Genomic DNA, 49074 nt, shown 5'->3' on the forward strand with positions numbered 1-49074 from the left:
GCAGGCCGACTTCCTCGCCCTGGTCGGGGAGTACGCCGGGCTGCTGGAGGCCGGCGGTGACCTGGTCGAGGCGGCCCGCGCCGTGCAGCGGCTGGTGGCCGCCGACCAGCTCGGCGAGGCGAACCACGCGTGGCTGATGCGGCTGTACGCGTTGGCCGGGCGCCGCGACGAGGCGCAGCGGCAGTACGCACAGCTGTGCGAGGTGTTGCGGGAGGAGCTGGGGGTGGGACCGGCCGCGGAGACCCAGCGCCTCTACGAGGAGATCCGCGCCGAGCAGGTGAGCGAGCCGGCGCTGACCACCGACCTGTGGGAGCGCGTCGGCGACCTGCGGGTGCAGTCGGGGAACCCGTCCGCGGCGGTGCAGGCCTACGCGCAGGCGCTGGCCGCGGCGCCGTCGGGGCGGGTGCACCGCAAGGCCGCGGGCGCGTGGCTGATGCAGCACCGGCCCGGCGAGGCGGAGCCGCACCTGGCGGCCGCGGACGGGTCCGGTCCCGGCCCGGCCGAGCGGGGCCGCCTGAGCTGTCTGCGCGCCCAGCTGGCGTGGGAACGCGGCGACCTCGCGGCCGCCGGCCGGCACGCCGAGGAGGCGCACACGGCGGCGCTGGCGCACGGCGACGAGGACGACGTGGCCGCGGCGCTGGAGGCGCTGGCGTTCGTCTCGCACCTGCGTGGCGACTGGCGTCCCGGCCTGCGGCATCAGATCGAGCGGCTGACCGGTTCGGCGCTCGGCCAGCGGGTGGCCCGGTTCTGCGACTTCAACCACTGCCTCAGCCAGTACCAGCTGTACGGTGACGACTCGACCCGCGACGTGGACGAGTACGCCCGGGAGACGCTGGCGCTCGCCGAACGCCTCGACGCCGTGCCCGCCCAGGCGTTCGCCTGGTGCCTGCTCGGCGAGTCGCTGCTGCTGCGGGCGCGGTGGGACGAGGCCGCCGCCTGCCTGGAGCGCAGCTGCGACCTGTACGAGCCGCTCGGCAGCCGCACGGTCGCGCTGCCCTGGCTGCGCCGCGCCGAGCTGGCGGCGTGCGTCGGGGAGCACGCCGAGGCGACCGTGTTCCTCAATCGGGCGACGTCGATCGCGACCGTGACCCCGATGGCCCGTCACGCGTGGGCGCGGCTGCACGCCACGGCCGCGTTCGCGGCGGTGGAGCGCGGCGAGCCCGAGGCGGCGGTCCGCTCGGTGCGTTCGGCGCGGTCCGCGGCGGCCAGGTACGGCGAGTGCCCGACCTGCAGCGCGCTGCTGAACCCGGTCGGCGCGCAGGCCCACGTCCAGGCGGGCGCGCCGGAGGGAGCGGCGGAGCTGGCCGCGGCGGCCGCCCGGTTCGCGGGTGCGTTCGCCAGTTCCGGCTGGGCCGCGATGGCCGACCTGACGGCGTCCTACGCGGCGGTCGCGGCCGGCGACCCGGCCCTGGCCCGGGACCGGCGGCAGGCCGCGGTGGCCGGCTTCACCCGGGCCGATCACCCGTTCTGGGTCGATCGCACCCGCGCTGAGCAGGCCTTCCAATAAGGTAACGCCCAGGGAACGCCGCCTTCCTACTGTTCTCCTCAACGCCCGGCCGCGCCGGCCGGGCGAGGATGAAGGAGCACGAGATGAGCTTGACGATCGGTGACGTCGCCCCCGACTTCGTGGCGGCGACCACGGACGGCCCGATCAGCTTCCACGAGTGGATCGGCGACTCCTGGGCGGTGCTGTTCTCGCACCCGAAGGACTTCACCCCGATCTGCACGACCGAGCTCGGCTACATGGCGAAGATCAAGCCGGAGTTCGACAGGCGCGGCGTCAAGCTGATGGCGCTGTCGGTGGACCCCGTCGACCGGCACGCCCAGTGGGCCGCCGACATCGAGGAGACGCAGGGCACGGCACCCAACTACCCGATGATCGGGGACGCGGACTTCGTCGTGTCCAAGGCGTACGGGATGCTCGGCGCCGACGTCAGCGGTGACGCGGCCGACCGGACCGCCGCCCAGAACCAGACGGTCCGCGGGGTCTTCGTGATCGGCCCGGACAAGAAGATCAAACTGATCCTGCTGTACCCGATGACCACCGGACGCAACTTCGACGAGATCCTGCGGGTCATCGACTCGCTGCAGCTGACCGCCCGGCACGCGGTCGCCACGCCGGTGAACTGGCGACAGGGCGAGGACGTGGTGATCGCCGGCTCGGTCAGCAACGAGCGGGCCCGCGAGGTCTTCGGCGTCTGGAAAGAGCCGAAGCCGTACATCCGCATCGTCGCGCAGCCGGCCTGACGTCATGCGCGTCCTGGTGCTGGGTGCCGGCTTCGGCGGTCTGGAGCTGACCACCCGGCTGTCCGAGGCGTTGGGCGACGCCGCCGAGATCACCCTGGTCGACAAAGCCGACGGGTTCGTCTTCGGGTTCTCCAAGCTCGACGTCATGTTCGGCCGCACCACCGCGGCGGCGGTGCGGCACCCGTACGCGGACCTGGTCAAGCCGGGCGTCCGCGTCGTACGGGCCGAGATCCGGTCCATCGACCCGGCGGGGCGGCGGGTCGAGACCGACGAGGGCACCTACGAGGCGGACGTCCTGGTGGTCGCGCTCGGCGCCGACCTGGACCCGGGCGCGACCCCGGGCCTGGTCGAGGCCGGGCACGAGTTCTACACGGTCGGCGGCGCGTTCGCGCTGCGCGAGGTCCTCGAACGGTTCGACGGCGGCCGGGTGCTCGTCGGGGTCACGTCGACCCCGTTCAAGTGCCCGCCGGCGCCGAGCGAGACCGCGCTCATGCTGCACGACCTGCTGTCCGCCCGCGGCATCCGGGACCGCTCGACGGTCGACCTCGTGATGCCGCTCGGCGCGCCGATCCCGCCGTCGCCGGCCGCCTCCGCGGCGCTGCTGACGGCGTTCGCCGAGCGGGGCATCGGCTGGCACCCGAACCGGCTGGTGCGCGGGCTCGACCCGCGGCGCAAGGTGGCCCTGCTCGCCGACGGCGACGAGCTGCCGTTCGACCTGTTCCTCGGGGTGCCCGTGCACCGGGCGCCGCAGGTGGTGCTGGACTCCGGGATGTGCGTCGACGGCTGGATCCCGGTCGACCCGCTGACCCTGCGCACGCGGTACGACGGTGTCTACGCGGTCGGCGACGTGACCAGCGTCGGCACGCCCAAGGCCGGGGTGTTCGCCGAGGGCCAGGCGGCGGTCGTCGCCGACCAGATCATCGCGGCGCACCGCGGCGACGGTGCCGCGGCGACCTACGACGGCACCGGTATCTGCTTCGTCGAGTTCGGCGAGGAGCGCATCGGCCGCGTCCAGGTGACGTTCCGCCGGGGCGAGACGCCGTTCGGCACCTTCGACGACGCCTCCGACGTCTACCGGGCGGACAAGACCGAGTTCGGGTCGAGCCGGGTCCGGCGGTGGTTCGGCCGCGCCTGGACCTGAACCGCGCCGGCCGGCCCGTTCTTGCCGAGCGCCACTCGGGCGACCCGGCCCTGTGCGTGCAGGGCCGGGTCCACCGCCCGTCCCTGCGCGGCTCAGTTCTGGTCCAGCTCCTTGAGCAGGTAGAACGCGGTGTCGCTGCCGTACTCGGTGAGGGCGGCCCGCAGCGCCGTCCGGTAGGCGTCCCGCTCGTCCTCGGTGCGCTGCGGCGCTCGGTACAACGGGAACAAGGCCTGCAGGGCCATGTCTCTCCCGTCGTGGCCCACCTCGGGCGTGAGGGACATGAGCTGCGCCCACGCGCCGGGCACGCGGCCGGCGCAGCGGGTGATCGGGTGGCTGAAGTCGTCGTAGTGGAAGCGCCCGGGCTGCGCGCCGACCTGCACGAGCGCCTCCAGGGCCTCGGGCGGGACGCTGTCCATCCGCTCGAGGTGCCACGCGGCCTGCACGGCCCGGCCGTCGTCGGCCCCGTGCAGGTCGGCGAGCACCGCCGTGAGGATCTCGGGATCCGGCCGCAGCCCGGCGCAGACCACGCATCCGCACCGCTCCCGCGCGGCGTCGACGCGGCCGGTCTCCTCCTCGGTCAGCTCGTCGAGCGGCAGCAGGAGGTCGTCGCCCCGCAGCCCGTCGTCCTCCACGAGCCACAGCCGGTCGCGCAGGACCACGAACCGTTCCTCGCCCGCCGCCGCGTCGGGCCGCGGCCCGGTGACGGTGACCCCGTGCCGCCCGGCGACGTACCCGACCCGCTTCCAGTCGACGGCGACGGCGACGGCGCACCAGTGCGCCCAGGCGAGCATCGAGCGCGGGCAGCTGCCGGCGGGGCTGGGAAACCACCAGTACATCCGCCGGTCCCCGGTCCGATGCCGCTCCGCGGCCGGTTCGAGCCCGTCGAGGTAATGGTCCAGCTCGTCGTAGGCCTTGCCGCCGAGCACGTGGAACCACTGCGCGAACGTCCGCATCTCCTCCCACACCGCCACGCGCGCCGTGTCGACGTCACCGTCGCCGTCAATGCCGATCGAGAACCCGATGCCACCCATGCGCGCGGACGCTACCAACCGCGCGCCATCCGCTCGGCCACCCGCGTCGGTCAACCGGCTTGCAGGGCGTCCCGGACCTGCGGGGTCGGCGGGGAGGTGACCGCCGGCGGGCGGCCGCGCACCGCGTCCCAGGCGGCCTTGCCGCTGGCGAAGTAGTCCCGCACGGCCTTGCCGGCCAGCAGGCCGGCCGCGCAGCCGTCGCAGCGGGCGTTCACGCCGTCGGTGTCGATGCCCGCCTGCCGGCACAGCGTCACCGCGCGGGACAGGTGGTAGGCCTGGGTGACGACCAGGGCCCGGGTGACGCCGTAGACGTCCCGCGCCCGCACGCACGTGTCGTAGGTGTCCAGGCCGTACGGGTCGGGCACGATGCGGCGCGGGTCGACGCCGAGGCCGGTCAGGTACGCGGTCATCACGGCCGGCTCGTCGCCGGACTCGCCGCCGCCGTCGCCGGACACCAGGATCACCCGGGCGCGGCCGCTGTCCACCAGTGCGGCGGCGGTGTACAGCCGGCCGGCCAGGCGTGGCGCGGGCGTCCGCCGGTCCGCGGCCACCTCGCCGCCGAGCACGATGACGACGTCCACGGCCGGCGCGTCCGCCTCGTCGTGCACGTGACCGCTCGCGGCGATCTGCGTCCACAGCCATGGCGCGCTGGTGAGCAGCAGCGCGGCGGCCGCGCCGAGCACCACCCGCCGGCGCCACCGGCGCACCGGCTTCGCCTTCTCCTGTGCGTCCGTCATGCCGAGCACCCTATTCACCGGACGCCATGGCGTGGGGCCGCCGGCCTTCGCTCGGAACCGCCCCGGCGTGGGTCACCGGCGACCTGAGCGTGCCGCCGCCGGCTCTCAGCGCGTAGGCGTAGAGGGTGACCATGCAGATCAGGCTGGCGGCCGAGCCGGTGAGCAGGCCCCAGGCGGCGCCGCGCAGGCCGCCGTGGCCGGCGCCGAAGGTGAGGCCGCTGAGGGAGACGGCGGCGAAGAAGACGTAGTGCGCGAAGAGCATCCGGGCGCGGTGCATGCCGCGCATCGCGGCGGTGAACGGGACCTGGAGCAGGTAGAGCGCGCCTTGCAGGGCGACGGGCAGCACCAGTGACGCGGCCTCGGCGAACTTCTGGGTGTGGACCAGGACGGAGGAGACGACGGGCCAGACGGTGAGCACCATGAGCGCGCCGAGGACGGCGAACGCGGTCGCCAGCCGGCGGGTCTGGCGGCGCAGGGCGAGGAGGCCGGGTTCGGCGGCGTTGCGGGAGACGTGGGGGACCAGCAGGTTCTGGACGGCGGTGATCAGGTTCTGCACGGGCTGGAGCTGGACGGTCTGCACGAAGCGCAGGTTGGCCAGGTCGATCGTGGACAGGCGGGCGGCGACGATGAAGCTGATCGCCAGGACCTGGACCTGGGCGACGACGGCGGTGATGGTGAACCAGCCGGACAGCTGTCCGGTGTCGGCCAGCCAGGCCCGCGGACTGCCCTGCCAGGGCAGCCGGCGTTCGCGGACGAGGTGGACGGTGACGCCGGCGGTGGCGCCGAGGCCCCAGCCGGTGAGCAGCCCGCCGGCGCTTGCGGTGTGGGTGAGGACCATGACGGCGACCACGACGGCCTGGGTACCGGCCCAGACCAGGTCGATGCCGAGGGCCTTGTCCGGGCGGCGGTCGGCCAGGTGATCGAAGCGGGCCGTGTCGTGCAGCATGATCGGGACCATGAACGGCGCGAGCCAGATGAGCTGGCGCAGGTCGATCCCGCCGCCACCGGGGTGCAGGGCCCACAGGACCACGAAGACGACGGTGGTGATCAGGCCGGAGCACAGCGCGGTGGCGAGGCCGTTGCGGGCCAGGCGCGCGCGGGGCTCGCCGTCGTGGCGCGACGCCAGTGCGAGCAGCACGTCACCGACGACCGCTCGGTTGAGGCACGTCGCGAAGTAGCCCACCGCCAGCGCCAGGGCGAGCGCGCCGAACTGCCCCTTGGGCAGCAGGATCCCGCCCAGGAGGGTGTTCGCCGAGTTGGCGGCGGCGATGACCAGCTGGTCGAGCAGCCCGGCGCCGGCGAGCCGGCCTCGGGCGCGCGGGACGCGCGTCCGCTCAGGCGTCCTGGGTCTGGCCGGCATGCTCGACCAGCGTCGGCGGCTGCACCGCGGCGGGAGCGGGCGCGGCGAGCTCCTGTTCGTCGTAGTGGCGCTCGCCGCGGATCGTGGTCAGCACGGCACGGACGAGCAGTTGCAGGTCGAGTCGCACGCCCTGGTGCTCGATGTAGGCGAGGTCCTTCACCAGCCGCTCCTGCGGCGGCATGTAGAACCTTTCGATCTGGGCGATGCAGGCGATGCCGGGCCGCACCGTGTGCCGTTCGGTGTAGCCGGGCACCGACTCGAGGTGCTTGCGGACCAGCACGGTGCGCAGCGGCCGCGGCCCGACCAGGCTCATCGAGCCGCTGAGCACGTTGATCAGCTCGGGGAGCTCGTCGAGGTGCCAGCGGCGCAGCCGGCGACCGACCTTGAGCGTGCGCGGGTCGCCGGCGGGCGACACGACCGGTCCCGTGAGCCGCTCGGCGCCGTACTGCATGCTGCGGAACTTGAACTGGCGGAACGTGCGGCCGCCGCGGCCCACGGAGTTCTTGGTGAAGAAGATCGGCCCGGGCTCCTCGAACCAGATGAGCAGTCCGATGATCGGCCACAGCGGCAACGTGACCGCCAGGCCGACGAGCGCGCCGGTCACGTCCAGGACCCGCTTGCCCCGCGGCACCGGGCGCACGGTGCAGGTCTTGTGGTACCCCAGGACCGCGTGCTGGACGGCGGGCGACGGCGGCGCGTTGTCCTCGACGATCCCGGCGGTGGCGCCGCTGAGCACGATCCCGCCGGCGAACGATCCGGTGATCAGGATCATGGCGACCCGGGCCGGCACCTCGTGATCGAGGCGCAGCCAGATCCACGGCGCGGCGATCAGCGCCACGGTGACGAGGAAGGCGACCCGGCAGGCCCAGGCCCGGACCCGCCGGGGCACGGAGGAGGTGAGGACGACGGCGGGAAGCAAGGCCAGCAGCAGCGGGAAGAGCAGCCACCAGAGTCTCACGGGATCTCGGACCTCCTGGGCAGGCGGGCACGCGCCGTCGTCATCGGTATGCCTTCTCCCGCTCGGCCCACATGGTGAACAGCAGCAGGATCCAGATCTCCCGGGCGTGTTCGGCCACGCCGCTGAGGTGGCGCTCGACGATCTCGTTCACCGCGTCGAAGCGCAGGTAGCCCTGCCGCCGCAGGACGTCCCGGCACAGGTACTCGCGTACCAGCGGCCGGAACTCGCCGCGCAGCCAGTGCGGCAGCGGGGCGTTGAAGCCCTTCTTGCCCATGGCGAGCGTCTGCGGCGGCAGCAGGCCGGTCATCGCCTGCCGCAGCAGCCGTTTCGGTTGCCGGCCCGGGAACTTCATCGACCCCGGCAGCGAGAAGGCGAACTCGAGCATCGACGTGGCCAGCAGCGGGACCCGTACCTCCAGGGAATGCGCCATGCTCACCCGGTCGACCTTCGTCAGCACGTCGTCGGGCAGGTAGACGTGGGTGTCGGTGTACTGGAACCGGGTCGTCCGGTCGAAGCCGGCGCCGGCCTCGTAGTGCGCCTCGTGCGTGTCGTACGTGTCGCACAGCTCGGCGAGCACGTCCGGCTGCAGCAGCCGCGCCTTGTGCGCCTCCCGGAACACGACCCGCCACAGGTAGTGGCTGCGGCCGGGCTCCTCGAGGGCGTTGTCGGCGAAGCGACGGGCCTTGAAGTCGAAGCTCGCCCTGGCGCTGGAGCGCGGAAGGAAGCGCAGCAGGCCCGGCACGATCCCGGCCGTCACCGCGCGCGGCAGGTGGCGGTAGTAGCGGGCGTACTTGTCGGCCTGGTACGTGAGGTAGCCGGCGAAGAGCTCGTCCCCGCCGTCGCCGCTCAACGCCACCGTCACGTCCCGGCGGGCGAGGCGGCACAGGTAGTAGGTGGGCACCATCGACGGGTCGGCGAACGGCTCGTCGAAGGCCGGCAGGATGCCGTCCATGACGTCCTCCGCCGTCGGTTCGACCACGAGCTCGGTGTGGTCGGTGCCGAACCTGTCCGCGGCGAGGGCGGCCCCGGCGCGTTCGTCGTACGACCTGTCGGCGAAGCCCACCGAGTAGGTCTTCAGCGTGGCGTCAGGCAGCGCGCGCCGGGCCGCCGCGACGACCGTGCCGGAGTCCATGCCGCCGCTGAGGAAGAAGCCCACCGGCACGTCGGCGGCCAGCTGCTGGCGGACGCATTCGACGGTGAGGTCACGCAGGACCGCGCACGCGTGGGCGGCGGTGATGCGGGGCCGCCGCGGCACGTCGGCGAGCGCCCAGTAGCGCCGCACCGTGCTGCGGTTGTCCTGCCAGACCAGCGTCGTGCCCGGTTCGAGCTTGCGGATCTCCCGGTACATTGTCCGCGGTGCGGGCACGTACATCAGCGACAGGTACGCGCTGAACGCCTGCAGGTCCGGTGTCCGATCGGGGATCGCGCACAGCACCGCCTTGATCTCCGAGCCGAACACGAGACCGTCGGGGCGCTCGGCGTAGTGCAGCGGCTTCACCCCGACCCGGTCGCGGCACAGGACCAGCCGGTGCCGGGCGCTGTCGTACAGGGCGACGGCGAACATGCCCTCCAGGTGCCGCGCGAAGCCGGTGCCGAACTCCTCGTACAGGTGCGGGATCACCTCGGCGTCGTTGCCGGAGCGGAAGGTGTGGCCGCGCGCGGCGAGGTACTGCCGCAGCCGCCGATGGTTGTAGATCGCGCCGTTGAGCACCGCGTGCACCGTGCCGTCCTCGGACCGCACCGGCTGCCGGCCGTGCAGCACGTCGATGACCGCCAGCCGCGCCACCGCCAGGCCGGCGGTGGCGGTGACGAAGAAGCCGTCCTCGTCCGGGCCCCGGTGGGCGAGGCTGCCACACATGGCGCGCAGCCGGTCCTCGTCGACGGCGGGTCCGCCGCCGGTCACGACGATTCCGGTGATTCCGCACATGAGTCCTCCGCCGCGGTCAGACCGGTGCCGGTTCGGCGGGCCGGTGCGAGGGCACGGGCACGGCCGGCTCCCACAGCCCGACCTTCTGCGCCGAGAGCCGCACGAGGTACCGGGGGCCGAGGACCAGGTACCGCCGCCACAGCCGGCGCGGCTCGAGGAACAGCCGCCACAGCCAGGCCAGGCCGTTGCGTTGCATCCAGCGTGGGGCGTAGCTCAGCAGCCCGGCGTGATAGTCGAAGGCCGCCCCGACCGCCAGCAGCGGCATGGCGAGCAGCGGCCGCATCGCGTGGACGAACGACTCCTGCCGCGGACAGCCGAGACCGACCAGGACCAGGCGGGCACCCGACGCGTTGACACGTTCGGCGATGCGCGCGTACTCGCCCGGCTCGGCGTCACGGAACCGCGACGGTTCGGCGCCGGCGATCCGCAGCGCCGGGACCGTCCGGGGCAACGCCTCGGCCAGCCTCGCGACGGTCCGCGGCGTGGACCCGTACAGATAGACCGGCAACTCCTCGACGGCCGCGCGCCACAGCACCCGGAGGGTCAGTTCCGGCCCGCTCACCCACTCGCGCAGCTCGGCCCGGTGCAGCAGGTTCAGCGCCCAGCGCACCGGCTGGCCGTCCGGGACGACCACGTCGAAGGCGTTGAGCCGGGCGTTGTGCCGCCGATCGGACACCCCGGTCATCACGCCGTGCACGGCCAGCGCGGTCAGGATGAACGGGCGCTGCTGCCGGGCCGCCACGAACACCTTCGCGACCGCCGCGTCGTAGTCGATGACGTCGACCAGCACCCCCATGACGCTGCGTTTTCCCGCGTCGACCAACGCTCTTCCTTTCCTCTCGCCCCGCCGGCACGCGCCGACCACGCCGGCGGGCTCGAGGCAACGAACGCCGGCGTCAACTGCGGGATGCTGAGCGCGCCTGTACCCGCGCGGTTGCCGGCAAACGCCGGACGGGGGCCGTGCGGAGGTGACTTGCGGTGGGCGGGCGCGCGACCGCGACGCCGTGCCGGCGTGTCCCTCGCCCCGGTCACCCGAGGTATCACCGACCCGGCAGGTTTACGCGGTTCCGGCCGTACGCCGTGAAGATCGTTCCGGGTGCCGTCAATCAGGACGTGAAGGGTCCGACCGAAGAAAGGAGCCGGATGGGTTCGAAAGTGGCGGTGGAAGGCGACGACGCCGAGTTGCTGGCGCGGTCGCTGTCCGATCCGGAGAGCTTCTCGACGCTGTTCGACCGGTACTTCACGGCACTGCACGGGTACGCGTCGCGGCGGCTCGGCGGCACCGGCGGCGACGACGTCGCGGCCGAGACGTTCCTCGTCGCGTTCCGGCAGCGGGACCGGTTCGACCCCGCGCGCGGCACGGTCCGCGCCTGGCTGTACGGGATCGCGACCAACCTCGTCCGTGAGCACCGGCGGGACGAGGAGCGCGGCTACCGGGCGCACACGCGGGTGGCGGCGCAGCCCGTGTACTCGGGTGACGTGGACCGTGCCGACTCCCGCGTGTCGGCGGCCGCGGCCCGGGACGGGCTCGTCGCCGCGCTGGCGGATCTGCAGCCCGGCGACCGCGACGTGGTGCTGCTCGTCGTCTGGGGCGAGCTGTCGCACGACGAGGTCGCGTCGGCGCTCGGCATCCCGGTGGGCACGGTCGGATCCCGGCTGCACCGCGCCAGGAAACGGCTGCGTGCCGCCCTGGACAACATCAACCCGATCGAAAGGTGACGATCGCCATGGACGAACTTGAACTGCTCGCCGGCGCCCGGCCGGTGAGCCCGCCGCCGGTGGAGACGGTGAACGAGGCGCGGCGCCGCCTGGGACGCCAGATCTACGCCAGGCCCGCGGCGCGCCGGCGGGCACGGTTCCTGCTGCCCGTCGCGGCCGGTGTGCTCGCCGTGTCGACCGGGATCGCGGTCGGCGCGCACGTCCTGAGCCGGGACGCGCCCGCTCCGCCCGGTGCCGGCGGCCGCCCCGGATCGACCCGCACGGCGGACACCGGACCGCTGAAGCCGGACCACCGCTCGGCGCAGGAGCTGCTGCTCGTCGCGGCCGAGCAGACGCTGCACCAGACCGACCCCGGCTCGGGCAGATACTGGCTGTCCACCTGGGAGGAGGGCCAGCTCCTGCAGGTCGGCGGGAAGGGGGCCGAGTACGCCGTCATGGGCCGCCACGCCAACCGCCAGTGGTACTCGAGCACGGACAGCTTCACCGTGTTCGAGTCCCGCTGGGCCGGTGCGGAGCCCGCCTCCGACGCGGACAAGGCCGCCTGGAAGCGCGCCGGGTCGCCGAGCAGCTGGCCGATCGACCAGGGACCGGGCTGCCCGGCGGACCCGAGCAAGAGCTACACCCTCGACGCCGCCGAGACCGGCCAGGTCTCCAGGTCCGACGACGGTTCCGGGAACGCCGGCAACGGCAGGCTCACGCCCACCAAGGAGCCGTCCCAGTTCCGGGTCCTCGGCGAGTACCTGACGGCGGACCAGATCCGCGCGCTGCCGTCCGACCCGGCCGCGCTGAAGCAGTGGCTGATCGGCGTCATCCGGAAGCGGAACCTGCCGCACGGGACCGGCGTGGAGCTCGGCGAGTCGCTCTTCAACGGCGTGCAGAACCTGCTGTTCTTCAACCCCATCACGCCGCAGGTCCGCGCCGCCGCGTACCAGGTGCTCGCCGGTATGCCCGGCGTGACGTCGCTCGGCGCGGTGCGGGACGGCGAGGGGCGCAACGGCGTCGCCGTCTCCATCACCAGCAACGACACGGCCGATGAGCAGCGCGCCGACTCGGGCGGGCCCTACGCGGTGAGCATCGTGTTCAGCCCCGACACCGGGGACACGCTCTCGTTCGAGACCCGGGTGCTCAAGCCCGCCGACTACCTGTCGTGGGTGCCGAAGGGCGCGCTGTTCAGCTACCGGGCGGTGACGCAGATGCGCTGGACGGACGAGGAACCCCCGGCCGCGAACGCGCCCTCCGTGGTGATGCGCAGCGCGGGGGCCTGCTGACGATGCCGCGTCTCATCCGGCTGTCCGTGGCGGGTCTGGTCCTCGCCACGACGGGAATCGTCGTGACCGCGGCCGACGACCGGGCGTACGGGCCGCGCTGACGACCGGACCGGCAGAGGAAACGGTCGTCGGGCTCGGGACGGGACCCCTGCTCGACGACCGTCTTCCCGGCCCGGCTGTTCGGTCACCCGCAGCGCCGCAGCGCCGCAGCGTGCCGTTGCCGCCGGCCTCCGGTGCGCCGGCCGGCGACGGCGTGGCCGGTGTTGGTCCTCGCGTCCCGGATCGTGCCGACGATCGTCGTGCCGTCGGTGGCCTGCCCTTTCCAAGGAAGGACGCGACCTCGCGCCCAGCGGTTGTCACCCGGGCCGGGGGATCCGGGCGCCGCTGGGGTCAGGCCGCGGACCGGTAGGAGATGCGCAGGTCGCCGCACGACAGCGTGCGGAAGCGGCGGCGCTCGGTGACCAGGTCGGCGGCGAGCCGGTCGAGGGGGACGTCGGGGGCGCTGGTCAGCCGGGCCGCCACGATGCGCAGCGCGAGCGGCAGGCCACCGCAGAGCTCGACGAGCGTCTGCAGCGAATGCTTGGACGCGGCGCTGATCCCGGTGCCCGAGATCGTGGCCAGCAGCCGGATCGCGTCGTCGTCGCTCAGCGGCGCCACCTCCACGTGCGCGGTCGCGTCCAGCGCCGCGAGCTTCCGCTCGCTGGTGACGATGACGGCGCTGCCGCTCGTCGCGCTGAGCAACGGCCGTACCTGCGCCTCGTCGGCGGCGTTGTCCAGCAGGATGAGCAACCGGCGGTCCGCCGACGCGGAACGGAACCGGGCCGCCGCCTCCTCGACGTCGCTGGGCACCTGGCCCGCCGGGGCGCCCAGGGCCCGCAGGAACCAGCCGAGCACCTGCGCCGCGCCCGCCGTGCGCAGGTCGGCGTACAGCTGACCGTCGGGGAACACCGGGATCAGCTCCGTCGCGGCCCGGATCGCGACCGCCGACGCGCCCGCGCCGCTCGGCCCGTGGATCGCCACGACGGTCGGCATCCCGGCCGGCTTCCCGGCCGGCACCGTACCGTCGCCGCAGCGCGCGGCGACGGTGGCGACGACCGAGTCGACCTCCCGGTCCCGCCCGATCAGCGTCGGCGGTGAGACCGGCAGTTCCCGCGGCGTCCAGGTGGTGACCGTGGCCCGCGGCGCGAGGACCGGCCGCAGCACCGCCCGGGGGTGCGCGACCGGCCCGCCTAACGCCGGGTCGCGGGCCAGCACGGCCTGGTGCAGCTGGACCAGGTCCGGCCCGGGTTCGACGCCGAGATCCTCGATCAGCACGGTGCGGGCGCGCTGGAACGCGGCCAGGGCGGCGCCGACGTCACCGACCCGGTACAGCGCGAGCACCAGATGCCCCCAGAGCCGCTCCCGCAGCGGGTGGCTCTCGGTCAGCCGCCGCAGGTCGGCGATCAGGTCCGCGTCGCCGTGCGTCTGCTGCCGCGCGTTGATCCACTCCTCGACGACCGCCAGCCGCTGCTCGTCCAGCGCGGACAGCCGCCGGTCGAGGAACCTGGAGCGCGGCACGTCCTCGCCCGCCGCGCCGTGCCACAGGTCCAGTGCGTCCCGGAAGTACGTCGCGGCCCGGTCGGCCTTGCCGTCGGCGAGTGCCGCATAGCCGGCGCCGGCCAGGTTCGCGAAGACGGCCGTGTCCAGCTCGTCGTCGTCGACCTCGATCAGGTACCCGGGCGGCCGGCCGTGCACCCGTGGCCGCCGCCACCCGTCGATGATCGTGCCGCGCAGGCGGGAGGCGTACGTGCGGATGTTGGAGACCGCCGAGTTGGGCGGCTCGCCGTCCCACAGCACTTCGAGGAGCCGCTCCATCGGCACGACGTGGCCCCGGTCGAGCAGCAACGCCACCAGCATCGCCCGCTGTTTACTGGGTCCGAGCGGCAGGGACTCCGCACCGCACCGCACCGTGACCGGTCCGAGCAGCTGAAATTTCACGATTGCTCCCCGTAGACAGACAGATGTTCGTCGTGGACTTGCACGAACCCGTTCAATATCTGCTGCAAAGTTCGCAAACGTGCGAGGGATTGTAAAGACCTTGCCACCTACCGGAAACAGCCCAAAGCAGCGCGGTGCTCACCCGGCGACGCGCCCGGATCCGGCGGGCGGGCCGGCCACGGTGCCGGCGGAGAACGCGACGACCAGGGCCGTCATCGGCGATATGCCGGGCCGGCGCCGAACAGGCCCGCGATGTCGTCGGCCCACACGACCAGCAGCGCCCCGACGGCACCGGCGAACCCGGCGACGACGAGACCGGCGGGTTCGGTCCCGCCGCCCGTGAGGCCCAGCGCCGCGAATGCCGTGAGGATCACGTTGCGCAGGAGGTGCTCCGGTCCCAGCCGGCGCTCCGACACCCCGAAGCAGCGGCACGGCGCCTGGTCCCCCCGCCGCAGCGCCAGCCCGACCACGGCGGTGAACCCGGCCGTCATCGCCAGGGCGGCCACGGTGCCGGCGGTCGCCGTGGCCGGGACGACGAGCAGCACGGCGATCGTCAGCTCGGCCACCGGCACCGCGGCGGCCGCCGCGATCCTGTCGCCCGCCGTCAGCTTGCGCGCGACCGGCAGCAACCGGGCCAGGGACTGCCGGAACCCGGCAAGGTCACGCAGCTTCGCCACCGCCGCGACCGCGAAGGTCACGCTGAGCAGCACCTGGGCACCGAACGCCACATACCCCATGCCCCGCACGGTACGTACGCCCGGCACACACCATGTACATCGTCGATACATCCGGCCCCGGTGCCGGCCGGTGGCCGCGACGCCGGGGGAGCCCGGAAAAACGAACACCGGCCGTGCCTGCCCGATGGTGCACGGGCAGGCACGGCCGGCGCCTGGATCACTCTTTAGCAGCTGCCGCACGGGTTGTAGTACGTGCGGACACCCTGACCCTCGCAGTAGATGCGGTACCAGTACTGGTACGCGCCGGCGCCGCAGTAGCTGCAGCCGTTGCCTCCCGCGAAACACGCCGCCTGAGCCTTTGCCTTGGGGGCAACAATGCCCAGCAGCCGGTCGCTGATGGCGTTCATGGTCTTGACCATTTGGCCCTCCTTTCGTCCAGCGCCACGCTAGGGAAGATCGGCACATTCCGGCGATACGCGCTGTATATCGCGAAACCGCGGAAATGTATGGGGAAGGTACCCGCAATGTATCCGCGCTGCATACCGTCACCCGGCATGCCGACCTGCCCGAGGAGTTGCTGATGGGTATTCTGACCGCCGCCGTGGTGATCGTGGGCGCATTGTGCGTGATCGATCTCCTGCTCACCGTGGGTGTCATCCGCCGGCTCCGCGAGCACACCGAGCTGCTCGCCGCCGGCGGCGTCCAGCGCGGCGTGGCCGGCGACCCGATCCAGCTGCTCGAAGAGGGCACCCAGGTCGCCGACTTCGCCGCCACGACCACCGACGACGAGCCGATCTCCCGCGAGATGCTCCCGGCGATGAGCGTCGTCGCCTTCTTCTCGCCGGGCTGCAAGCCCTGCGGCGCGATGATCCCCGCCTTCACCGACTACGCCGCCACCCTGCCCGGCGGGCGCGCGCAGGTCCTGGCGGTCGTCGTCGGGGACGTCCAGCAGGCCGGTGCGTACGCCGACATGCTCACGCCCGTCGCGCGGGTCGTCACCGAAGGGTTCGAGGGCCAGATCTCCGAGGCCTTCAAGTCCCGGACCTATCCCGCGCTGTACGTGCTGGACGGTGCGGGCAAGGTGGTCAGCAGCGGCACCGAGATGACGGTGCTGCCGAAGCCGTCGATGCGATGAGACGCAGCGCCGCCGAGGCGGGAGGCCTTGTCTGGCGTACCGCCCCCGCCCTGACCGTCCTGTACGGACTGGTCACCCTCGTCGAGGCGGTCGCTCCCGTCGCGGTGGCGTGGCTGACGAAGTCCATCCTCGATCGGCTCGTCGGTGACGGGCCGATCGCGGCGCTCGCGGCCGCGCTCGCGGCCACCGGCGTGGTGGTCGCCCTGGTGCCGCAGCTCGGCCGGTTCCTGAGCAACGACCTGGGCCGCCGGGTGGGTCTCGGCGCGGCGGAGCGCCTCTTCACGGCGACCGACCGGTTCGTGGGGCTCGCGCCCTTCGAGAACCCGTCCTTCCTCGATCGCCTGCGCCTGGCGCAGCAGGGCGTCAGCGACACCGGCAACCTCGTGACCGGGGTCTTCGGGCTCGGCCGCAGCGCGGTGAGCCTCGTCGGGTACCTCGCCGCCCTCACCGTGATCAGTCCGATGGTGACCGCGGTCGTCGTGGTCGCCGCCCTGCCCTCGGTGTGGGCCGAGTTCGGGCTGTCGCGCAACCGGGCGGGCGTGCTGTGGCAGATCGCGCCGCACCAGCGCCGGGAGTTCTTCTACGGGCAGCTGCTCAGCACCGTCGAGGCCGCCAAGGAGATCCGCCTGTTCGACCTCGGGTCGTTCCTGCTGGAGCGGATGCTCGGCGAGCGGCGCACCGCCGACGCCGCCGAGCGGCGGATGGACCGCAAGGACCTGCTCACGCACGCCGGGCTGGAGGCGCTCGGCGCCCTCGTCACCGGTGGCGCCCTCGTGTGGGCGCTGCTCGCCGCCCGCCGCGGTCAGCTGACGATCGGCGACGTCTCGATGTTCATCCTCGCGGTGGCCGGGGTCCGCTCGGCGCTGGGCGGGCTGATCAGGGACGCGGCCGGCACCCACCAGCGGCTGCTGATGTTCGGGCACTTCACCCAGATCGTCCACAGTGGACCGGATCTCGCGCTGCCCGCCCGGCCGGTCGCGCTGCCGGGACTGCGAGGGTCGATCGAGCTGCGGGACGTCTGGTTCCGCTACAGCGACGAGCATCCGTGGATCTTGCGCGGGGTCGATCTCACCATCCCGCACGGCACCGCCGTGGCGCTCGTCGGGCTCAACGGCGCCGGGAAGTCGACCCTGGTCAAGCTGCTGTGCCGGCTGTACGACCCGACGAAGGGCGCGATCCTGTGGGACGGCACCGACCTGCGTGACGTCGACCCGGCCCGGCTCCGCGAGCGGATCGGTGCGGTGTTCCAGGACCACATGGCCTACGACTTCACGGCCGCCGACAACATCGCCGTGGGTGACCTGAGCGCGCTGGGCGACCTGGACCGGATCAGCGCCGCGGCGGTCCGCGCGGGCGCCCACGACAAGCTCGCCGCCCTCCCCGGCGGCTACGGCACCATGCTGACCCGGATGTTCGCGGACGGCACCGACACCGGCGTCATGCTGTCGGGCGGCCAGTGGCAGCGGGTCGCGCTGGCCCGCGCCTTCCTGCGCGACGGGTGCGACCTGATGATCCTCGACGAGCCCAGCTCCGGACTCGACCCGGAGGCCGAGCACGACGTGCACGAACGCATGCTCGAGCACCGCGCCGACCGGACCAGCCTGCTGATCTCGCATCGGCTCAACGCGGTGCGGGAGGCCGACCGGATCGCCGTGCTCGACGACGGCGTGATCACCGAGCTGGGCGGGCACGACGAGCTGATCGAGGCGGGTGGCGTCTACGCCCGGCTCTTCAAGATGCAGGCGAACGGGTACGCGTCATGACGCTCATCGCGATCGCTGTGCTGCTCGGCCTGGTGGCGGCCGCCGCGATCTGGGCGGGCCGGCGGTTCGTGGTCGTCACCGTCGACGGCGGGAGCATGCGGCCCACCTTCGCCGACGGCGACCGGGTGCTCGTGCGCCGGGCGACGCTCGGGCGCGTCCGCACCGGGGACGTCGTCGTCATGCGGCACACCCCAGGCCCGCACACGATCTATCACGTCATCAAGCGGGCGGTCGCCGTGCCCGGCGACCCGGTGCCCCGCGACCGGGTCCCGCCGCTCGCCGGCGTGCCGGAGCCCACGGTGCCGTCCGGCAAGCTCGTGCTGCTCGGCGACAGCCCGATCAGCACCGATTCCCGGCATTACGGATACGCCGAGGAGCGCCACCTCCTCGGCGTGGTCGTCCGCAGAATGGTCACCCCGACCGCGTCGCGTTGAGCGCCGCCAGACAGATAAGAATGGTTTACGCAATATGATAGGAGTGGTTCAGGCAATAATTTCTGAGTGGTTCAGGCAAATGCTTCGTGATTGGCGTCCGTACGTCAAGAAATTGGCGCCCGACGCTGCCCGGAGCTGCGTTACGGACTATCAATCGGCGTATTGATCATGAACAATTGCTGTCATGAATTTACCGCGCAAAGGCCGGTCCGCCATGGTGCCCGGCCGTGCCTGGCCACGAACCACCACCGCCTTCGCCGCCGCTGCCGTCGCGGCGCTCACACTGCTCGTCGGGGTGTCCGCCACACCCGCCGCCGCGGAAACCGGCACCGCGAGCACCGCCAAGAGCGCCGGGACGTCCACCATCACCGGCGGCAACTCGGACGTCGCCGCGAAGCCGGTGCCGGCGCCGCCGTCGCACGGGCCGAACGTGCACCTCGGCACGGGGGTGCCGCCGAAACCGGCCGTGCCGCAGCGGCAGTCCGTCCAGGCCGCCGCCGCCTGGCAGGTGACCCTCAACGTGCCCGGCGCGGTGCGCACCAGCGAGGGTGTGCTGACCTCGGTGCTGTGGGTCACGCAGAGCGTCCACATCACGGCGACGGCGAATCAGGACCTCGGCCCGACGCCGTACTACATCCGGATCTACCGCAACTCCACGCAGTTCGCGATCTGCGGCACCGGCACCTCCTGCTCGTTCGACGCGACCAGCGCGGTGATCGACTCGGCCTGGTTCAGCGCGGACATCAGCGACGCCGCCGGCAACCGGATCGTCGCGTCGAACCCGCCGTCCGTCCTGGTCGACTGGCACTCCACGAGCGTCGAACTGCGCACCAGCCAGACGACGACCAGCATCGGCGGCGCCGTGACGCTGACCGCGTCGACGTCGTTCGACGTCGGCCCGTCGCCGTTCTACACGCAGATCTTCGACCTGACCACCGGCACCAGGGTGCAGATCTGCGGGACCGGCACCAGCTGCGCGGTCACCATCGCCCAGTCGATCGCGACGACGCGCAGATACCGGGCGTTCGTGTCGCAGAACAGCACCACCCTCCCGCTGCCCGGCGTGCAGGCCGGCAGCCTGATCAACTGGGTCACCTGGTCGAACAGCGGGTTCCGGGTCAGCCTGACGGCGCCGGTGTTCACGGAGACGACCGAGACGGTCACCGCGACGGCGTCGTCGAGCGTGACGCCGACACCGTGGTACATCGAGATCTTCGACGCTGACACCGGTACCCGGATCGCGTTCTGCGGCAACGGGTCGGTCTGTTCGCTGACCGGCTACACCCCGCCCACGCCGAACGTCCAGACCCACCTGGTCGCGTTCATCTCCAGTTTCAGCACGGCCTTCCCGCCGGCCGGCATCCAGGCGTCGTCCAACGTGGTCACGACGCTGCACTACGTTCCGCGCTGACCGCCGCGAACCCGAGCCCGGCGGTCCGGGCCATCCGACGCGGTGGATGGCCCGGACCGTCACGGGGGTCAGGCGGCGGAGGTGCGGACCAGCGTTCTGATCTGGCGGAGCAGCACCGAGATGGCGGCCAGATCGCCCGGGGACTCGCCGAAGTCGCCGATCGCGTTGAGGGTGCGGGCGATCAACGCGGCGTTGCTCAGCTCCCACTCGTGGACCCGGGCCTCGGCGTCGCCGTGGGGAGCCGTCGCGTTGAGGACCTCCGCCGTCAGCGCGGCCAGCGCGGCGTACAGGTCGTAGCGCAACGCCATCCGGGCGAGTGCCTGCCAGCGGTCCTCGCGCGGCAGGTCGGAGATCTTCGACAGCAGGTCGTCGACCCGGAAGCGTTCCGAGATCACGTAGTAGATCGTGGCTACCTCGTTGACGTCCTGGCCGGTCTCGGAGGCGACCTCGACGATGTCGAGCAGGCCGAAGCCGTACATGATCCGGGTCGTCATGTCGGCGATGTCCGCGGGCAGGCCCAGCTCGCGCAGCGCGGCCGCGTTGGTGTGCAGCGCCTCGCGCTCCCGGCCGCGGAACAGCGTCTCCAGCTGCGGCAGCAGGCGCGAGATGCCGGGGCGCAGGCGGGCGATCTCGCCGGGCACGTCGATCGGCAGGCGCCGGTTGGAGACCAGCCAGCGCACCGCCCGGTCGAGCAGGCGGCGGGTCTCCAGGCTGACCGCCGTCTGCGCCTGCGTCGGGACCTGGTTGTCGAGGGACTCGACGGCGCTGTGCAGCTCGCCCAGCCCGTACACGTCCCGGATCACCACGGACGCCCGGAGGATGTCGGCGGCGCCGGCCCCGGTCTCCTCGGCGACGCGGTGGAAGAACGACGGGTCGCTGTGGTTGACGGCCTCGTTGACGACCTGCGTGGTGACGATCTCGCGGCGCAGCGGGTGCTCGGCCATCGCCTCGGCGAAGCGCCCCCGTAGCGGGGTCGGGAAGTAGTCGACGAGCACCCCGCTGGTCCAGCCCTCGTCGGGGAGGCCGGAGTCGAGGATCTCGTGCTCGAGGACGATCTTCGCGTAGGACAGCAGGACGGCGAACTCCGGCGAGGTCAGCGCGACGCCGTCCGCGGCCCGCGCGTCGAGCTCCTCGTCGGTCGGCAGCTCCTCCAGGGCCCGGTCGAGCTGGCCGCGCCGCTCCAGGTCGGCGATGAGCCGCCGGTGCACCGGCAGCAGCGAGCGGGACTGCGCGCGGGCGTTGCCCAGCGCGGTGGCCTGGTCGTAGTTGTCCTTCAGGACCAGCTCGCCGACCTCGTCGGTCATCTCGGCGAGCAGCGGGTTGCGGTCCTTCGGGTCGAGCGCGCCGTCGGCGACCGCGCGGTCGAGCAGGATCTTGATGTTGACCTCGTGGTCGGAGCAGTCGACGCCGGCGGAGTTGTCGATGAAGTCGGTCGCGACGCGGCCACCGGCGAGCGCGAACTCGATCCGGCCGCGCTGGGTCAGGCCGAGGTTGCCGCCCTCGCCGACGACCCTGGCGCGCAGCTCCCGGCCGTTGATCCGGAGGTAGTCGTTGGCCTTGTCGCCGACGTCGGTGTGCGACTCGGTGGCGGCCTTGACGTAGGTGCCGATGCCGCCGTTCCAGAACAGGTCGACCGAGGCCGACAGGATCGCGTGCATCAGCTCGTTGGGCGTCAGTGCGGTGACCGCCGCCGGGATGCCGAGCGCCTCCTTCGCCTCCGGGGAGATCGGGATCGACTTCGCCGTCCGCGGATGCACGCCGCCGCCGGCGGAGATCAGCGACCTGTCGTAGTCGTCCCACGAGGACCGGGGCAGCGCGAAGAGCCGGGCCCGCTCCTGGAACGACGTCGCGGCGTCGGGGTCCGGGTCGATGAAGATGTGCCGGTGGTCGAAGGCCGCGACCAGCCGGATGTGCCGGGAGAGCAGCATCCCGTTGCCGAACACGTCACCGGACATGTCACCGACCCCGACCACCGTGAAGTCGGCGGTCTGCGTGTCGACGCCGAGCTCGCGGAAGTGCCGCTTCACGGACTCCCAGGCACCCTTCGCGGTGATGCCCATCCGCTTGTGGTCATAGCCCGCGGAGCCGCCGGAGGCGAACGCGTCGCCGAGCCAGAACCCGTTCCGCACGGAGATCTCGTTGGCGATGTCGGAGAACGTCGCGGTGCCCTTGTCCGCGGCGACCACCAGGTAAGGGTCGTCGGGATCGTGGCGCACCACGTCGGGCGGCGCGACGACCTTGCCGCCGTCGAGGTTGTCGGTCACGTCGAGCAGCGCCGAGATGAACAGCTGATAGCACTCGGCGGCCTCGTCACGGTCGCCCGGCTTCTCCTTGAGGACGAAGCCGCCCTTGGCACCGGTCGGCACGATGACCGCGTTCTTGACCACCTGCGCCTTGACCAGACCGAGGATCTCGGTGCGGAAGTCCTCGCGCCGGTCGGACCAGCGCAGGCCGCCCCGCGCCACCGCGCCGAAGCGCAGGTGGACACCTTCGAACCTGGGCGAGTAGACGAAGATCTCGAACTTCGGCCGCGGCGCAGGCAGGTCCGGGATCGACTGCGGGTCGAGCTTGAACGCCGTGTACGACTTGGGCCGCCCCTGCTCGCCGCGCTGGAAGAACGACGTGCGCAGCGTCGCCTGGATGGCGTGCAGGAAGGAGCGCAGGATGCGGTCCTGGTCGAGGCTGGTCACCGTCTCGAGGTCCTCGTTGACCGCCGCGACCATCTCCTTCGACCACTCCGACCGCGCGATCTCCGACAGCTGCAGCCGCAGGTCGAAGCGGGCCGTGAACAGGTCCAGGAGCTTCGAGGCGATCGCCGGGTACTGCAGCAGCGTCGACTCCATGTAGTCCTGCGAGAACACGGTGCCGGCCTGGCGCAGGTACTTCGCGTACGCCCGCAGGACGACGACCTCGCGCCAGGTGAGGCCGGCCTTCAGCGCCAGGGCGTTGAACTTGTCGACCTCGGCCTCACCGTGCCAGGTGGCGGAGAACGCGTTCTCCAGGTGGGGGCGCACCTCGGTGATCGTTCGCGCGTCGGGCGGCAGCTGCAGGCCGAAGTCGTAGAGGTAGATGGTGCCGTCGGCGCGGACGATCTCGTAGGGGCGCTCGTCGGTGACCCGCACGCCGAGGGAGTGCAGCACCGGGAGCACGGCGGAGAGGATCATCGGCCGGCCGTAGCGGAGGACCTTGAACCGGACGTCGCTCTCGGCCTGGTGGCGCCGGTAGACGTGCATGACGAGCTGCCCCGGCACGTCGAGCAGCTCCAGCTTGGCGACGTCCTGCACCGCCTCGTACGGCGTGTGCTCGTTCTTGTACGTGTCCGACAGCGCGCCGGCGTACCGCTGGTAGAGCACCTTGGCCTGGTGCTCGTCCTCGATCTTGCGTTCCAGCACCAGCCGGAAGTCGTCGTCCCACAGCCGGGTGGCGTCGGAGAGCCGCTCGGTGAGACGGCGGACGTTGACGTCGCCGGGCGGGTTGCCGGGCTCGGTGCGCACGATGAAGTGCACCCGGGCGAACTTGGACTCGCTGACGCGGGTGGTGTAGTCGACGCCGACGCCGTTGAGCTCGGCGAGCAGGATCTGCTGGATGCGCAGCCGGTTGGCGGTGGTGAACCGGTCCCGGGGCAGGTAGACCAGACAGGAGATGAAGCGGCCGTAGGCGTCGCGGCGCAGGAACAGCCGCAGCTGCAGGCGGCCGGCCAGGCGCAGGACGCCCATGACGGCCCGGAACAGCTCGTCGGTGGTGATCTGGAACAGCTCGTCGCGCGGATAGGTCTCGAGGGTCTCCATCAGCTCCCTGCCGGAGTGGCTGCGCTGCGACAGCCCCGAGCGCTCCACCACCTCGGCGACCTTGCGTCTGACCACCGGCAGGTCCCGCACGCTGGTCCGGTAGGCCGCCGAGGAGAACAGCCCCAGGAAGCGCTTCTCGCCGACCACGTTGCCGTCGGCGTCGAACAGCTTGAAGCCGATGTAGTCCAGATACGCCGAACGGTGCACGGTGGCACGCGAGCTGGCCTTGGTGATGATCAGCAGGCGCTTCTCCAGCGCCTTGGCGTAGGCCTCGGCGGTCATCGAGCTCAGCACCCGCGGGTGCGGCTGGTCGGCGCGCAGGATGCCCAGGCCCGAGCCGAGCACCGCCTGCAGCAGCTCCTCACCGTCGTCGTCCCTGCTCAGCCGGTACTCCCGGTAGCCGAGGAACGTGAAGTGGTCGTCGGCGAGCCAGCGCAGCAGCTCGACGGAGTCGGTGATGTCCTTGTCGGGCACCGGCAGCTGCGCGCTGCCGAGCTCGTCGGCGAGGGTGAGCGCCTGGGTGCGCATCTTCTGCCAGTCCTCGACCGCCTCACGCACGTCGTCGAGCACCCGGGCCAGGTCGTTGCGCAGCTCCTCGAGATCGGCCTCGGCGCGGATCCGGTCGACCTCGATGCGGATCCAGCTCTCCACGATGTCGCCGGGCGCGGCGTCCTCGGGCTCGACGCCGCCCCGGACCCGCTCCAGCGCACCCAGCGGCGCCCGCCGTACGACGACGAGCGGGTGCACCAGCATGCTCACGTCGATGTCGCGCGACGACAACGCACTGGTGACCGAGTCGACGAGGAACGGCATGTCGTCGGTGACGATCTCCAGCGACGTGCCGCCGGCGACGCCCCTGCCCAGGCGCAGCTTCAGCTCGCCGGGCACCCGCTGCCGGGCCAGCTCCAGGTGTGCCCGGGTGATCTCGACCATCTGGGCCACCTGGCAGCCGGCCAGCTCCTCGTCGGGCACCAGGCGCCAGTAGCGCGCGACCAGCTCAGGGTCGGCGTCCTGGGCCGGCGCCAGCGCGACGGCCTCCTCGACCAGGTGCTCCGCGTCGGGCAGGTACTGCTCCAGCCCGTCGTCTTCGACCGCGGGTCCGGCGCTTCTGGCCTTCACCCGGCCGGCCGTAGGCCGGTTCATCGGTTGTTCCCCCTCACCCACGGCGCTGTGGGTCCGAGCTTCGTGTTCGGTCCGTCCCAGCGGCGGTGGAGTGGCTCGTGGGGCACCAAATCCGCTCGAAAGTGGACAAGGTGGCCACGTCTGTAGTGTCTCTCGACCTGCTCGGACCGGCCAGGATCGCCGGGTCCGGCGGATCAGGCGGTCGACGAGCCCGGACGGCCGGTCAGACGGTGGCCCCGGCGGTGACCGCGGCGCCCGCGATGACCACCTCCAGGCAGTCGCGGAACAGGTCGTCCACGGTGCGGCCGGGCCGGAAGTATTCGGCGATGGCGGCGACCGCGGTCGGGTGCCGCTCGGTGAACGCGGCCATGTCGAAGGTCTTCAGCGCCTGCGCGTCCGGTCGGGGAGCCTGCTCCTCGAGGACGTGGCCGACCGTGAAGCGCTCGACGGTCAGGACGATCACGCGGGCCTGTCGCAGCGGGACGCCGCGCGCCACCAGGGCGCTCATGGCCAGTTCGGAGATCGCCGCCATGGTGACGGAGAGCTGGGCGGCGGAGACCACCCGGGCGCCGTCCGGGTGGGCGAGCAGCGCCCGGCGCAGCCGCCCGGCCAGGCCGCTCAACCAGTCCTGCCAGTGCTGGTCCGGCTCGGGCGGTGACATGTCGCCGAGCTCCTGGTCGAGGATCGCGTCGGCGATCGCGGTGACCAGGGCCGCCTTGTTGGGCAGGTGCCAGTAGAGGGTCGGCGACTGCACGCCGAGCCGCGCGGCGAGCTTGCGGGTCGTCACGCCGTCGAGGCCCTCGGCGTCCAGCAGGGCGACGGCCTCGCTGACGATCCGCTGTCGGTCCAGCGCCAATTCCGGTACCTCCCGCCGGCACTCTATCAGTGCTAAAGTCTCTCTATCACTGATAGAGAGAAGGAGACGACGATGACGGTCAAGCCTTCGCTGCACCGGGTGACCCATCGCATTCCCGGAGTTCCCGCGCACGCCGAGCGGCCGGCCGGGCATCAGGGCACGACGGGTCACGGCCGCGGGGCCCACCCCGTGCCGAACCATCGGCCGAACCATCGGTGGAACCACTCGCCCGCCCGCCCTCCCCGGTTCCTGCCGGCCTGGCAGCGCCGGATCGCGGCGTTCTTCGACCGGGAGCGGTGAACACCGCGGGGAGCCGGGGAAGATCATCCCCTGACGACGAACTCCAGCTCGGCCTCGGGGTTGGAGAGCTGGCTGACCCGCAGTGACACCCGCATCCGCCACGTCCCGGGCGCCGAGAGCATGACCTGCGCCGTGTAGAAGCCCGCCGACACCTGGGTCAGCGGGATGTCGCCGATCGTCGCCCCGGCGGAGGACAGGCGCACCACGGGCGGTGCGACGCCCTCGGTGGGTTCACCGGACGCGGAGCTCAGCCGGAGGATGACGGTGCTGGGGCCGCGGGTGAGCGGGGTGAGGGAGGCCCGCACCGTGATGTCGCCCAGTGTCGTCGTGCGGGTGTCGAAATCGGATCCGGCCGACGCGCTCGCGGGCGGGGAGCCGCTCTCGGGGCTCGTGTCGACGAGGAAGCCGGTGATGAGCAGGGCGACGACGAGGACCGCGCCCTCGATCACGGTGGCGCGCACCACCGGCCTGGCGCGCGCCTGCCGGCCGGCCTTGCTCGCCGCCCGCTTGAGCCGGGGGAGGAGCGACCACCTGTTCCACGCCGCGATGGCGAGCGCGGACAGCGCGACGGCGATCTTGGCCAGTACCAGCCGGCCGTAGCTGGTGTCGACGAGCGCTGACCACGACCCGAGGATCCGCCAGACGAGCAGCGAGCCGGTGGTGACCAGGGCCGCGAGGACGCCGGCGGCGGCGGTGGAGAACCGGGTGAGCGCCTCGGCCGCGGCGACGCCACGACCGGAGAGGGCCGGCAGCGTCAGCGCCAGGCCGGCGAGCCCGCCGAGCCAGACGCCGCCCGCGAGGAGGTGCAGCGCGTCCGCGCCGATGGCGAGGAGTTCGGGGCTCGCCGCGCGGGTGTGCCCGGCCAGCGCGGGGGCCGTGAGCGCGACCGCGGCGGCCACGACCGCCGCGCCGCGCCGCCGCCGCGCCGCCGGATCGGGCTTGAGCAGGGCTACGGCCAGCGCGAGTCCGCCTGCGACGGCTGCGGCGACGGCGTAGTCGGTGCCCGGCAGCGAGGACCAGGTCGCGCCCTGCTTGAGCAGGCCTGGCCCGCCGCCGAGCAGATAGACCGCGGTGATCGGCAGTGCTGCCAGCCATGCCACGGCCGCGACGGCCGCGGCGGCCCGCGCGAAGACGGTGAAGCGGCGGTCGGCGCCGGAGTCGGCGGGCGCGAACATGGCGGCGAACGCGACCAGCCCGGCTGCGAGCAGGAGGCCGGCATAGCCCAGCCCGCGGGCCAGGGTCAGCGTCCAGGGGACCTCCGGGACGCCGCCCGAGCCGGCCGGCGGCGGGGTGACGACGGGGGTGGGCGCGCCGACGGAGAACGTGAGGGCGCCGCTGATGGGGTGCCCGTCCGTCGAGACGACCCGCCAGGTGATCACGGTCGTGCCGCTGCCCAGGGGGCCGGTCAGGACGACCTCGAGGTCCGTGCCCGTGACGGTCGGCCTCGCCGCGACCGGCTCGCCCTTGGCGTCGAAGACCTGGACGCCGCCCGGTACGCCGCGGACGGCTTCGTCGAACGTGAACAGGACCCGGTCCGGCGCGGCCTGCAGCACCGCACCCTCGGCCGGGCTGGATCTGGTGAGGTGGGCGTGTGCGTGCGCCGGCTGGGGGAGACCGAACAGCGTCGCGAGGACGAAGCCCAGCACCAGCAGCGATCGGCGGCGGCTCATGCCCGCCGGCGCTGCCGGACGAGGGCCGCGGCGCCGGCTCGCGCGATGCGCCGGGGCAGCGCACGAGCCTGGATCCGGGCAAATCCGATGTCATTGCGCCGCATGTCGCATCCTTGCGCCTCAGGACGAGTCGTGGTGAGCCGGGCGTGCGGGCTCGCAGTGATTCGACCAACAGGTCGAACCGATGTCAAGTATGTGAACTTGTCCAGGTCGCGCATTGCGGCAAGGAGAGGCTCACGGTAGCGTTCGTTCACATTGGTGAACTGAAGTCCATATGATGGACTGCTGATACGAAAGGGGCACCATGCCGAACATCACCGTCGAGCTGCTCGCGGGCCGGTCCATGGAGCAGCGCAGGGCGTTCGCCCGGGCCGTGGCCGACAACGCCGTCGAGATCCTCGGGGCCCGCCTGCAGGACGTCCGCATGGTGTTCACCGAGATCACCGCGGACGACGTGGCCAACGGCGGCGTCCTGGCCAGCGAGGACGCCTCCCGCGCCGGCGTGGTGGCCGCGCTCGAGAAGCGCTGAGGTCACTGCTCGGCCGCGCCGGTCGATGGCACCGGCGCGGCCCTGAACGGCGAATGGGGCCGGCCCGTGGACACGGGCCGGCCCCCATCGTCGTTCGTGGGCCGGGTCAGCGCGCCAGCCGGTTGTCCCGCATCGCCGACAGCCGGGCCTTCACGCTCAGCAGGGTCTCGATGATGAAGTCCTCGCGGCCGTGCTTGAGGCGGCTGATCGGGACCGCGATGCTGAGCGCGTCGACCGACCGGCGGGAGAAGGGCAGCGCGACGCCGAAGCAGCGCACGCCCAGGCAGGACTCCTCGCTCTCCTCCGAGTAGCCGAGCCGGGCGGCCTTGTCGATGATCGCCAGCAGGGCGCCCCGGTCCGTGATCGTCTGGGCGGTGATGGCCTTGATCTGGTGGGGGACGAGCGTGTCGCGGACGTCCTCGGGCATCTCCGCGAGCATCGCCCGGCCGAGGGCCGTGCTGTACGCGGGAAGCCGGCGACCCACGGCCGAATACATGCGCAGCGGGTGCTTGGACTCGCGCTTGGCCGTGTAGATGATCTCCGCGCCCTCCAGGCGGCCCAGGTGCACGGTCTCCTCGGTGGCGCCCGCGATCTCGTCCATCACGGAGCTGGCGCGCGACAGCACCGGGTCGCCGTCGAGATAGGCCGAACTGACCGTCAGCGTGTGGACGCCGAGCCGGTAGATGCTGCCCGTCTGGTCGGTGTCCAGCCAGCCGCGGGCGCACATGGTGCGCAGGAGCGCGTGCAGGCTGCTCTTCGGGATGCCGAGGCGTTTCGCCAGCTGCAGCTGGGTGCCGGGGCCGTGGGCGGCGATGTCGTCCAGGACGTCGAGGACGCGCGCGGCGGACTTGACCTGCGAGGTGGCGGAACTTCCGTTGACCGTTTTCTCAGTGTCCAACCAGGCCTCCTCATCGGTCGTGCGCGGTACTCCTGGCGTACACACTAAACCACAGTTCACATAGAGGGACAGACTTCAGCCCCTTGACCTGTGATCGGAGCCATAGGTATCGTCGCCTCAGTTCACGTAGCGGAACGTGGTTCACAAACGAGGAGCAAGTCTTGATCGAAGTGAGGTACTCCGCATCGCCGGCCGACGTGGAGACGGCAACGAATGCGGACCTGCGGAAGAACTTCCTCGTGGAGCGCCTGTTCCGTACCGGCGAGGTGCACGGGGTGTACACCCACGACGACCGGCTGGTCGTCGGCGGCGCGGTTCCCGGTGCCGGGCAGCTGGAGCTGCCGGCGTGGGACGTGCTCGGCACGCCGTCGCACCTGGCCCGTCGCGAGCTCGGCATCGTCAACGTCGGCCAGTCCGGCCACGTGCTCGTCAACAATGAGAAGTTCGAGCTCAACCACCTCGACGGACTGTTCGTCGGCCGCGGCAACGAGGTCGTCTTCGCGGGCGCCGACGCCGCGTTCTACTTCGTGTCCGCCCCGGCGCACGCGGCCTACCCCACCACCCTGCTCAGCCACTCGGCGATCGAGCCGGTCAAGCTGGGCACGGCGCAGGGCGCGAGCGAACGCAACCTCTACCGGTACGCGTGGGGGCAGGAGCTGCAGACGTCGGTGCTCCAGTTCGGCGTGACCGTCATCGCCGACGGCTCCGTGTGGAACACGTTCCCGCCGCACCTGCACGACCGGCGCACCGAGGTCTACCTGTACGTCGACCTCGACGAGAAGGACCGGGTCTTCCACATCATGGGCAAGCCCGGCGCCGCCCGTCACCTGGTCATGCGCGACCGCGAGGCCGTCATCTCGCCGCCGTGGTCGATCCACTCGGGCGTCGGCACCGGCTCGTACGCCTTCATCTGGGCGATGGGCGGGGAGAACAACGACTACACCGACCTGACCCCGGTGCCGCTGGAGGATCTGTGAACCCGTTCGACCTGCACGGTCGCCGGGCTGCCGTGACCGGCGCCGGTCGCGGTCTGGGTCAGGCCATCGCCCTCGGGCTCGCCCAGGCGGGCGCCGACCTGGTCCTCCTGGGCCGGCCGGGGAGCCAGTCGGCCACCCGGGACCTGGTGGCGGACCTCGGCCGGGACGTGCAGGTCGTCGACCTCGACGTCAGCGACGTCGAGGCCGTCGAGCGGGTCGCGGCCGGGGTGAACAGCAGGCACCAGGTGGACATCCTGGTCAACAACGCCGGCATCATCGACCGCGAGGACTCGGTGGACGTCCGCCGGCAGGCGTGGAACCGCGTGGTGGACACCAACCTGAACGGGCTGTTCTTCCTCTGCCAGGCGTTCGGGCGCCCGATGACCGAGCGCGGGCAGGGCAAGATCGTGAGCGTCGCCAGCCTGCTCTCCTTCCAGGGCGGCATCCGCGTGGCGTCGTACGCCGCCAGCAAGCACGCCGTCGCCGGCGTCACCAAGGCGCTGGCGAACGAGTGGGGGCCGTTCGGCGTGCAGGTCAACGCCATCGCGCCCGGTTACATGATCACCGACAACACGACCGCGCTGCGCGAGGACCCGGACCGCTCGCGGTCCATCCTCGAGCGAATCCCCGCCGGTCGATGGGGAAACGCCGCCGACATCGCCGGGGCGGCCGTCTTTCTCAGTTCCGCCGCCGCCGACTACGTCAACGGTCACATCCTGGTCGTTGACGGGGGGTGGATGGCGCGCTGACACTGCCGCCATCGGACAACGATGACAGCAGGCTTCTCTCTCTGTTTTGTGCCACCCCCGCCGGATCCTCCGGCACTGAAGAGATTGAGGATCAACCGTGAAGATCAACACTCGCCCCGCCGTAGCCTTATTGAGCCTGTCACTGGCGGCCGCCGCCCTGGCCGGCTGCAGTGAGGAGGCAGCCGGCGGCAACGACGCCGCCAGCGGCGGCGCCTGCAAGCCGTCCGACGTCAAGCTGGTGGGTCAGGTCCGTAACGAGTCCAACCCGTACGAGGCCTCGTGGCTGGCCGGTGGCGACGCGTTCGCCAAGTCGGTCGGTCTCACCCAGGAGCGCCTCACCTACGGCGGCGACTCCACCAAGCAGCAGGAGCAGATCAGCCAGATCCTCGCCCGTGACACCAAGTGCCTCGTCATGAACGTGCTCCCCAACGGCGACTCGGACACCGCGCCGATCGTCAAGGGCGCGGACAAGGCCGGTGCCTACCTCGTCACCCAGTGGAACAAGCCGGCCGACCTGAAGCCGGCCGACTACAAGACGTGGGTCAGCCACATCACGTACAACGGCGTCGAGTCGGGCCAGCAGATCGGCGACGCGCTCGCCACGGCGATCGGGGGCACCGGCGGCATCATCGCGCTGCAGGGCGTCCTGGACACCGCGGCGGCAAAGGACCGGTTCGCCGGCCTCCAGGAGTCGCTCAAGAAGAACCCCGGCGTCACGCTGCTCGACCAGCAGGCCGCCAACTTCTCCCGCGCCGAGGCGCTGACGGTGACCAAGACCCTGCTGACCAAGCACGGCGACAAGGTCAAGGCCATCTGGGCGGCCAACGACGACATGGCGCTCGGTGCGCTGGAAGCCCTCCAGCAGGCCGGCCTTTCCGGCAAGGTGGCGGTCGCCGGCATCGACGCCGTGCCGGACGCCGTCAAGGCGGTCCAGGACGGCACCATGACCGCGACCGTCTCCAGTGACGGCAGCTGGCAGGGCGGCATCGGCCTGGCGATCGGCTTCTGCGTCGCCACCGGCAAGCTCGCGGTCAAGGACATCGCCGCCGCCAACCGGGCGTTCTTCGCCAAGCAGTTCCTGATCACCAAGGCCAACGCCGCGGACTTCTCGCAGCCGAAGACCACCCCGGCCGACTACGAGTGCGGCAACGTCTTCAACCGTGTGGCCGGGCCCCTGACGTGACCATGACAACCGAGGTCGCCACAGCGCCTCGCCGTAGCTCTCGGCGAGGCGCGTCGTTCCGAGATGCTGGCCCACCGGCCGCGCTGATCGTCATCTTCGGTGTGTTCTCGGCGCTGAGCCCGCAGTTCCGCAGCTTCGACAACGTCCAGAACATCGTGGACGCCGCCGCGGTGCTCGCGGTCGTCACCTGCGGCATCACGTTCGTGCTGATGATGGGGTCCATCGACCTGTCCTCCGCCGGCGTGATGGGTGCCTCGGCCCTGACCGTGTCACTGCTGGTGGCCAACAATCGCAACGACAACGACCTCGGGCTGCTCGGGATCCTGGTCGCCGTCGTGCTGGGCGGTGCCTTCGGCTGCCTGAGCGGGCTGGCGCTGGTGCTGCTGAAGGTGCCGTCGTTCATGGCGACGCTGGGGGTGTCGGCGATCGGGCTCGGCGTCGCCACCCTCATGTTCGCCGGTGTCCAGCCCAACATCTCCGACGCCATGCTCAAGGGCTGGGCGATCCAGCGCTTCCTGGGCTTCTCTTATCTCGCCTGGATCGCCGTCGCGTGCATCCTGGTGGGCTGGCTGATCCAGCGGTACACCCGGCTCGGCCGGTACGCCTTCGCGATCGGCGGCGCCGAAGAGGTGCTCATGCTCTCCGGTGTCAAGGTGAAGCCGTACAAGGTCGCGGTCTTCACCCTGGCCGGCGCCTTCTACGGGCTGGGTGGGGTCATGGTGACCAGCCAGCTCGGGGCCGGCCTGGTCCAGGCCGGCAACGGATACGACTTCTCCGCCATCACCGCCGCGGTCGTCGGTGGCACCCTGCTCACCGGTGGCCGCGGCGGGATCCTGCACTCCGCCGTGGGTGTCCTGCTCGTCATGGTGCTCACGAACGGTCTCGTCCAGGTCGGCGTCAGCCCGTACTGGCAGGGCGGCGTCGAAGGCCTGATCGTCGTCGCCGCGGTCGCGGCCGCGGTCATCCCCCAGCGTCGCAGGAACCAGGTGACCAAATGAGCAACGCAACTGTGCCGGCGCTGGAGGTCCGCGGCCTCGTCAAGCACTACCCCGGGGTGAAGGCCCTGGACGGCGTCGACCTGGTGGTGCGCCAGCACGAGGTCCTCGGCCTCGCCGGCGAGAACGGCGCCGGCAAGTCCACGCTGCTCAAGGCGCTGGTCGGCCTCGTGACCCCCGACGCCGGCGAGATCTACGTCCGCGGCGAGGCGGTCAGGCTGCGCAGCGTCGTCGAGGCCGCCAACCACGGCATCGGGATGGTCTTCCAGGAGCAGTCCCTGGTGCCCAACCTGACCGCCGCGGAGAACATCCTGCTCGGCAGCGAAGGGCTCGCGGTCCGCCGCGGCGTCTACCGCTGGGACACGATGCGCAAGCTGGCCCAGGAACAGCTCGACAAGATCGGCTCGCACATCGACCCGCTGGCCCGCACCGACACGCTGTCCTTCGCCGACCGGCAGATGGTCGAGATCGCGAAGGTGCTGCGCATCGAGGAACGCAGCCAGCACCCGCCGGTCATCATCCTGGACGAGCCGACCTCGGTGCTGGAGTCCAAGGAGATCGACACCCTGTTCGCGCAGATCCGCCGGCTGCGCGAGTTCGCCTCGGTGGTCTTCGTGTCCCACCGTCTCGACGAGGTACTGGACGTGTGCGACCGGGTGACGGTGCTGCGCAGCGGCCAGTCGGTCGGCGAGGTCGCCACGGCCGGTGCCGTGCCGCGCGAGCTGCACCGGATGATGATCGGGTCCACCGGGTCCGACGACCACTACCACGAGAACGCCGCCACGCCGGTCGGGTCCGAGCAGCCCCGGCTGTCCGTGCGCGGGCTGTCGGGCAAGACGTTCCGTGACGTCGACCTGGACGTCGCGGTCGGCGAGATCGTGGCCATCGTCGGCGTCCACGGATCCGGCCGCGAGGACGTCTGCCGCGCGCTGTTCGGCGCCGAGCCGACGACCGCCGGCGAGATCCGCCTGGACGGCAAGAAGATCGACCTGCGCAGCACCCGTGCCGCGTGCGCCGCCGGCATCGGCTACGTGCCGGCCGAACGCAAGGTCGAGGGCATGGTCGGCCCGATGTCGGTGGCCGAGAACATGACCCTGTCCAAGCAGAAGGCCCGCTGCGCGGGCCCGTTCGTGGCACCCGCGAAACAGGCCGGCCTGGTGGACCGCTGGATCGAGCGGCTGTCCATCCGGACGCCGGGCCGCGACACCGCCATCCAGCGGCTGTCCGGCGGCAACCAGCAGAAGGTGGTCCTCGCCCGCTGGCTGGTCGGCGGCGACATCGGGCTGCTCCTGCTGGACCATCCGACGCGCGGGCTGGACATCGGTGCCCGCTCGGAGGTGTACCGGCTGATGCGCGAGCTCGCCGCGAGCGGTGTCGCCACCGTGCTGCTCGCCGACAGTCTCGAGGAGGCGATCGGCATGGCCGACCGGATCCTCGTCATGAGCGACGGCCGGGTCGTGACCGAGGTCGCCTGCCCCGCCGGCGGCAAGCCGACCCCTCTGGACCTCGTGAAAGAGATGGTATGAGTACACCCGTCGCCGCGCCGGTCGCTGAACCCGCGACCGGCAAGAGCGGCCCGCGCGCGGGCCGGCGGATCACCGGGTTCATGCCGCTCATCGCCCTGGTCGCGCTGGTCGCCGCGCTGACCATCGCCGACCCGGACTTCCTGACCCAGCGGAGCCTGACCGCGGCGATCCGCACCGCCGCACCGCTGATCGTGCTCGCCGCCGGTGCGACGCTCGTCGTCCTCTGCGGCGGCATCGACCTGTCGATCGCGGCCCTCGCGTCGCTGTCGACGGTGCTGCTGGCGCTGTGGCTGCCGGACCTCGGTGGCCTGGCGACGCCGGTCGTCATCCTCGTCGCGGCGGCGATCGGCGCGGCGCAGGGCGTGGCGCACGTACTGCTGCGGATCCCGTCGTTCGTCGTGACGCTGGGCGGGATGAGCATCCTGTCCGCGATCGCGCTCGTCGTCTCCGGCGCCGGCACCGTACGGGTGGTCGACGACACGCCGGTGAAGTGGCTGGAGCTGTACGTCGCCGGCTATGTGCCGATGTCGGCCGCGATGGCGCTCGTCGTCGTCGCCCTGATCGCCCTGATCCTCAAGGTGACCCCGCTGAACAGCTGGATCTCGGCCACGGGCTACTCGGAGTCGGCGGCGCGGCTCGCCGGTACACCGGTCGACCTGGTCAAGATCGGTGCGTTCTGCGTCTCCGGTGCGTGTGCCGGGTTCGCCGCGGTCATGCTGGTCTCCCGCCAGTTCAGCGGCGGGCCGACCATGGCCGACAACCTCCTGCTGCCGGCGGTCGCCGCGATCGTCGTCGGCGGCACCGCGATCACCGGCGGTCACGGCAGCGTGTGGCGGAGCCTCGCCGGCGCGCTCGTCGTGACGCTGCTGCGGGTCGGCCTGCCGATCGTCGGTGTGCCGTCCGCCTACGAGCAGATCCTCTACGGCGTGATCATCGTCGTCGCGGTCGCGCTCACCCTCGACTGGTCCAAGGTCTCGATCATCAAGTAGCCGATCCCGGCACCTACGGAAGGCCATCATGCCCCACGAGAACTCCGCGCTCCTGCCCGCCGTCCGATCGTTCCTGTCCTCGCCGAAGCAGCTGCTCATCGGTGGCGAGTGGGTCGACGCGAAGGACGGCAGAACGTTCGAGACCGTCAACCCGTCGACCGAGGAGGTGCTGGTTCAGGTCGCGTACGGGTCCGCGGTCGACGTGGACCGTGCGGTCGTGGCGGCTCGCACGGCGTTCGAGCACCGCTCGCCGTGGTCGAGGATGACCCCGCGCGAACGCTCCCACCTGCTGTGGCGCATCGGTGACCTCATCGACGCCCACGCCGACGAGTTCGCCCAGCTGGAGGCCCTCGACAACGGCAAGCGCGTCGAGGCGGCCCGCGACGGTGACGTGGCGATCGCCGCCGAGCTGTTCCGCTATTTCGCGGGCTGGGCGACCAAGATGGAGGGCACCTCCATCCCGATGTCCGTGCCGGGCCGGGAGTTCCACGCCTACACCCGCCGCGAGCCGGTCGGCGTCGTCGCGGGCATCGTGCCGTGGAACTTCCCGCTGCTGATGGCCTGCTTCAAGATCGTCCCGGCGATCACCGCGGGCAACACCGTCGTGCTCAAGCCGGCCGAGCAGACCCCGCTGACCGCGCTGCGCCTCGGCGAGCTCCTGCTCGAGGCCGGCGTGCCCGCCGGTGTCGTGAACGTGGTGCCCGGCTTCGGTGACACCGGGGCCGCGCTGGTCGACCACCACGGCGTCGACAAGGTCGCCTTCACCGGGAGCACCGAGGTCGGCAAGAAGATCGCCGCCGCCGCCTCGGGCAACCTCAAGAAGGTCTCCCTCGAGCTCGGCGGCAAGGCCCCCAACATCGTCTTCAACGACGCCGACATCGAGGCGGCCATCGCCGGTGCGGTGCTGGGTGGCTACTTCAACGAGGGGCAGTGCTGCGTCAACGGCTCGCGCCTCTACGTCCAGCGCGGCGTCTTCGACCAGGTCGTCGAGGGCGTGGCCGCGGCCGCGCGCGCGATCAAGGTCGGCGACGGCTTCGACCCGGCGTCGCAGATGGGCCCGCTCGTCTCGCAGGAGCAGCACGAGAAGGTGCTGGGCTACATCCGCGGGGCGGTGCGGGACGGCGCCGTGCTCAACGCGGGAAGCGCCGACGCGGTCGGCGATCGCGGCTATTTCGTGGCGCCGACGCTCATCACGTCCGTCAACGAGCAGATGGCCGTGCAGACCGACGAGATCTTCGGTCCGGTCGTGACCGCGATTCCCTTCGACACCGAGGACGAGGTGGTCGCGGCCGCGAACAACACGGTGTACGGGCTCGCCGCGGGTGTCTGGTCGCAGAACATCGGCACGGCGCACCGTGTCGGTGCCCGGCTGCGGGCCGGCACGGTGTGGCTCAACACGTGGCACGCCGACGACGTCACCCTGCCGCGCGGTGGCTTCAAGCAGTCCGGCTGGGGCCGCGAGCTCGGGTCGTTCGGCCTGGACGACTACACCGAGCTGAAGACGGTCATCGCCGAGCTGCGCTGAGCATTACCGACGAGGCCGGCCCCCGGGAGTTCTCTCGGGGGCCGGCTCCATGTGCAGACGAAATTCGCATATGAGAACGACATAATTTTCTGTTCACGTACATAGACACGGTTCTTGACTACGTATTCATGAGTGTCCTACGTTCAGGCTCTCCGTGGCGGCGCCGCCTCGCCGCCACGTCCGCCGAACCTCAAGGGATCTCTTATGAAAGTGCCCCTCAGGTCATCCCGCTTCCGCCGCCTCACGCATTTCGCAGCGTCCATCGCGCTGGCGCTCGCCGCCGGCACGACGACCGCCGTCATGACCCCCTCCGCGGCCCACGCAGCCCCCGACAACGACGGCCGGCTCAGCGTCCTGCTCTTCTACAAGGCCAACTTCCACGCCTCCAACGTGCAGGCCCGGCAGGCCGTGCGTGACCTGGCCACCCAGCTCGGCGCCCAGTACAACCAGCCGGTCGACATCCAGGAGACCGACGACCCGGCGGCCTTCACCACCGCGAACCTCGCCATCCGCGACACGGTGGTCTTCGCCCAGACCGGTGGCGTCCTGTTCAACGCGGCGCAGCGCTCCGCGCTCGAGGCCTACATCCGCGGTGGCGGCGGCTTCATGGGCATGCACTACACCGGCTGGTCGGTCGGTGAGAGCGAGCACGACGTCAACCCGTTCTACGCCCGCCTCGTCGGCGCCGTCTCCGAGGGACACCCGGAGAACCCCGGCGTGCGGCCGGGCCGGGTCTTCGTGTCGGACCCGACGCACCCGCTCGTCGCCGGTGTGACGACGAGCATCACCCGCAGCGACGAGTGGTACGACTGGGTCGTCAACCCGGCGCCCTGGGTGCGGACCCTGATCGAGGCCGACGAGTCCTCGTACGGCATGGGCCGGCAGGGCTCCAAGCACCCGCTCACCTGGTGCCAGACGATCGACTCCGGCCGGTCCTGGTACACCTCCATGGGCCACGAGGGCACCGCGTACTCCGAGGCGTACATGCGGGCCCAGATGAAGAACGGGCTCGCCTACGCCGCCAAGCTGATGACCGCGGACTGCTCACCGCCGCGGAAGGACTCCGCCGGCGCGTGGAGCGGCGTCACGCCGTGGCCGCTGGTCCCGATCAACATGGCGCTGACCTCGGACGGCCGGGTGCAGTCCTTCGGCAGCGTCGGCGGCTGGAGCACCGACACCACGCCGTACGACTGGACCGGCAACGACTCGGTCACCCAGGGCGGCCAGATGGAGGTCGACGTCTGGAACCCCGCGACGCCGAGAACCCTGGCGAACGTCCGCAGCGGCATCCTGCCGAACACCACCTACACCGACCTGTTCTGCGCCATGCAGGTCCAGATGCCGCACGACCACTCGATCATGACGATCGGCGGCGACGACGGCCTCGGCGGCAACGCCCCCAACGACGCCGCGATCGGCGTCACCAGCTACTCCACCAACAATGGGCTGCAGAACGAGGCGCCCATGAACTACCCGCGCTGGTACCCGACGGGCACCACCATGCCCAACGGTGACGTCGTCGTGCAGGGCGGCAGCCTCCGCGGCGGCCCGGGCGGCCCCGGCGTCCAGGTCCCGGAGATCTACCGGCCCGACTCGGGCTCGGGCTGGAAGACGCTCGACGGTGCCAAGAGCTCGGTCGCGTACGGCGACGGCGGCGCCGACCACCCCGGCCAGGACGAGAACCGCTGGTGGTACCCGCGCGCGTTCGTCGCCCCGACCACCGGCACGCTGTTCAACATCACCGGCACGCAGATGTACGAGCTCAACCCCGCCGGCAACAACGGCACCGGGCAGCTGACGCTGCGCGGCACCCTGCCGACGGCGATCGCCAACCAGGGCGCCAACGGCAACCCGGTCGGCGCCACGTCCACCGCCACGATGTACCGCCCCGGCAAGATCCTGCAGGTCGGTGGCGGCTGGTGGGCCAACGGCGGCGGCCCCGACGGCGCCCGCGCCGGCTTCACCATCGACATCACCGGCGGCACCGCCAACCCGGTCATCACCGCGACCAAGCCGATGAAGTACCAGCGGCACTGGCCGACCTCGACGCTGCTGCCCGACGGCCGTGTGCTGGTCACCGGCGGCGCCCGGGTCAACAACGGCAACGACGGCTACATCACCAACCCCGAGATCTGGGACCCGAACACCGGGAACTGGACCGAGGTCATCATCCCGCACGAGCACGCCCGGCTGTACCACTCGACCGCGCTGCTCCTGCCCGACGGCCGGGTCATGGTCGGCGGCGGCGGCGCTCCCGGCCCGCGCAACTACACGGACGTGGAGTACTACTCGCCGGACTACCTGTTCAACGGCGACGCGAACGCCCCCCGCCCGGTGATCACCACCGCGCCGCAGAAGATCGGCTACAACGGCACCTTCCAGCTCGCCACGTCCAGCTCGATCGCCCGGGTCACGCTGGTGCGCAACGGTTCCGTGACGCACGGCTTCAACAACGACCAGAACTTCCAGGACCTGGCGTTCAGCCAGTCCGGCAGCACGGTCAACGTCACCTCGCCGGTCAACGGCAACTACGCGCCGCCCGGGTCCTACATGGTGTACGTCTGGGACGCCAGCGGCACCCCGTCGGTCGCGAAGATCGTGCAGATCGACCCGCTGGTGAAGATGACGCAGCTCAACCCGCGCATCGTCGACCAGTTCGAGTACCCGCGCCTGCCCGCCGAGTGGCGCACGAGCAACCCGCCCGCGACCGTCGACGTCGCCGCCGGCAACAGCCGGATGGTGCCGTGGGTGGTCGACAGCCAGGTCCAGCTGGTGCGTGGCACCGTCAGCGGCCAGGGCGGCCTCGGCCTCACCGGCTACCAGCTCGCCCTGGGCAACACGGGCAACATCCGCCGCACCATCAACGATCTCACCCCGGGCGCCACGTACCGGGTCTCGCTGCGGTACGCACGCGACGCCCGGTCCGCCGCCAGCGGCAACGCGACGGCCACCCTGACCGTCGGCAACCTCAACGCGACGCTCACCGCCTCGACGGCCCAGCCGTCGACCGCCGCGTACGCCACGTACGTCGGCACCTTCACGGCGGCGACCGCCTCGCAGACGATCACCCTGAGGGCTCCCGGCAGCGGCGCCGGCCTGATGATCGACGACCTGGTCGTCGTGGGTGACAACGCGCCACCGCCGGCCAGCGGGATCCCGGTCCGGTACGAGTTCGAGGAGGGCACGGGCACCACCGCGGCCAACACCGGCACCGTCGGCAGCGTCGGCGCGGCCGTCCTGACCGGGACGACCGGATGGTCCACCAACGGCGTGCTCGGCAAGGCGATCAACCTGCCCGGCGGCGCCAACACCAACGCGGTGGACCTGCCGGACAACCTGCTGCAGGGCGCGGCGAACTTCTCCACCGGGTTCTGGGTGCGCCCCGACACGAAGAGCAACTGGACCGGTCTGTTCCACATCGGTGACGGGCTCGGCTCCGCCGGCAGCTACTACCAGATCCAGATGCAGACCCAGGCCAACGGAAGCACCGGCCTCGCCGTCACGTTCAAGGCGAAGACCGGCCCCGAGGAACGGGTCTACGCGAGCCCCGCCCAGGACGTGGTCGCCAACCAGTGGAACCACGTGGCCTTCACCCGGCAGGGCTCGATCGGCACGCTGTACCTCAACGGCCAGGTGATCGCGACCCGGACCGATCTCACCATCGGCATGACCGAGATCGGCCCGACGACCAACAACTGGCTGGGCCGCAACGGCTACGGCGACGCGCCGTTCGACGGTCTGATGGACGACGTGCGGGTGTACACGTCCGCGCTGACCGCGGGCGACGTGGCCGCCATGTACAACGAAGGCGTCTCCGTCCGGTTCACCTTCGACGAGAACACCGGCACGTCCGCGGCGAACACGGGAGCCAGGTCGTCGATCGGCGCGGCGTCCCTGACGGGCACGACGTCGTGGAACGGCACCGGCCGGTACGGTGCCGCGGTGAACCTGCCGGGCGGTGCCGCGGACTCGGGCAACCAGGTCCGGCTGCCCGACAACATCGAGGCCGGGCTGACCAACCAGTTCACGGTGTCCTTCTGGGCACGTCCGGACACGCTGCCGAACTGGGTGCCGCTGGTGCAGATCGGCAGCAGCACGGACACGTTCTTCCTGATGCAGTCGGCCACCAACGGCGGGACCACCGGCTTCGGCGCCACACTCAAGGCACCGGGCGCGGCCAACCAGGAACGGCTCCTGCTCGGCGCGGGCAACGACCTGCCGCTCAACGCGTGGACGCACGTGACGTTCACGATGAACGGTTCGACCGGGAAGATCTACTTCAACGGTGTCCTGCAGGCCACCCGCACCGACTTCACCATCAACATCGGTGACGTCGGCGTGGGCGGCAACACGGCCGCCAACTACATCGGCGGCACGAGCTGGGGCGACCCGAGGTTCGACGGCCTGATCGACGACTTCCGCCTGTACAGCTACGAGCTCACCGGCGACCAGGTGACGCAGCTGTACGCGGGCCGCCGATGAACGCACTGTTGACGTAGGACCGTTCTGACGACGTGGGCCCCGGGAACCCTCCCGGGGCCCATCTCGTGCCGGACCGGGTCTACCCGCCCGGCAGGACCGTCACGGGTTCAGGTGGAAGACGACCGCGTCGGGCTGCTCCTCGCGGGTGATGCCCAGACCCTCGCCGGTGGCGGTCAGCGCGTGCTGCGAGAGGGCCGACCCCTCCGGTGGGTTCTGCCGGAGTGCGGCATGCGGCTGCCGGAGCACGAGCACGGTGCGCACGCCGAGCGAGCGCAGGTGGGCCACGCTGGCCTCGTCCGGGAAGCCGCGGGTGACCTGCCGGGTCTTCTCCAGCCCGACGGGGGCGAAGCCGCTCGAGCCGTTGGCCAGCTGCACGAAGTTGGTCGTCGACCACAGCATGTACAGCTCGTCGTCCATCCAGTCCGACGGCAGGACGAGGATCGGCCCCTGCAGGCGGGAGAACGCGGCGGGCGCCTTGGGCACCGTCGGGTGCGGCGCCGTCTGCACGCCCTCGAGCAGCACCATCGACACCGGCAGCAGCACCCCGAGCGCGAGCAGCGTCCGGGCCGGCGCCGGTCGCAGGGAGCGCGCCCACGGGCCCAGACGTTCGCCGGCGGCGGTCACCGCGCCCGCCGCCAGCAGCGCCAGGAGCAGCGTCACCCACACGACCAGCCGGCCGGGCGTGCGGATCGCGTCCCAGCCGGGCAGGTACTCGAACGCCATGCGGTAGAAGAAGCTGACCGGCGCGCGGAGGCCCATGGCGAGGGTGACCACACCGAACAGCGCGACCCCCAGCCACAGCCGCCGCCGCCAGGACCACGCCGACGCCAGCAGCCCGACCGCCGCGAGGGCGATCAGGGCATATCCCGGCAGCAGGATCGCCTCCCAGCCGCCACGCCCGTCCAGTTGTGCGCGCAGCGCCTGATGGGCGTCGCCCCACAGCCAGTCGTCGGGTGACGCGGTGAGGAACCCCTCGATCGGGGGTGAGTAGAACAGCACGTCGGTGAGGGTGCGGCGGCCGTACGGGTAGATCTCGACCATGGTGAGGTACGGCACGGCCATGGCGCCGCCGACCGCGGCGAAGATCAGCCCACCGGCGACGTCGAGGCGCAGCAACCGCCTGCTGAAGGGCGGCCGGCGGCGCGACCAGGACGCGAGCGCGAACAGGCCGAGCACCGCGAGCGCGTAGCCGAAGGGCAGGCCGATGCCGAAGCCGAGGGTCACCTGCCACGCGGCGACGGACCAGCCGGCCAGCACCCAGCGCGGCCGGGCGGTCTCCGGGCGGTAGCCGTGCCGCAGCGAATAGCCGTGGCCGCGGGCCAGCATGGCCAGGGCCAGCGCGATGCCGCCGGTCGACAACACATTCAGGTGGAACATCTGCACCCAGCGCCACGGGGCGTATGCGAAGGCCGCGCCCGCCACGGCCGCGCCGGCGACCCGGGAGCCGAGCTGGCGGGCCAGCATGTAGGCGCCGAAGAAGGCCAGCGCGAAGGCCAGCACGTACATGATGTTGTACCGCAGGATCGCGGCCTGCGGCCCGGACCCGATCAGGCCGGCCGGCAGGTAGCCGAGCAGGGTGTCGGAATAGGCGAGGGCATACCGCTCACCGAGGAACGCGTTGGTCTGCCACAGCCTGCCCGGGTCGTGCAGGACGGACCAGCCGCTCCACGACATCTCCCAGGCCTGCAGCGAAGGGTCCCACGTGTCGCCGGGCAGCGTGTGCAACGGGTCGCGCATCGTCGGCCACGTCATCGCCACCGACAGCAGGACCGAGCACAGCGCCGCGAGGGTCCACTCGTGCGGCAGGAACCGCCCGGCGGAGCGCAGGATCCCGGCGCCCCGGGACGGGTCCGCCCCGGGGGTGTCGGACTCGTGCTGCGCGAGCCGGACGCCGGCTTTCGATCGATCTGACACGGTTATCCTTCTCGATGGAATGGCTGTGCGAGGCTATCGGCCGCCGCCACGCAGCACCTCACCGACGGTCCGCAGCAGGACCTTGACGTCGAGCCAGATCGACCAGTTCTCGATGTAGTAGTTGTCGAACCGGGCGCGGTCGGAGATCGGGGTGTCCCCACGCAGGCCACTGACCTGGGCCAGGCCGGTGAGCCCGACCGGGACGCGGTGGCGCATCGCGTAGTCGGGGTAGTTGGCGGTGAAACGGTCGACGAAGTAGGGCCGCTCCGGGCGCGGGCCGACCACGGTCATGTCGCCGCGCAGGATGTTCCAGAGCTGGGGCAGCTCGTCGATGGACGTGCGCCGCATGAACCGGCCGACCGGGCCGATGCGGGAGTCGTCGGCCACCGACCACTTCGTCTGCGACTCCGCCTCCGACCCGGGCCGGATCGAGCGGAACTTGAGCAGCTCGAACTGCCTGCCCTGGAAGCCGATGCGCTGCTGGCGGAAGAAGATGCCACGGCCGCCCTCGACGAAGGTCGCGATCGCGGCGAGCAGCAGCACCGGGCTCAGGATGATCAGGGCCACGGACGCGAAGACCACGTCGAAGGCGCGCTTGACGGCGCGGCGGGTGACGGACAGCGTCGGGCGATGCACCCGGACCAGCGGGATCGCGCCGACGTGGTCGGGCACGCCGCCGTCGGACGGGAACTCGCGCATCCGCGGCACGACCCACAGGTCGCACTGCCGCACGGCGGACGACCGGGCGAGCTCGATGAGGCGGCCTTCCGAGCAGGCGGGGTCGGCGATGATCACGACATCGCAGTCGGCGGCGCCGACCAGCGTCTCGATCTCGTCGAGCGTGCCGACGAACGGCAGGATGTCGCGGCGGTCGTCCGGGCCGGCGTCCTCGTCGACGAAGCCGATCAACCGCAGCCCGTACTGCGGGTAGCGGCGCAGCAGCCGGGCCAGCTCGACCGCGACCGGGCCGCCGCCGATGATGACCACGCCGTGCTCGACCCAGCGCCTGCGCCGCGCGAAGATCACGGCGTTGGTGGTGATCACGCGGCCGATGAGCACCGCGAGGACCGAGACGCCCATCTGCCGGAAGAGCCCCGCGAGATACGCCTGGGGGCCGTGCCGCTCGGCGAAGATGATCCCGACCATGGCGCAGGCGATCAGCGTGCGCCCCAGCAGCGCGGGCGCCAGGTCGAGGAAGCTCAGGTGCCGCCGGCCGCGGTAGAGCCCGCCGAAGGCGAACAGGATCACGCTGAACAGGGCCGCGACGCCCAGGCCCTTCCAGTGCTGCAGGCTCCACAGCAGCGGCACGAGAAACGCGAGCAGGTCGATCGGGACGAAGATCATCCAGGCCCGCAACGGCCGGGTCGACCGGGCGATCCTGGAGCCGAAGTAGGGCTGCACGACAGTGGGGCCGTCGATGTCGTCGTGCTGACGTCCGCCGGCGGTGGAGTCGGCCGTGCGCTGCTGGGGCACCCACCACTCGAATGGCCCGGCCTCGGCGTCCACGCCCGCCTGGGGTCCGGCGCCGGCGGCCGGCCGCCGCGGATATGACACGATCGCCCCCGAATGCCGGGCAACCTTCTGCCGCCCGGACGAACAGCATGCTAATGGCATCTCCGACAATTCCGCAGCCCGCGTCAGGCCCCGGAACGCGGCTGTGACGCGATCGCCACAGGACAATTCCCCAATGCGTTCGAAATCGGTGATGTCGGATATGTGAGCCCATCCGGTGCAGGGCCGCGCGGCCTGCGGCGGGTCAGTAGCATGGCGGCCATGCCAGCACGGGAGCCGTTCATCGACCCTGACGCCACGAGAGAGGTGGACGCGCGGGCCGTCCCGCGGCAGCGCTCCGAGCCGGCTCCGGACGACGCACTGCACCTGGATTTCGACCCTCCGGAGCGCGGCGCCAGGTCCCGGCGGCGGAACAGGGCCGCGACCAAGGCGGCGGCCGGAGCCGCGACGGACACCGATCCGGATACGGAGCCGGAGACCGGGCCGAAATCCAGACGGCCGCCGATGCGGCGCGGCAAGCGGATCCTGCTGGTCTCCCTGGCTTCGCTGGTGGTCGTGATCGGTCTGGTCGCGGCCGGTGGTGCGATATACGTCAATTCCGTGGAAAACCGTGTGAAGCGGGTCGAAGCGTTCGACCAGGTGCCCGAGGACGACCGTCCGCCGAAGGTCGAGGCCGCGAAGAACGCGATGAACTTCCTGGTGCTCGGCAGCGACACCCGCGATCCCAACACCCCGGGCGGCTCGCGCAGCGACACGATCATCCTGATGCACCTGAACAAGAGCCACACCGCGGCGGACCTGATCTCGATCCCCCGCGACACGTGGGTGCACGTGCCGAAGTCCGCGAACGGCAAGTTCGGCAACACCGAAGCGAAGATCAACGCGGCCTACGCGTGGGGTGGCGTGCCGCTGACCGTGCAGACCGTCGAGGCCTTCACCGGGGTGCGGATCGACCACGTCGCGATCATCGACTTCGCCGGGTTCAAGGAGATCGTCGACGCGCTCGGCGGGGTGGAGATCGACGTCGAGGCGACCTTCACGTCCACGCACTCGCTGAACAAGGACAGCATCCGGCACTTCACCAAGGGCCCGCAGACCATGGACGGCGCGGCGGCGCTCGACTACGCGCGTGAGCGCTACGCGTTCGCCGACGGTGACTTCGCCCGTATCCGCCACCAGCAGCAGGTGATCAAAGCCATCCTGAACAAGGCCGTCTCCGGCGGGCTGCTCACCGACCCGGGCCGGCTCAACGCGTTCCTGAAGGCCACCGCCGACGCCGTCACGGTCGACAAGGACCTGGACATGTTCTCCGTGGCCAACGACCTGCGGCACCTGCGCGGGGAGAACCTCACGTTCCTCACGAACCCGAGCAAGGGCACCGGCATGATCGGCAGCGAGAGCGTCGTCCTGCCCGACCTGCAGGCGGGCAAGGCACTGTTCGACGCGGTACGGCAGGACCTGCCACTGCCCGGAGCCCCGGCGCCGGCCGTCACACCGAGCTGACCCGCCCCGCGGCCGGCTCGACGGCCCCCGCGGCCGGTTCGACCTGCCCCGTGGCTGGTTCGGCGGGCACGACGGCGGGTTCGGTGGGCACCGCGGCGGGGTCGGCTGACCGCCGCGGACGGCTGAGCCGGCGGCCCGCACCGATCGAGGGCAGCTCCAGCAGCCGGTGGATCAGCCAGCCGGTCCCGATCGTGGCCGCCACGTCGACGGCGACGACGGCCCACCCGTGCGGCAGCCACGCCAGCCGGCGCGTGACGGCCATCACGATCGGGTGGATCAGGTACACCGCGTAGCTGATCGCGCCGAGCAGCACCAGCGTCCGGCCGAGCCGCCGGCGGCGGGCGGCGTAGAACCCGCCGAACAGCGCGAGCCCGGCGAGGAACGAGGCCGAGTAGGTGAACGGCGGCCACTCGCCCCCGCCGTCGACGCCGACGTAGGCTCCGACCGGCACCGCGACGGCGCCCGCCGCCAGCAACCCCCGCCAGGCCCGGTGGCCACGGGCGTCGCGCAGGTGCAGCGCGTGCCCCAGCCCCGCCACGAACAGCAGCATCGGCAGCGTCGTGGGAAGGTCGCGGCCGGTGACCAGCTCGCCGGCGCACAGCAGCAGGTACAGCGCGAGCCAGCCGTACCCCGCGTAGACGGCGGCGTCGAGCCACCGGAGCGCCTTCGCGGCCGCGGACTGCACGTAGAACAGCAGCTCGATGCTGAGCGTCCAGGCCGGCGGCAGGATGCTCAGCGCGCCGACGAGGCCGTGCAGCATCGCCAGGTTGAGCAGCACGACCGGCGCGCCCGCGCCGCCGAGCGCCTGACGGTCGGCCAGCAGATAGAGGGCGAACGCCAGCCAGTACACCGGGTAGAGGCGGAAGAAACGGCGCACCGCGAACGTCCGCAGGCCCTGCCCGGCCAGGCTCAACGGGATCACATATCCACTGACCAGGAAGAACGCGACGACACCGACGCGGCCGAGGTCGAGGAAGTCGTGACTCCACGCCCGGTACCCCGGGTACTGGTCGGCGATCAGGTGCTGCGCGAGCACCATGAGCGCGGCGACCCCGCGGACCCCTTCGAGGAACGTGATACGCCTGGAACGGTCGACCGCCGACGCCGGCGGTGACTGCTGAGCCTCCATGTTTGCTCTCCCCGTGTGCCGGACGCGTCAGCCGTCGGCGAGCACTTTGACGGCCCCGCCGGGAAACCGTGCGCACAGCTGTGTCTGGCCGCCGACGGTCCGCACGAACAGCCGCACCGAGGCCGCGTCCGGCGGTGGCGGCGTCTCCTGCGCCCGCAGGTCGAACGCCGGGCTCACGACCAGGCTCTTCTTCGTGTCGCCGAGGCCGGCGACGAGCTCCACCTGGGTCGACGGCGCCGGTTTGCCGATCCAGCCCAGACCCGTGCCAGGCGCGCCGGCGCCGTCGCCGGACACCACACCCGGCTGGCTGAGCAGAGCGCGGATGCTGGACAGCCCCCGGTCGGCGCCGAAGTCCACGGCGGCGGTCCCGCAGTTCATGATCTTCGTGTCGACGAGGATGCCGGCGGGCTCGGTCGGCTTCGCACCGGCGAGCAGCTGCAGGCCGATCTCCTGCGGGTGGTTGTAGCCGGCGATCAGGCCGCCGACCCAGCGGCAGTCGTTGCGGGAGACCCGCACGCCGATGCCGCCGTTGAAGTCCGCGTAGCAGTTCATGCAGTTGACCGCGCCGGCCGCGAGCTCGAACGCGACGTTCTGCTCCATGCCCCAGGCGTGGCAGTTGACCACCGACGTGCCGGTGCTCTCGCCCGCGAACCGGAAGCCGGTCACGTTGTTCTGCGACGACACGCAGTTGAGGAGCATCGAGTCGTGCGGGCCGTTGAAGTTGACGCCGTGCCCGTCGTTGTCATGGGTGCGCAGCGCCGTGAGACGCGCCTCCATCTGGTGCGACGGAGCGGGCAGGGCGGCGAGGGTGCCCCATTCGCTGTAGATGCCGTCGTTGCGGCAGTTGTACGCGATGACCTCGGTGAGCTCGTAGCCGTAACCGTAGAGACGCAGCCCGAACCCACCGTTGGGGTTGTGCTGCTTGTTGCCGTCCAGGGCGAGGTCCCGGACGCTGAAGTCGCCGATGCCGCCCTCGCCGCGGCTGCCGGAGAGCTTCTCGAACTGGTCCGACTCGATGATCGCGCTGTTGGCGCCCGGCCTGAGCCGCAGCAGGGTCGCGTCACCGCCCGCGCCGCGCAGGTGCACGCCGGAATACATGGTGAGCTTTCCCGTGACATAGACGCCCGGCGGCACATACACGATGCCGCCGCGCTGCCGGGCCGCCGCGATCGCACGCTGCAGGGCGTCGGTGTCGTCGGTCTTGCCGTCGCCGTGGGCGCCGAGGTCGTGAACGTTGAAGACCGTCGCCGCGGACGGCTCCGCACCGTCGGCGGGGTCGTCCCCGTCGCGCAGCAGCGCGCCGATCGCGGCCGCGCCCAGGAGGGCGGCTCCGGTGCCCGCCGCCAGAGCGCCACGCCGGTTGAGCAGCGCACGCCGGGTGACCGAGGTGCGCCAGTCGGCGTCGAACCGGCCGGCGAAGTCGTCGGTCATCGGGTCCCCGTCTGCTGAAGGTGTGAAGCGCGCACGATCGATGCAATCATGCCGGTGCCGCCGGGTCCAACGCCGCCGCCGGCTCGGGTTCGAGCTGCGGCGGCGGGGGGGGGGGGAACAACAAACACCAAACAAAAACAAAAACCCCGATGGAAGCCAAATTCCGGAAACAACACAAAACCCATCGCACCGCGATAACCCACACAACAAG

38 protein-coding genes (1 of these 38 cut by a window edge) are annotated in these 49074 nt (G+C 71.6%); 20 read left to right on the plus strand and 18 right to left on the minus strand.

The window, feature by feature from the left end:
- From ACZ6TV_RS31660 to ACZ6TV_RS31670, 3 genes are all read left to right on the plus strand, one after another.
- Positions 1 to 1507, plus strand: partial view of an AfsR/SARP family transcriptional regulator gene (locus ACZ6TV_RS31660; RefSeq protein ID WP_465300956.1) — the 3' portion only. 455 nt of this gene lie to the left of the window's left edge; only the last 1507 of its 1962 coding nucleotides appear in the window; its start codon lies beyond the left edge, outside the window; its stop codon occupies positions 1505 to 1507.
- A gap of 83 nt (positions 1508 to 1590) precedes the next feature.
- Positions 1591 to 2247, plus strand: a complete 657-nt coding sequence (locus ACZ6TV_RS31665; protein ID WP_465300957.1) for a peroxiredoxin — start codon at positions 1591 to 1593, stop codon at positions 2245 to 2247.
- 4 nt (positions 2248 to 2251) lie between these two features.
- Positions 2252 to 3388, plus strand: a complete 1137-nt coding sequence (locus ACZ6TV_RS31670; RefSeq protein WP_465300958.1) for an NAD(P)/FAD-dependent oxidoreductase — start codon at positions 2252 to 2254, stop codon at positions 3386 to 3388.
- Positions 3389 to 3480: 92 nt separating this feature from the next.
- On the opposite strand, the gene ACZ6TV_RS31675 is transcribed toward ACZ6TV_RS31670, so the two are convergent.
- Genes ACZ6TV_RS31675 through ACZ6TV_RS31700 form a run of 6 tightly spaced genes read right to left on the minus strand, consistent with a single transcriptional unit; the run spans position 3481 to position 10197 of the window.
- The gene (locus ACZ6TV_RS31675; protein ID WP_465300959.1) at positions 3481 to 4419 is read right to left on the minus strand and encodes a hypothetical protein; all 939 of its coding nucleotides are present in this window, start codon (positions 4417 to 4419) and stop codon (positions 3481 to 3483) included.
- Between the two features lie 50 nt (positions 4420 to 4469).
- Entirely contained in the window at positions 4470 to 5156 is a 687-nt protein-coding gene (locus tag ACZ6TV_RS31680; protein ID WP_465300960.1) for a SanA/YdcF family protein, read from the minus strand.
- A gap of 10 nt (positions 5157 to 5166) precedes the next feature.
- The gene (locus ACZ6TV_RS31685; RefSeq protein WP_465300961.1) at positions 5167 to 6516 is read right to left on the minus strand and encodes an MATE family efflux transporter; all 1350 of its coding nucleotides are present in this window, start codon (positions 6514 to 6516) and stop codon (positions 5167 to 5169) included.
- A complete protein-coding gene (locus tag ACZ6TV_RS31690; RefSeq protein WP_465300962.1) occupies positions 6491 to 7474 on the minus strand; it encodes a sugar transferase in 984 nt (327 codons plus the stop codon). The genes ACZ6TV_RS31685 and ACZ6TV_RS31690 overlap by 26 nt, the downstream gene beginning before the upstream one ends.
- A 40-nt stretch (positions 7475 to 7514) precedes the next feature.
- Positions 7515 to 9401, minus strand: a complete 1887-nt coding sequence (asnB, locus tag ACZ6TV_RS31695) for an asparagine synthase (glutamine-hydrolyzing) (protein WP_465300963.1) — start codon at positions 9399 to 9401, stop codon at positions 7515 to 7517.
- 16 nt (positions 9402 to 9417) lie between these two features.
- Positions 9418 to 10197 carry a WecB/TagA/CpsF family glycosyltransferase gene (locus ACZ6TV_RS31700; RefSeq protein ID WP_465301101.1) on the minus strand — a complete coding sequence of 260 codons (780 nt, stop codon included), beginning with the start codon at positions 10195 to 10197 and terminating at the stop codon, positions 9418 to 9420.
- A gap of 347 nt (positions 10198 to 10544) precedes the next feature.
- Between ACZ6TV_RS31700 and ACZ6TV_RS31705 the strand changes: the two genes are divergently transcribed.
- Together ACZ6TV_RS31705 and ACZ6TV_RS31710 are read left to right on the plus strand one after the other, a co-directional pair.
- Positions 10545 to 11120: an RNA polymerase sigma factor gene (locus ACZ6TV_RS31705; RefSeq protein ID WP_465300964.1), complete on the plus strand. Its 576-nt coding sequence runs from the start codon at positions 10545 to 10547 to the stop codon at positions 11118 to 11120.
- Between the two features lie 8 nt (positions 11121 to 11128).
- Positions 11129 to 12388 (plus strand): CU044_5270 family protein, encoded by a 1260-nt coding sequence (locus tag ACZ6TV_RS31710; RefSeq protein ID WP_465300965.1) that lies wholly within the window; start codon positions 11129 to 11131, stop codon positions 12386 to 12388.
- A 390-nt stretch (positions 12389 to 12778) separates the two neighbouring features.
- On the opposite strand, the gene ACZ6TV_RS31715 is transcribed toward ACZ6TV_RS31710, so the two are convergent.
- The 3 genes from ACZ6TV_RS31715 to ACZ6TV_RS31725 all read right to left on the minus strand — a co-directional run bounded on the left by ACZ6TV_RS31715 (position 12779) and on the right by ACZ6TV_RS31725 (position 15461).
- Positions 12779 to 14365 carry an AfsR/SARP family transcriptional regulator gene (locus tag ACZ6TV_RS31715; protein ID WP_465300966.1) on the minus strand — a complete coding sequence of 529 codons (1587 nt, stop codon included), beginning with the start codon at positions 14363 to 14365 and terminating at the stop codon, positions 12779 to 12781.
- A 212-nt stretch (positions 14366 to 14577) separates the two neighbouring features.
- Positions 14578 to 15102 carry a MauE/DoxX family redox-associated membrane protein gene (locus ACZ6TV_RS31720; protein ID WP_465300967.1) on the minus strand — a complete coding sequence of 175 codons (525 nt, stop codon included), beginning with the start codon at positions 15100 to 15102 and terminating at the stop codon, positions 14578 to 14580.
- A 164-nt stretch (positions 15103 to 15266) separates the two neighbouring features.
- Positions 15267 to 15461, minus strand: coding sequence for a hypothetical protein (locus ACZ6TV_RS31725; protein WP_465300968.1), 195 nt, complete (start codon positions 15459 to 15461; stop codon positions 15267 to 15269).
- Positions 15462 to 15622: 161 nt separating this feature from the next.
- On the opposite strand from ACZ6TV_RS31725, the gene ACZ6TV_RS31730 reads away from it, so the two are divergent.
- From ACZ6TV_RS31730 to ACZ6TV_RS31745, 4 genes are all read left to right on the plus strand, one after another.
- Positions 15623 to 16177, plus strand: a complete 555-nt coding sequence (locus ACZ6TV_RS31730; protein ID WP_465300969.1) for a peroxiredoxin family protein — start codon at positions 15623 to 15625, stop codon at positions 16175 to 16177.
- On the plus strand, positions 16174 to 17940 hold the full coding sequence (locus tag ACZ6TV_RS31735; RefSeq protein WP_465300970.1) for an ABC transporter ATP-binding protein: 1767 nt from the start codon (positions 16174 to 16176) through the stop codon (positions 17938 to 17940). The genes ACZ6TV_RS31730 and ACZ6TV_RS31735 overlap by 4 nt, the downstream gene beginning before the upstream one ends.
- Complete coding sequence (lepB, locus tag ACZ6TV_RS31740; protein WP_465300971.1) at positions 17937 to 18374, plus strand: signal peptidase I; 438 nt, start codon at positions 17937 to 17939, stop codon at positions 18372 to 18374. The genes ACZ6TV_RS31735 and lepB overlap by 4 nt, the downstream gene beginning before the upstream one ends.
- Before the next feature lie 184 nt (positions 18375 to 18558).
- Positions 18559 to 19785, plus strand: coding sequence for a hypothetical protein (locus tag ACZ6TV_RS31745; protein WP_465300972.1), 1227 nt, complete (start codon positions 18559 to 18561; stop codon positions 19783 to 19785).
- Positions 19786 to 19853: 68 nt separating this feature from the next.
- Here the strand turns inward: ACZ6TV_RS31745 and ACZ6TV_RS31750 are convergent, their stop codons facing one another.
- Both ACZ6TV_RS31750 and ACZ6TV_RS31755 read right to left on the minus strand, forming a co-directional pair.
- A complete protein-coding gene (locus tag ACZ6TV_RS31750) occupies positions 19854 to 24716 on the minus strand; it encodes an NAD-glutamate dehydrogenase (RefSeq protein WP_465300973.1) in 4863 nt (1620 codons plus the stop codon).
- Between the two features lie 202 nt (positions 24717 to 24918).
- Complete coding sequence (locus tag ACZ6TV_RS31755) at positions 24919 to 25551, minus strand: TetR/AcrR family transcriptional regulator C-terminal domain-containing protein (protein WP_465300974.1); 633 nt, start codon at positions 25549 to 25551, stop codon at positions 24919 to 24921.
- 72 nt (positions 25552 to 25623) lie between these two features.
- On the opposite strand from ACZ6TV_RS31755, the gene ACZ6TV_RS31760 reads away from it, so the two are divergent.
- On the plus strand, positions 25624 to 25851 hold the full coding sequence (locus ACZ6TV_RS31760; protein WP_465300975.1) for a hypothetical protein: 228 nt from the start codon (positions 25624 to 25626) through the stop codon (positions 25849 to 25851).
- A 23-nt stretch (positions 25852 to 25874) separates the two neighbouring features.
- On the opposite strand, the gene ACZ6TV_RS31765 is transcribed toward ACZ6TV_RS31760, so the two are convergent.
- On the minus strand, positions 25875 to 27521 hold the full coding sequence (locus ACZ6TV_RS31765) for a copper resistance CopC/CopD family protein (RefSeq protein WP_465300976.1): 1647 nt from the start codon (positions 27519 to 27521) through the stop codon (positions 25875 to 25877).
- 304 nt (positions 27522 to 27825) lie between these two features.
- On the opposite strand from ACZ6TV_RS31765, the gene ACZ6TV_RS31770 reads away from it, so the two are divergent.
- Complete coding sequence (locus ACZ6TV_RS31770) at positions 27826 to 28050, plus strand: tautomerase family protein (RefSeq protein WP_344502098.1); 225 nt, start codon at positions 27826 to 27828, stop codon at positions 28048 to 28050.
- Positions 28051 to 28156: 106 nt separating this feature from the next.
- Here ACZ6TV_RS31770 and ACZ6TV_RS31775 read toward each other — a convergent pair whose 3' ends face one another.
- Entirely contained in the window at positions 28157 to 28948 is a 792-nt protein-coding gene (locus tag ACZ6TV_RS31775) for an IclR family transcriptional regulator (RefSeq protein ID WP_465300977.1), read from the minus strand.
- Between the two features lie 170 nt (positions 28949 to 29118).
- On the opposite strand from ACZ6TV_RS31775, the gene kduI reads away from it, so the two are divergent.
- The 8 genes from kduI to ACZ6TV_RS31815 all read left to right on the plus strand — a co-directional run bounded on the left by kduI (position 29119) and on the right by ACZ6TV_RS31815 (position 41374).
- Complete coding sequence (gene kduI / locus ACZ6TV_RS31780) at positions 29119 to 29925, plus strand: 5-dehydro-4-deoxy-D-glucuronate isomerase (RefSeq protein WP_465301102.1); 807 nt, start codon at positions 29119 to 29121, stop codon at positions 29923 to 29925.
- A complete protein-coding gene (gene kduD, locus ACZ6TV_RS31785; protein ID WP_465300978.1) occupies positions 29922 to 30674 on the plus strand; it encodes a 2-dehydro-3-deoxy-D-gluconate 5-dehydrogenase KduD in 753 nt (250 codons plus the stop codon). The genes kduI and kduD overlap by 4 nt, the downstream gene beginning before the upstream one ends.
- Before the next feature lie 130 nt (positions 30675 to 30804).
- Entirely contained in the window at positions 30805 to 31857 is a 1053-nt protein-coding gene (locus tag ACZ6TV_RS31790) for a sugar ABC transporter substrate-binding protein (protein WP_465300979.1), read from the plus strand.
- A gap of 101 nt (positions 31858 to 31958) precedes the next feature.
- Complete coding sequence (locus tag ACZ6TV_RS31795) at positions 31959 to 32855, plus strand: ABC transporter permease (RefSeq protein ID WP_465300980.1); 897 nt, start codon at positions 31959 to 31961, stop codon at positions 32853 to 32855.
- Positions 32852 to 34378 (plus strand): sugar ABC transporter ATP-binding protein, encoded by a 1527-nt coding sequence (locus ACZ6TV_RS31800; protein ID WP_465300981.1) that lies wholly within the window; start codon positions 32852 to 32854, stop codon positions 34376 to 34378. The genes ACZ6TV_RS31795 and ACZ6TV_RS31800 overlap by 4 nt, the downstream gene beginning before the upstream one ends.
- Positions 34375 to 35367 (plus strand): ABC transporter permease, encoded by a 993-nt coding sequence (locus ACZ6TV_RS31805; protein WP_465300982.1) that lies wholly within the window; start codon positions 34375 to 34377, stop codon positions 35365 to 35367. Before ACZ6TV_RS31800 ends, ACZ6TV_RS31805 begins: the two co-directional genes overlap by 4 nt.
- Positions 35368 to 35395: 28 nt before the next feature.
- Positions 35396 to 36892, plus strand: a complete 1497-nt coding sequence (locus ACZ6TV_RS31810) for an aldehyde dehydrogenase family protein (RefSeq protein WP_465300983.1) — start codon at positions 35396 to 35398, stop codon at positions 36890 to 36892.
- A 204-nt stretch (positions 36893 to 37096) separates the two neighbouring features.
- Positions 37097 to 41374: a LamG-like jellyroll fold domain-containing protein gene (locus ACZ6TV_RS31815; protein WP_465300984.1), complete on the plus strand. Its 4278-nt coding sequence runs from the start codon at positions 37097 to 37099 to the stop codon at positions 41372 to 41374.
- 99 nt (positions 41375 to 41473) lie between these two features.
- Here the strand turns inward: ACZ6TV_RS31815 and ACZ6TV_RS31820 are convergent, their stop codons facing one another.
- Both ACZ6TV_RS31820 and ACZ6TV_RS31825 read right to left on the minus strand, forming a co-directional pair.
- Positions 41474 to 43288 (minus strand): hypothetical protein, encoded by a 1815-nt coding sequence (locus ACZ6TV_RS31820; protein ID WP_465300985.1) that lies wholly within the window; start codon positions 43286 to 43288, stop codon positions 41474 to 41476.
- A gap of 33 nt (positions 43289 to 43321) precedes the next feature.
- Positions 43322 to 44842, minus strand: a complete 1521-nt coding sequence (locus tag ACZ6TV_RS31825; protein ID WP_465300986.1) for a sugar transferase — start codon at positions 44840 to 44842, stop codon at positions 43322 to 43324.
- A 219-nt stretch (positions 44843 to 45061) separates the two neighbouring features.
- Between ACZ6TV_RS31825 and ACZ6TV_RS31830 the strand changes: the two genes are divergently transcribed.
- A complete protein-coding gene (locus ACZ6TV_RS31830; protein ID WP_465300987.1) occupies positions 45062 to 46303 on the plus strand; it encodes an LCP family protein in 1242 nt (413 codons plus the stop codon).
- Here ACZ6TV_RS31830 and ACZ6TV_RS31835 read toward each other — a convergent pair.
- The 3 genes from ACZ6TV_RS31835 to ACZ6TV_RS31845 all read right to left on the minus strand — a co-directional run.
- A complete protein-coding gene (locus ACZ6TV_RS31835; RefSeq protein WP_465300988.1) occupies positions 46290 to 47432 on the minus strand; it encodes an acyltransferase family protein in 1143 nt (380 codons plus the stop codon). The two genes, ACZ6TV_RS31830 and ACZ6TV_RS31835, sit on opposite strands and share 14 nt — an antisense overlap.
- A 27-nt stretch (positions 47433 to 47459) precedes the next feature.
- Positions 47460 to 48863, minus strand: a complete 1404-nt coding sequence (locus ACZ6TV_RS31840) for a glycosyl hydrolase family 28-related protein (RefSeq protein ID WP_465300989.1) — start codon at positions 48861 to 48863, stop codon at positions 47460 to 47462.
- Positions 48860 to 49074, minus strand: a 215-nt coding sequence (locus tag ACZ6TV_RS31845; RefSeq protein ID WP_465300990.1) for a hypothetical protein, incomplete at its 5' end; no start/stop codon positions are given. The genes ACZ6TV_RS31840 and ACZ6TV_RS31845, both read right to left, overlap by 4 nt.

It is taken from the genome of Dactylosporangium sp. NPDC051087, assembly GCF_055586325.1.

Coding starts and splice junctions, on each gene's coding strand:
- ACZ6TV_RS31665 (WP_465300957.1), top strand. CDS start 1,591: ATGAGCTTGACGATCGGTGACGTCGCCCCCGACTTCGTGGCGGCGACC.
- ACZ6TV_RS31670 (WP_465300958.1), top strand. CDS start 2,252: ATGCGCGTCCTGGTGCTGGGTGCCGGCTTCGGCGGTCTGGAGCTGACC.
- ACZ6TV_RS31675 (WP_465300959.1), bottom strand. CDS start 4,419: ATGGGTGGCATCGGGTTCTCGATCGGCATTGACGGCGACGGTGACGTC.
- ACZ6TV_RS31680 (WP_465300960.1), bottom strand. CDS start 5,156: ATGACGGACGCACAGGAGAAGGCGAAGCCGGTGCGCCGGTGGCGCCGG.
- ACZ6TV_RS31685 (WP_465300961.1), bottom strand. CDS start 6,516: ATGCCGGCCAGACCCAGGACGCCTGAGCGGACGCGCGTCCCGCGCGCC.
- asnB (WP_465300963.1), bottom strand. CDS start 9,401: ATGTGCGGAATCACCGGAATCGTCGTGACCGGCGGCGGACCCGCCGTC.
- ACZ6TV_RS31700 (WP_465301101.1), bottom strand. CDS start 10,197: ATGGGGGTGCTGGTCGACGTCATCGACTACGACGCGGCGGTCGCGAAG.
- ACZ6TV_RS31705 (WP_465300964.1), top strand. CDS start 10,545: ATGGGTTCGAAAGTGGCGGTGGAAGGCGACGACGCCGAGTTGCTGGCG.
- ACZ6TV_RS31710 (WP_465300965.1), top strand. CDS start 11,129: ATGGACGAACTTGAACTGCTCGCCGGCGCCCGGCCGGTGAGCCCGCCG.
- ACZ6TV_RS31720 (WP_465300967.1), bottom strand. CDS start 15,102: ATGGGGTATGTGGCGTTCGGTGCCCAGGTGCTGCTCAGCGTGACCTTC.
- ACZ6TV_RS31725 (WP_465300968.1), bottom strand. CDS start 15,461: ATGGTCAAGACCATGAACGCCATCAGCGACCGGCTGCTGGGCATTGTT.
- ACZ6TV_RS31730 (WP_465300969.1), top strand. CDS start 15,623: ATGGGTATTCTGACCGCCGCCGTGGTGATCGTGGGCGCATTGTGCGTG.
- ACZ6TV_RS31735 (WP_465300970.1), top strand. CDS start 16,174: ATGAGACGCAGCGCCGCCGAGGCGGGAGGCCTTGTCTGGCGTACCGCC.
- lepB (WP_465300971.1), top strand. CDS start 17,937: ATGACGCTCATCGCGATCGCTGTGCTGCTCGGCCTGGTGGCGGCCGCC.
- ACZ6TV_RS31745 (WP_465300972.1), top strand. CDS start 18,559: ATGAATTTACCGCGCAAAGGCCGGTCCGCCATGGTGCCCGGCCGTGCC.
- ACZ6TV_RS31750 (WP_465300973.1), bottom strand. CDS start 24,716: ATGAACCGGCCTACGGCCGGCCGGGTGAAGGCCAGAAGCGCCGGACCC.
- ACZ6TV_RS31760 (WP_465300975.1), top strand. CDS start 25,624: ATGACGGTCAAGCCTTCGCTGCACCGGGTGACCCATCGCATTCCCGGA.
- ACZ6TV_RS31765 (WP_465300976.1), bottom strand. CDS start 27,521: ATGAGCCGCCGCCGATCGCTGCTGGTGCTGGGCTTCGTCCTCGCGACG.
- ACZ6TV_RS31770 (WP_344502098.1), top strand. CDS start 27,826: ATGCCGAACATCACCGTCGAGCTGCTCGCGGGCCGGTCCATGGAGCAG.
- ACZ6TV_RS31800 (WP_465300981.1), top strand. CDS start 32,852: ATGAGCAACGCAACTGTGCCGGCGCTGGAGGTCCGCGGCCTCGTCAAG.
- ACZ6TV_RS31805 (WP_465300982.1), top strand. CDS start 34,375: ATGAGTACACCCGTCGCCGCGCCGGTCGCTGAACCCGCGACCGGCAAG.
- ACZ6TV_RS31810 (WP_465300983.1), top strand. CDS start 35,396: ATGCCCCACGAGAACTCCGCGCTCCTGCCCGCCGTCCGATCGTTCCTG.
- ACZ6TV_RS31815 (WP_465300984.1), top strand. CDS start 37,097: ATGAAAGTGCCCCTCAGGTCATCCCGCTTCCGCCGCCTCACGCATTTC.
- ACZ6TV_RS31830 (WP_465300987.1), top strand. CDS start 45,062: ATGCCAGCACGGGAGCCGTTCATCGACCCTGACGCCACGAGAGAGGTG.
- ACZ6TV_RS31835 (WP_465300988.1), bottom strand. CDS start 47,432: ATGGAGGCTCAGCAGTCACCGCCGGCGTCGGCGGTCGACCGTTCCAGG.
- ACZ6TV_RS31840 (WP_465300989.1), bottom strand. CDS start 48,863: ATGACCGACGACTTCGCCGGCCGGTTCGACGCCGACTGGCGCACCTCG.